Here is a 50,675-nt window from a genome sequence, read left to right as displayed (position 1 = left end):
CCTTAGCTCAGCTGGATAGAGCGTTTGACTACGAATCAAAAGGCCGGGAGTTCGAATCTCTCAGGGCGCGCCATTATAACTTAATACGCCGGCGTGGCGGAATGGCAGACGCGCTCGACTCAAAATCGAGTGGGAAACCGTGGAGGTTCGAGTCCTCTCGCCGGTATAGATAACGGGATGTAGCTCAGCTTGGTAGAGCACCTGGTTTGGGACCAGGGGGTCGCATGTTCAAATCGTGTCATCCCGATCTCAAAAAAGACAAACTATCTTTTCATAGATAGTCTGTCTTTTTATTTATATTTTGAAGTATGCTGAGCAATAACAACCTCTTCACTCATGGCAACCTTTAATAAGGGAATAACTATAGCTTTTATCTTGTTTGCGCTCAAGTGCAGCGTATTACTGATGCCTTAGGTTGATTTTGCATAAACCCCAAGTCTTTCGGTCACAATAGGTTTAAAAAGTGATAGAAGGGGTTCATGTGAACACGTTTAACTTCAAAAAACAATTCAAGAGACGCTGGCGTCGGTGGAAACGAACAGTATGGATGACTGCAGCGCTGGCTGCTGTAGCTTTATTGGCTTACAGTGGTTTGCCGATTTCTTCTGCGATCGAGCGTTTACTAACGACCAATTTCAGCGAGGCAGTATCCGTAATGGGACCTGCAACGAATGAACAAAGGTCTGAGCAAGAAATTGAGACTTTGATGGAACAACTCGGGTCTGATCCGGACCGTTTAACGAGTGTTGTGCTGGAGACGCAATATATATGTGGGGTAGAAACGGAACATAAGATGGCGATTCCTCAATGGAAGATGCTGCTACTTCAACATCCGGATTGGGATGCTCAGGTTGAGTCAGCAGCAGTGTTACGCGTTAAGCAACATGTGGACGATCTTTCTCCACTATGTAAAGAGCAGGCGTATATTAGTATAGATGCTGTGGGCAATCTCAACCTTTATGAGGGGAGACCAGCAGAAGAGAAAGTCATCCGTACTTTTTTTCAAATGGACGTAGGGACGTTGGAGACTTCATTGCCGGAAGGTGTATTGGAGCAGTTGCAGCAGGGGATCCGTATTCAGGACAAGGATGAATATGATAGTGTGATTTCGACGTTCAGCGATTATGCGGTGGATGAAGCCAATAAAGAAATCCGTAATGGAGGATAAATAAATAGGCTGATCTGCATTTAACGTATTTGTTTACATTGTATAGAGGAGAAGTACCTTCTCGAAGGACATTCACATCTTATACAACATACGAAGTGTAACGAAGGACATCGAAAGATGTCCTTTTTGTCGTTCCATGACCGAAACACCTGAATATAGGAAATAACGATTGTAGGTTGTTCACGAAATTCAGGCGAGTGTAAGGAAGGACAAAGTTTTTCCTGCCGCAGGGTCTATCTTTTGTTATAATGAAATGAACGATACATATGTTCGCTTTTGTAAGGGAGAGATGGATTTGCGTTTTTTGGGAATTGACCCGGGGATTGCGATTGTCGGTTTTGGTTTTGTGGATAAAATCGGCAGTAAGGTAACACCTGTACAATATGGCTGTATTCAGACTGAAGCTCATACCCCTGAAGAAGAACGGCTGCTTCATGTATATGAGGGCATGGTACAGCTGATTGATAAATATAAACCGGACGCGGTAGCGCTGGAGAAACTTTTTTTCAATCGTAACGTTACAACAGCGATGTCTGTCAGTCAGGCGAGAGGTGTCATGGTACTGGCTGCTGCCCAGAAGGGACTGCCTATTGCCGAATATACGCCGATGCAGATTAAGCAGGCGATTGTTGGATACGGAAAAGCGGAGAAGCGGCAAGTGCAGGAGATGGTCAAAATGTTTTTGCGTTTACAGGCGATTCCGAAGCCGGATGACGTAGCGGATGCTTTGGCTGTAGCCGTGTGCCATGCACACTCCTATACATTAAATTCCAAGTTGAATGAGGTATTGCGAAAATGATTGATTTTCTAAGAGGACAGTTTATACATCTGGAGAACGAATATATTGTGCTTGATGTGCACGGAGTCGGATATCGTGTGTTCTGCCCGAACCCTTTTGCATTTGCGAAGCAAGAGGGCGAAATTATAGTGTATACCCATCACCATGTACGAGAAGATGCGATATTGCTGTTTGGTTTTGCTACTCGGGAGGAACAGAAGTTATTTCGCAAGCTGATCGAGGTATCAGGTATTGGCCCCAAAGTTGCTCTGGGTATACTTGCTGGCGGTACGCCGGATCATGTCGTGACGGCCATTTATCAAGAGAATCTGACGTTCCTGACCAAACTTCCGGGAATTGGTAAGAAAACAGCGCAGCGTATGATACTGGACCTCAAGGACAAATTGGATGGTTTTGGTGCTGCTACGTATGCAACAGGTTTGTTTGCTCCTCCTTCAGAAGAAGCAGGAAGCGGCTCTGCCTGGGACGAAGCTCGTGAAGGTCTCAAGGCGCTGGGTTATACCGACAGTGAGCTCGATAAAGTATGGCTCAAACTGAAGAAAGATGTTACTTCGGCTGATTCTGTTGATGTGTTAATGAAACGGGCACTGCAAATGCTGTTTACAGGATAATTAATTTTGCCTCTATAATAGAGCAGTAAGCCGCATAAAAAAGGTAGGGATGAACATGGATGACCGGATTATTTCCGCGAACCTGATGATGGAAGATCAAGCTGTGGAGCTCAGCCTTCGTCCCCGGTATCTGAATGAATATATCGGGCAGAACCAGGCTAAGGAAAATTTGAAAATATACATTGAAGCCGCCAAAATGCGTAATGAGGCGCTCGATCATGTGTTGTTATATGGCCCGCCTGGACTTGGGAAAACAACACTTGCGAATATCATTGCCAACGAATTGGGTGTTAACTTGCGTACGACATCAGGACCAGCAATTGAACGCCCAGGCGATCTGGCTGCGTTGCTGACTAACCTGCAAGAAGGGGATGTCCTGTTTATTGACGAGATTCATCGCCTTCATCGTACGGTAGAAGAAGTTATGTATCCCGCGATGGAAGACTTTGCGTTGGATATTATGATCGGAAAAGGCCCAAGTGCCCGCTCTGTACGTCTTGATCTGCCATCATTTACACTGATTGGTGCTACAACTCGCGCAGGCTTGCTGTCTGCGCCTCTCAGAGACCGGTTTGGTGTTATTAGTCGGCTGGAATTCTACACGGTGGATGAGCTGGCCTACATCGTCTCACGAGCCTCCGAGATTCTAGGGGTGGAGATTGTTGGTAATGCCGCTGAGGAGATCGCATTGCGCTCCCGTGGGACGCCAAGGATTGCCAATCGTCTGCTAAAAAGAGTGCGTGACTTTGCTCAGGTACGGGGTGATGGTATCATCACACAGACTCTGGCGGAAGAAGCACTGCAACGTCTTCAGATTGATCCGCGCGGTCTGGACGAGATCGATCACAAGATGCTCAAATCAATGATTAACAGTTTCCGTGGAGGCCCGGTGGGTCTGGATACGATTGCCGCTACGATCGGTGAAGAGAGTCAAACCATTGAGGATGTTTACGAGCCCTATCTGCTGCAGATTGGTATGCTTCAACGTACACCGAGGGGCAGAATTGTAACGGACCAGGCCTATCATCATCTGGGTTTGCCTGTTCCACCGAGAGATGCCAAATAAATTGTGATTATATATCAAAGAGATTCATTTCAAAATACAACTTGGGACAAACATGGAGAGGAGACTGATCGTGGGGAAAGCAATGCAAACAAAGAAGTGGAGTCGGCGTTTGAAGGTTCTGGCCGCAGCTCTGTTGACGGTAGGGTGTCTGCAAGTGCCTGTGTATGCCGCTGAAAGTGATGGACAGATGATCCGGGTAGCCATGTTTGCGAACCTGGGGAGTACGTATAAATCGACTACACCATTGATTACGCTTGAGTCGAGTGGAAAATGGAATATTGGTTCCGAAAGCGGAGCAAGCATAACCCTTCCGGCAGGACAAATCCGTTTCAGTGCGGATGGATTCCGCGTCAAAGTATTGGAAACAGGGGATTTCAAAACGGCAGCAGCAGCTGCGAAATTGTTGCAGGCCACCAGCGATAAACCGTTGTTGTTTACAACGTCTCTGAATGGTAAAGCAACCTATCAGCTCTACACCGGTAACTATGCTACAGAAGCGTTGGCCGGACAAGCGGTAGCACGCGTGCAAAAAGTGGCCGCAGCCCAACTGGGGGGACAAAAACCAGCGGTGACGGGCAGCAAGCGTCTATCGGCTGGAGTCTACAGTTCACTTCAAGAGGCAGAAACAGCGCAAGCGTCCTTTTTATCGGCAGGAGTTAGTGCTTATACGGTGCTTCAACTGGATGGAGGAAGTCAAGGGTATACCGTATGGGTTGGTGAAGCCTCAACAGATGCTGAGCTGGCAACATTCAAAAAGAGTGTGGAAGCCAGTGTTCCAGGAGTATCCCTATCTCCGATAAACAGTAATAGTGCTGCACTTATCATCCGTCAGGATGCCGGGTTAAGTACGGATACACTTAAAACAGCACCGCACTACACCATTGCTGGAAGTGAAGCCAAGGCGTTAGTTCAAGGAGACGGCAGTGGAATCAAAGTGGTGGAACGTTCAGGGCGGACATATCGCGGTAACATGGAAATTAGCATTGTAAGTGGAGATTTGGCTTTGGTTAATGTCGTTCCACTGGAGCAATATTTATACTCCGTCGTTGGTGCAGAAGTTTATTCATCCTGGCCAGCAGAAGCACTGAAAGTACAGGCTGTCGCTGCACGTTCTTATGCACTTCAACAAGGGGACCGTTTCAAAATTGCCAATGTCGTGGATACCACGCTCAGTCAGGCATACAACGGAATGGGCTCAGAGAATGATAAGGTCTCCAGCGCAGTTGATGCCACCACTGGAGAAGTTATCAAGAGCGGTGGTAAGATTGTGGAAGCTGTATTCTCTTCCAATGCAGGGGGACAGACTGCTGATCCATCCGAGGTATGGAACGGAGGCGCGGGTGTGTTCAGTAACGTGGACAGCCCGGGAGACACATCGGCTCAAGCTGGATTACAAACATGGTATCATGTGCTGTTGAGTACAGGAGTCAGCGGCTATATCCGTGAAGATAATGTAAAAGAATTAACGACCAAAACGGATGCGGGTTTAGCCAAAGTGACGGTTACTGCCCAAAATACCAATGTGCGTCCCATTCCGTTAATTCAATCTAATGTTGAACCGGTAGCGAAAATAAATCCAGGCAATGAGGTTGTTGTTCTGGCCAAAGTGCCGCAATCCAATGATTATGCTTGGGTAAGAGGACCATTCACGTCAGCTCAATTGGTTAAATCCTTGCAGGGTAAAACGACTTCTACTGTTCCATCTTCGATTTCAACGCTGGAAGTGACCAAGCGTGGGCCATCAGGAAGAGCACTTGAAGTCACTGCGAATGGCCAGCCTATGTCGGTAAAATATGCAGATACATACCGCTCAGCTTTAGGTGGATTACCGAGTACTTTATTTGATATTGCAGGGACCGGAAGTTATACTGTATTAGGCGCTGACGGCAAAACAGCAAGCAAAACCGGTTCACAGGGTGCTGCTGTACTATCTGCCTCAGGCACAGGAACTTCATCCAGTAATGCTCTTGTGGTTATGAGTGGTGATGGTCAAGCCCGAGCTGTAACTCAGGGGCAAAGCTTCATGTTCATCGGTCAGGGCAACGGGCACGGATTGGGCTTGTCCCAATGGGGTGCCAAAGGCATGGCAGATGAAGGGTATGATTACCAAGCAATATTGAAACACTATTATCAAAATGCGACTATTGTTAAGGAATGAATAGAATATGAATGTGAACTTATATGATTTTGAATTGCCGGAGAAATTGATTGCACAGACGCCGCTGCTTGACCGCACGGCGTCCCGGTTGCTTACCTTAAACAAGGAAAGCGGTGAGGTTAACCATCACACGTTTCCTGATATTATCGACTTCCTTCAGCCTGGAGATACGCTGGTGTTGAATGATACACGAGTTCTTCCAGCCCGTTTGTTCGGAACCAAAGAAGATACGGGGGCAAAGGCGGAAGTACTCCTGCTCAAAAACGTGGAGGGCGACCGTTGGGAAGCTCTGGTTAAACCAGGTAAGAAGCTGAAAACTGGCTCGGCCATCGTTTTTAGCGACGAGCTTAGAGCTGTTATTGATGAAGAAGGCGAGATGGGAGCGCGATTGCTTACGTTCTCCTATGATGGAATCTTTCAGGAGATTCTGGATCGTCTGGGTGAAATGCCGCTGCCTCCTTATATTAGAGAGACACTGGATGACCGCGAAAGATATCAAACGGTATATGCGAAGCATGAAGGATCGGCTGCTGCGCCGACAGCAGGATTACATTTTACGGATGAACTGCTGAACCGGATACGGGATAAAGGCGTTAATATAGCTTTCATCACGCTTCACGTGGGACTCGGAACATTCCGGCCTATGTCGGTTGATAATGTTGAAGAGCATGTCATGCATGAGGAATACTATTCCTTGTCTCAAGAGACGGCGGATCTGATTAATGAAACGAAAAAACGTGGCAACCGTATATTTGCTGTAGGAACGACAAGTTGTCGAACACTTGAAACGGTGGGGAGCAAATTTGAAGACGGGCAGCTGCAAGAGAGCAGCGGCTGGACCAAAATCTTCATCTACCCGGGATATACGTTCAAGGTGATTGACGGGATGCTTACGAATTTCCATCTTCCCAAATCCACATTGGTCATGCTGGTCAGTGCGCTTGCGGGCAGAGAACAAATCATGCATGCATATGAGGAAGCAATTAAAGAACAATACCGTTTCTTTAGCTTTGGCGATGCCATGTTGATTTATTAAGTTGTGAAGGTATTACGATTAATTTTTAGAGGATGATTAAAACCAATGGCAGCAATTACGTATGAACATATCAAAACCTGTAAACAATCCGGAGCCCGTTTGGGACGTGTACATACACCTCACGGTATTATTGAGACACCAACCTTCATGCCTGTAGGAACACAGGCGACGGTGAAGACGATGAGTCCCGAAGAGCTGAAAGAGATGGATGCTCAAATCATTTTGAGTAACACCTATCATCTGTTTCTGAGACCTGGGCATGAAATTATTCGTCAGGCAGGCGGACTGCACAAATTTATGAACTGGGATCGTCCGATTTTGACTGACAGTGGCGGGTTCCAAGTGTTTTCTCTGAGTGAGATGCGCAAAATTACGGAGGAAGGCGTTAACTTCCGCTCCCATCTCAATGGGGACAAAAAGTTCCTTTCGCCTGAAGTGGCAATGGAAATTCAGAATGCACTGGGCTCCGATATTATGATGGCATTTGATGAATGCCCGCCGTATCCGGCAGAGTATGAATATGTAAAAAAATCACTTGAAAGAACGAGTCGCTGGGCAGAACGTTGTCTGGAAAGTCATGCTCGTCCAAATGATCAAGGGCTGTTTGCCATCGTACAGGGAGGCATGCATGAAGATCTTCGCCGCCAGAGCGCGGCAGATTTGACTTCCATGGATTTCCCGGGGTATGCTATTGGTGGACTGAGTGTTGGAGAACCGAAACATTTGATGTATGGTGTGTTGGACTACACTGTTCCTTTGTTGCCGTCCAATAAACCACGCTATCTAATGGGTGTTGGTTCACCCGATGCATTGATTGAGGGATCGATTCGCGGAGTGGACATGTTCGATTGTGTTCTGCCTACTCGAATTGCCCGTAACGGAACTACAATGACCAGCCAAGGACGTCTGGTAGTTCGTAATGCCAAGTTTGCAACTGATTTTGGGCCACTAGACCCTGAATGTGATTGCTACACTTGCCGTAACTATTCCAGAGCTTATCTGCGTCATTTAATCAAAGCGGATGAAACGTTTGGCTTGCGTTTGACGACCATCCACAATCTTCATTTCTTGCAGAATTTGATGCGCAATGTGCGTAAAGCCATAATGGAAGATCGTTTGCTTGATTTCCGGGATGAATTTTTCGATCAATATGGTCTTCATGACAATGACAGAGGTTTCTGATCAGGGGTTTTTACGGAGCCGAAGTAACAAGTTTTACTTGTAAGTATAGTCGATAAGGGGGAGTTTGAATGTTTCAGGGTATGAATTTAGCGGGAACTCAAGCAGGCGGTGGAATTGTATCTCTGATAGTACCTTTGGTACTTATGGTTGCGATTTTTTACTTCTTGATGATTCGTCCACAGAACAAAAAACAAAAGCAACGTAATTCCATGTTAGGTCAATTGAAAAAAGGCGATAAAATTGTTACCATCGGTGGTCTTCACGGAACGATCGCTGAAATCACGGATGATGTGGTTGTACTGCGTGTAAACGATGTAACTAAACTGACTTTCGATCGTAATGCGATCAGCAGTGCAGTTGCCCGCGATACGGCTGAATAAATCCTAGATGTTAAAAAGCCTGTAAGGCTATGAGTACGTTTGCAGCGTATTCTTCATTGTCAGAGAACTGGATCTCCTTGGAGACCCGGTTCTCTTTTTCTTTTTTTAGTAACCGTTACACCCCGATCTTCTATGATCTTCGTGTGTTGACTCCAAATATTCCTCCTAGTGCAGAAATCAGGAAGGCACTTGCAAGCTGCAGACTGTCTTTCCAATTAAACGAGGCGTCGAGTGCCAGAAATCCGATCATCAATACAATTAGTCCGTAAACGATTCCGGTAATCCCTCCGTGGTACCAGCCTCGCTCACCCGACCTCTTGCCAGATACAAATCCTCCCACCAACAAGGACAAGCCATGTACAACGTACGTATACAGGGAAAGATCTTGTTCCCGCATTCCGGTCATCCAGAGAAAGAAGGATAGAATCAATGCACCTAACATCATCCACACAAAAGCATGACAGAGGCCCGAAAGAATCGGGTTAGACATTCGAAATGAAACCATTCGGCGAATCAACTGCATGAAGCAACCCCCTTGTACAAGTTTGAAATTAATACAGTGTATGGTCAAGCCCTCCGACTTATGAACTGAATTTTCCATTAAATGAACGGTTTATATTTGCATGAGCATGTAAGCTTCAGGCCAAAATAGGGATTACGCTTCAGGTACCTGTATAAAATTCAGATCCGAAGGAGGAACCCTGTTGTGAATTTCTCAGATGTCGGAGCACATATCTTTCGAACCATACTAATGTACTTTATTGTCTATGGGTCTATTCGGATAATGGGTAAACGTGAAATCGGGAAGCTGTCCATGTTTGATCTGGTCGTATCCATCATGCTTGCAGAGATTGCGGCATTTGTCATCGAAGATACCAATAAGCCGTTATCCCACGGAATAGTACCGATGTTGACCGTACTGGTAGTACAGATTGCCATGGCTTTTCTCAGTCTCAAAAGCCGCAAGCTTCGATTGATGATCGATGGGAAGCCAACCGTGTTAATTTACAAAGGTAAATTACATCGAGATGAGATGCGCAAGCAGCGTTACAACCTGGATGACCTGCTGTTGCAGCTTCGGGAACAAAATATAGACAGTATTGGTGAAGTGGAATTTGCCATATTGGAGACCACAGGCAAGCTAACTGTTTTTCCAAAAGGTCAGAGCTCTTCAAACGGAAACAGTGGCTCTTCAGGCTCTGGTTCGACAGGCTCTAATTCCAAACAAAAAGGGCGAAATAACAAAATAGAAGGCCTTGAAAATATCAAATATGAAGGGCTGCCATTGCCATTAATTATGGATGGAAAAGTACAGGATCAGAACCTCGAACTGATCGGAAAAACGAGATTTTGGCTTAAAAATCAGATCCAGCACAAAGGTATTATGGAATTCAAAGACGTGTTTATCTGTTCCATTGATCATAACGGGAAAATTTACGTAAGTTCCAAAGATGATAAAGATAAATGAACTCTAAGAACGGCGTTTAAACCAGGAACCGATAATGGGAGCACGGGAAAGATCGTGAAAATCAATCATTTTGGTCCAGCCCATTACGATGAAATAAACGATCAGACCCACAAGGGGCGCGAGAAGCATTCTGAGCCAAAATGGAAGCAGGCTCGCGGTCTGTTCGTAAATGATCAGAGTAGCGCCGCCCATAATGAGCATACCAGTGCCTGTTTTGACCCAATCCATCATCTTGAAACGGAACTGTAACAGGCTGCGTACACTTCTTGCATGTAAAAGAGTAACAACCGTTGAATTTACACAGATGGCAATCACTGCTCCAAAAATACCGTATTCCGGCCGGGAGGCGAGTACCAAAATCAATGTAATTTTGATGACAGCACCAATAAACGTATTAAGCAGTGCTTTCCCCGGACGATCAAGTGCCTGAAGAGCGGCTTGAAGCGGAGCTTGAATGTAGATAAACAAAGCAAAAGGAGCCATGAGCTTAAGCATGCTTCCAATCGATGCATCATTATACAGGACAAGACACATCGGTTCGGCAAGCACATACATAAACACAGAAAATGGAGCACCTGTTACAAGTGCTAATCGCAAAGCCTGATGCATCCGTTTATGAATGAGCGCGCGGTCACCGTGAGCCGAGGCCTCAGACAATGAAGGGACAAGTGATGTGGCTAACGAGGACGTTAGTGCTCCCGGCAGTAGAAGAAGCGGTATTATCATGCCTTGTAATGCACCATACTGGGCCGTGGCGAGCCCTTTGGAGATACCTGCAATAGCTAGGCTCTGTGCGGTTACAATTGTCTCAGCGAGATAGGATAGGGAACCAACTAACCGCCCGGCAGTTACAGGTATGGAAATCGCGAGTAAACGACGAAGAAGTCCAGGTTCTGATCCGGTTGAGTTTTTTGAAAGAGCAGGTTTGGGTTTGAGTGTAGATTCGAGTATGGGTTGATGTTGATCGATATATTTCTTCTGTTTAGCATAGTTCCACAATAACACGAGCATACCGACGAATTCACCGACGAGCGCACCCAGCATGGCTCCTGCTGCAGCTTGGGCAATTCCTTTGGGCAAGAGGAGCCAGGAAAACCAGATCACACAGATAATGCGAATGACCGTTTCAACGATCGACGAAACAGCCGTAGGCATCATGTTCTGCTTACCCTGGAAGTAACCTCTGTAGACTGCAGATACGGCGATGATGGCAATCATAGGGCTCATGCTGACAAACGTGTGATAGACCCTCTCATCGGTCAGAACATATTGGGTCACCCATGGAGCAAAAATAATGCATAAAAACATAAACACAACACCAAGGGTCAGTGTGAAGCTCAGGCTGATTTGCAAAATCCGTTGGGGTGAATAACGGTTGGCACCTGTATCGGCTTCGGCTACGAGCTTGGCTACGGCCAATGGAATACCACCAGTGATCAATGTGACGAGTACGATGAAAAAGGGATAGCTCAGTTGGTAGATGCCAACACCTTCTGCACCGATGACCCGTGGCAGCACAATGCGCGGGATGAACCCGAGAATCCGATTAATAATGCCTGCGGCGAGCAGGATCATGGCTCCCTGGATAAATGTCTGTTTCTTCAAGACTACCCCTCTTTCCCGGTTGGAGTGCAGGTTTTCATAAACGGGACAATTCCCTCGTTCTTCATCCTATGCCAGTCCAATATCTTCTCATGACAACTTGGACACGATTAACAAAAAGATCCATCACCAGCAAGAAGGAATATGATCGGGTAAAGTCGAATGATGTAATATTGATGCCGCATAAAGGCTTGGATGTATGAAGGGAGGCTCCCCGTTGGAGGAAATGAATGATGTGGAGTTGGAACAGTCTATAGAGATGCTCTGCCGCAGCAAGGCAGAGGAATTAAGGCTTGTCGGTTACGAATATGTCACCAGCAAAGATGTCTGGAATTGCGTCAGTCATAAATATGAAAAGCAGGGCATTCCACCGCTTCACCAACTGGTGAACGACATATTGTCACTGAAAGCAACAAGCTTTATGAACTTTATGACCGTGTCTGCATACCGGGGGTCCTCTTTCTAAACGAAAGGGATCTTTTTTGTTGGAAATTGACTGCTTTTTACGGCATCGCTATAATAGGAATATTGAGAACGAAAGGGGATCTAGGAACGGCATGAAAAGAATCGTCAGTTTCATTTTGGTCGTGCTTGTGACCGCAGGAGTAATGTTGGGCACAAGTCCAGGGCTGCTCAAAAATATACGCTTGGGCCTTGATTTAAAAGGAGGCTACGAGATCTTATATGAAGCAGAGCCGCTGGAAAAAGGACAAGAAGTCACCAAAGCATCTTTGGTGCAAACAGCAAAAAGTTTGGAGAGCCGTGCCAATGCGCTCGGAACAAGCGAGCCGGAAGTAACAACTGAAGGAACGAACCGGATCCGCTTGAAGCTGGCCGGGGTTACCGACGAGGCTGAAGTCAGAGCCAAAATGAAAGAACCTGCTGTCATGACCTTCCGCAGTAAAGCTGAGAATGACAAAGAAGGCGAATACACCAAAATCGAGCTTCGGGGAAATGAGTTTGTCGAGAATGGTGCAAAAGTTGTGTTTAATCAGCTTAATGCTCCGATGATTGACATTCAAGTTAAAGACAAAGCGAAGTTTGCTGAGATCACCAAACGTTTGATTGGACAACCTTTGGCCATCTATCTGGATGATCAATTGTTATCAGCTCCAACGGTGCAGCAGCAGCTGAGTGACGGCTCTGCGCAGATTACGGGTAATTACTCACGTGAGGAAGCCAATCAGCTTCGTGATACCATTAATTTGGGCGCGCTGCCGTTGAAACTGACAGAGAAATACTCTCAAAGCGTTGGAGCAACACTGGGTAAACTTTCTTTGGACCAGACGATAAAGGCGGGATTAATTGGTTCCGTAATTATCTTGGTGTTCATGATTGGTTTGTACCGTATTCCGGGGATTATTGCGAGCTTTGCCTTAATCACACACACGTGGCTGGTACTTGCAATCTTCTACTTGGGAGAATTTGTACTTACCCTTCCAGGGATCGCGGCATTTATCCTGGGTATAGGGATGGCCGTGGATGCCAACATCATCACGTATGAGCGGATCAAGGAAGAGATGCGGAGTGGTAAGTCCATATTGTCATCGGTTAGAGCTGGTGGTAAGAGTTCATTCCGTACCATCATTGACTCCAACATCACGACGATCATTGCGGCTTCAGTGATGTTCATCATGGGTACAGGTGCGGTTAAAGGTTTCGCATTGGTACTGATTTTTGACATCGTAACCAGCATTATCACGAATATTTTCTTCTCCCGCTTCCTGTTGACCCTGCTTGTGCGGGCTAACGTGTTGAAGAAGCCTAAGTACTTCGGAGTGAAGGAGAGTGAAATTCGTGCGCTTTAATTGGAATTTTGATTATGTTAAAGGCAGTAAAATTGCCTATACCTTTTCCATTATTTTAACGATTGCAGGTATTATCAGTATTCTGGCCCTGGGATTGAATTATGCGGTAGATTTCCGTGCCGGTTCAAATGTAGATATCTCGGTATCAAAGGTGATCAAAACGGAACAAATCAATCCTATTGTGAAAGACCTTGGCGTTGACACAAAGGATGTTCATATTACAACAGGTGCTGACCGGGTTAACGTTCGTTTCTCGAACGTGCTGGATGAGAATCAGGAAAGCAAGTTTAAGCAAGAGTTCACCAAGCTGGATTCAACCGCTTCGTATGAAGTCAACACGGTTGACCCGGAGATGGCTAAAGAACTGGAACGCAATGCCATATATGCGGTTCTCATCGCAAGTATCGGGATTATGATCTATGTAGCTATCCGGTTCGAATGGCGCTTCGCTGTGGCAGCGGTGGTTTCACTGTTCCATGATGCATTTGTGGTAATAAGTGTATTCTCCATTTTCCGCCTCGAAGTGAATTTGACCTTCATTACGGCGGTACTGACCATTGTCGGGTTCTCGATCAATGATACCATCGTTATCTTTGACCGGATTCGCGAGAATATGCGTTTTGCTAAAAAGACTACAAAAGCCGATTTGCGTGAAGTAGTCAACCGCAGTTTGGCGCAAACGATGACACGTTCCTTGAATACCACATTCACCGTGTTTATCGCTTCGCTCTGCTTGTTTATTTTTGGTGGAGAATCCATTCGCATGTTCTCACTTGCTATGGTCATCGGAACATTGTTCGGTGCTTATTCTTCGATCTACATCGCCGCTCCATTGTGGCTGGCACTTAAAGGTAAGCAAACAGAGAAACCTAAAGCAGCTGTCAAAGCATCCAACTAAACATTGTATTGTCAAGCCGCGTCTGCCAGGCGCGGTTTTGCAACTTTAGGTAGAGTATTAAGGGGGGGCATCGCCATGACCAGAGAACGTTTCCCTTCTGTTCACGCTGCCACGTGGAGCGGGATCGCCGGGAATTTGACACTCGCAGTAATCAAGGCTGGGTTCGGTTATATGGCAAACAGCAAATCGTTGCTTGCAGACGGCCTGCACTCTGCTTCAGAAGCTGCTTCTTCATTGTCCGGCCTCTTTCCCTCGAAGTCTGTACAAACCAAAAGAAAGGCTCGTAGGGAGCGGTCAAAGGAACATTCACGTATCGCGAGACCTGGAATTTCGGTATTATTGTCTGTGCTCATCCTTATGGGAGGATTGCAGATTGCTATCTCCGCTTTGGGTAGTCTGTCTGGAGATGAACCAGAGTCGCTAGAGAAGTATACCCATGCACTTGTCGTGGCTTTTGCAGCACTGGCTGTGAAAGAAGCAATCTTTCAATATCAATACAGATATTTCCGTAAACGAAATCAATCGCAGGCTCTGGCGTATGCACAGCAGCATCGTCGGGCACTCTACTGTTCACTTATCGTCTTGGTCGGCATTGTAGGTTCCATGACAGGAGAAACAACGGGGTGGAGCATTCTTCGATATATGGACCCGGCAGCTGCATTAATCGCTTCCTGTTTTGTGCTTCATAAAGGGTACAGAATGATTGTGGATACCGTATATGGTTCACTTGTTCAGGAATTGGAGCAGGAAGAAGCGCATGACTTCAAAGAAACGGTGCAGCGTGTATATGGCATTATTACAATTGAACATCTGGTCGCACGTGAACAGGAACATGATGTTACGATTGAACTGGTCATTAGTGTGAACCCGAGAATTTCCGTGCTCGAGGCACAGGAGATTGCGAATCGGGCGAAGACACTTCTCCTGACTCGTTTCAATCATGTTAAAGAAGTACAGATCCAGGTTATACCTTATGATCCCGGATATCCTTATAAATCCAATCATGAACTGCCAGATCCTGAAGCGACATTAATTCAGTAATGAAGCTTGGTCCAGTAGATCAGGAAAGGAGCGTTATCATTGCTTTATTCGCAATACCGGTGGAATACACCGAATATCGATCTGGAGGCGGCTGCGGGACTCTCGCAGGCGCTTTCCGTTTCATCACTTGTTGGACGTTTGCTGGTCAGTCGGGGGGTTCATAATGAAATAGAGGCAGAACAGTTTCTGCATCCTGATCTGAATCAGATGCATGATCCTTATCTGCTTCTAGGCATGAAAGAAGCAGTGCCTCGAATCCAGCAGGCCATTGAGCGTGAAGAACATATTTTAATATATGGGGACTATGACGCGGATGGAGTATCGAGCACATCCTTAATGATTCATCTGATGCGTTATCTCGGTGCTTCCTACGATATTTATATCCCTCATCGTTCCAATGAAGGCTACGGGTTACACAATCATGCCTTGGATTGGGCTCATCAACAAGGCGTCACGCTGGTTATCACGGTAGATACCGGAATCAGTGCGGTAGAGCAGATTGCTTATGCTTCAACACTGGGCATGGAAGTTATTGTGACGGATCATCATGAACCGCCTGAAGTTTTGCCTGAGGCTTACACACTTATTAATCCCAAGCTTCCGGACTGTCCTTATCCTTTTAAAGGGTTAGCTGGTGCGGGTGTAGCGTTGAAGCTGGCTCAGGCATTGATCGGTGAAGTGCCTGGAGAATGGATGGAGATTGCCGCGATCGGTACGGTTGCCGACTTGATGCCTTTGGAAGGCGAGAATCGGGTTATCGTCAGTTATGGCATTGAATCCATGCGAGGAACGCGTCTGCCTGGTGTAAGTGCTCTGCTTGAAATTAGTGGTGTGGATCAAAGTCAGGTCACCTCCATTAATATTGCTTTTGCAATGGCTCCGCGTATTAATGCAAGCGGACGTCTGGATCATGCTGGCAGAGCCGTATCGCTTCTCACAACCGAGAATCTGGATGAGGCTCACACTCTGGCAGGTCAACTGGACTTGCTGAATCGTGAAAGGCAGCAGGTTGTTGAGGGCATACTTCTGGAAGCGACAGCCCAGTTGGAACAGAAAATTCAGCTTAACTCGGGAGCAGTGCCGGATGTCATCGTTTTGGCGGGAGAAGGCTGGAATGTTGGAGTTGTAGGTATCGTGGCTTCCAAGTTACTTGAACGGTATTATCGGCCAACGCTTATCCTTGGAATCGACCCGGAGAGCGGCGCTTGTAAAGGCTCAGCACGCTCCATAGAGGGCCTGGACATCTATGAGGCATTAACGGCTTGTAAACACACGATGGATCATTATGGTGGTCATCCAGCTGCAGCAGGTATGAGCCTCCATCGTGATCAGCTTAAAGAGCTGGAAGACGGACTGAATGAGTTTGCGGCATCCGTGCTGACGGAGGAGGACTTTGTTCCCCATCGTCTTGCGGATGATGAGTGCAGAATCAGTGATGTGCCATTGCAGGTCATTCAAGAAATCGACAGACTCCAGCCATTTGGCATGAATAATCCTTCTCCTCGTTTTGTTTTGCGCAATGTGACTGTAAAAGAAACACGGACGATGGGACGCGAAAAACGCCATCTGAAATTGGTTTTGGAGCAGGACGGGCAGCAGCTGGAGACGGTCGCTTTTGGTAAGGGAGCATTGGCTGATTTTCTGCCACCAGGCACCATCATTGATGTTATGGGTGAGTTGTCCGTCAATGAGTGGAACGGGATGAGAAAACCACAATTGATGCTTCAGGACATTCAAGTACCACATGCGCAAGTGTTTGATTTGCGAGGCAGTACGGAGCCTTTGAACGCAATGAAGCAGTTCTTGAGCTCGCTTGAAGTCCATTTACGATACAAGTCAGGCTCTATTGGTGCCATCGTACGGAAAGAAACGAATGTTTCCGAGGGAAATTCATTGTATGAACCGTGCCTTTGGGTATATGATAGAAAGGTCGGGTTGTTTCCGTGCAATGCTGCCGCGCAGCATTATGGGCAGGAACAGGTCCGGACGTTATTTGTGTTTGATACGCCGGAAACCCCGGAACAACTTGATGCAATGCTGGCCTTATTCAGCGGAGCCGAGAATATCATCCTTCTGCACGGATCAGGCAACCGCCGAGATCGCCTTCAGATGCCTTCCAGAGAACTCTTCAAGCGTATTTATATGCTGGTGTCCAAATGGAGAGCTGAACCGGTGGAGGAACAAGAGATCACTCCTGTGCTCAGTCGTCAGTGTGGTTGTACACCGCGCATGATTACAATGATGTTGGATGTATTTGAAGAGTTATCGTTCATTACCCGAGAAGATGGAAAGATTATGTTTGTGGATAACCCGCCCAAGCGTGAGCTAACCGCCTCGCGTCATTATCAGGCGCTGGAAAGTATGGCTGAGACAGAGCAGGTGATGCTGGATGCATCTACCCCTCAACTGACACAATGGATGATATCCCGGATGAAGGGCGTATCTTAGATAGAAGTTGTGCATTTATTTTAGGAGGAGATTATTTTGGATTTTAAAGATTATATTCGTGTCATTCCTGACTTTCCACAACCGGGAATCAGCTTCAAAGACATTACGACATTGTTGAAGGATGGAGAAATGTACCGCAAGGCGATCAATGAGCTGAAAGTAATGGTTTCAGATCTCAAAATTGACGTTATTGCCGGACCTGAAGCACGTGGATTCGTTGTGGGCGCTCCTCTAGCGTACGCTCTGGGTGTCGGTTTTGCTCCGATTCGCAAAAGCGGAAAATTACCTGGAGAGACGATCGAAGTCGGTTATGATCTTGAATATGGCAAGGATACGCTTGCTATGCATACAGATGCGATCGAAAAAGGACAAAATGTTCTGATTGCGGATGATCTGCTGGCGACAGGCGGAACGATTGCTACCTCCATTAACCTGATTGAACAATTGGGTGGCAAGATTGTAGGTGCAGCATTCCTGATTGAGCTGTCTGATTTGAATGGACGTGCAAAATTGCCGGGAATTGATGTATTTACATTGATGAACTACTAGAATTCCAGCATTCATTGCTGTTAAATCACGTGAACTGGATCTCCCGTTTCCCGGGAAATAATATACAGCATTAACTATTTGCAAAAAGCCTGTCCCTCAACCTGTAAAGGTGAGAGAGCAGGCTTTTTGCGTTGTACGATGTATAAAATGAAGAATGAATAAACATGGTTCGTTCAGATCAGTCGGCAAGAAATCAATCCGGCGTTTTCTCGGTTAAAGGCTGTTTCTCCGTTTGATCATTCGACCAACCCAGTACTTCAAATAATTTAAACAACAAGCTCATCAGAATTCCGACGATGGTTGCCAGAGCCATTCCCTTGAGATGAATACCATAAAACGTGATCTCAGTACCACTGAGTCCGATGACGAGTACAAGGGTAGTTAACAACAGGTTGGTCGGTTTGGCAAAATCTACTTTCTGTTCGACCAGAATACGCAAACCGGATGCTGCAATAACTCCGAACAGAAGCAAAGATACACCACCCATAACCGGAACGGGAATGTTAGCTATAAGTGCCGAGAACGTACCTGAGAACGAAAGCACAATGGCAATGACAGCTGCGCCGCCAATAACATACGTCGAGTAAACCCGGGTCAGAGCCATAACTCCAATATTCTCACCATACGTTGTATTCGGTGTGGACCCAACGAAACCGGAAAGAATGGTTGAAACGCCGTTTCCGAGCAGGGAGCGATGAAGACCCGGGTCCTTGGACAGATCTTTACCCACAATGCTGCTCGTTACAAGCAGATGTCCGATGTGCTCAACAATGACAACAAGGGCGACAGGCAAAATGGTGAAGATGACAGACCAGTCAAATGTCGGTGTTGTTACGGTAGGCAGCGAGATAAAGTCAGCGTTCGCTATATTCTCGGTTTTCACCTCACCCATAAAGTATCCAAGCACGTAACCGGATACAATCCCGATTAGAATGTGAATGATCTTGGGGAATCCACGGAAGGTTACTGCACCAATCACAGTGATTCCGAGAGTAACCATGGCTAAAATAATAGGTTTGGCCTGAGGTACCCAGTCGGGGTTCTCAGCAGGGTTCGAATTGATCAGACCAGCCATTCCGGCTGCCACAGGGACAAGCTCGAGACCGATTAGGGCAACAATGGCACCCATAACCGCTGGCGGGAATACGACGTTAATCCAGCCTGTGCCCGCATACTTGATGATAAGAGCTACAATGCAGAAAACAACTCCCGTTACGATGAACGCTCCAAGTGCCATGGAGTATCCGTTATCAGGGTGTGCGAGTAACACGGAAGAAACAGGTGCGATAAAAGCAAAGCTTGACCCAAGATAGGCTGGAATTTTTCCTTTACACATTAGTATGTACAACAATGTTCCAATACCGTTCATAAGCAAGATCATACTTGGATCGACACCGAACAGGTTCGGCACGAGCACGGTACTGCCAAACATGGCGAACAAATGCTGGAGACTCAGCAGTGAGCCTGAGCCAAGCGGCATTTTTTGATTAACTTGAATTTCACGTTGCAATGAATGTTCATCTCCTTTTTCCGAAACACAAATCTTCAATATAGTACAGAGTTTCTCTTCATTTAGCAATAACATTTTTCCGCTGAGCATTGAAAGCTCTATTTATTTTTACAATCTATCCTTCTATTTCGGTAAATAACGGTAATAATATATGGTAATTGAGGATCACCTCGGAGCCCTGTGGAGGACTGGGCAAGCTCTTTAGGGAATGATGCATCACGTATAAAAAAATTGGATATGTGCTCTTATTCGTCAGTAGTTGACGGGAAACGGGCGAAGCGTCATAATTATAGGAAATTACTTTTACGGGGAACCTGTGTTGATATTATGTCACGGGTTCCATTTTGTATAGAAAGGACACGGAACAGATCAGAATGGGCATAGAGCAATTACTCGAGAAGGCCGGGGCATATATCAAAGAACCCGATCTGGTGCGCATACGTGAAGCTTACGAATTTGCTGATCAGGCCCACCATGGACAGACGCGAAAATCGGGAGAACCGTATATTCTGCATCCGCTTGCGGTTGCCGATATTGTTGTAAACATGCAGATGGACACCATCTCCATAATTGCAGCGCTTCTTCATGATGTAGTAGAAGATACTACGGTTTCACTTGAAGAAATCCGCAATCATTTCGGCAATACGTGTGCCATGCTTGTTGACGGCTTGACGAAGCTGGAACGTATTCAGTTTCGCTCCAAGGAAGAACAGCAGAACGAGAACTACCGCAAAATGTTCATCGCCATGGCGCAGGACATCCGTGTCATCGTGATCAAATTGGCTGACCGTCTGCATAATATGCGGACACTCAAGTTTCAGTCGGAAGAGAGCCAACGCCGGATTTCATATGAAACGTTGGAGATTTTCTGTCCGATTGCTAATCGTCTGGGTATCTCTGCGATCAAATGGGAAATGGAGGATATCGCCCTCCGTTATTTGAATCCGCAGCAATATTACCGAATCGCAAACCTGATGCACAAAAAGCGTGCGGAACGTGAGCAATATATAGATACCGTTATGGACGGTATTACGAGCAAGCTGGATGAGATGGGAATTCAGGCAGATCTGTCGGGTCGTCCTAAGCACATCTACAGCGTGTTCAAAAAAATGACTACGAAAAACAAACAGTTTAACGAGATTTATGATCTGCTTGCGATTCGTATTATTGTGGATAACATCAAGGATTGTTATGCTACGCTCGGAATTATACACACGTTATGGAAACCGATGCCTGGACGTTTCAAGGACTATATCGCGATGCCAAAGGCGAATATGTATCAATCGCTGCATACCACGGTCGTAGGTCCCAACGGTGAACCGACTGAAGTTCAGATCCGGACATGGGATATGCACCGCACTGCTGAATTTGGGATTGCTGCCCACTGGGCCTACAAGGAAGGCGCTGCGAACGGAAATAATTTTGAAGATAAAATTACGTTCTTCCGCGAGATTCTTGAACTTCAAAATGAAGCGCAGGATGCGTCTGAATTTGTAGAATCACTCAAAATGGATTTCTTCTCGGATCTGGTGTTTGTATTCACACCAAAAGGTGAAGTTATTGAATTGCCTACCGGATCTGTTCCATTGGATTTTGCATACAGAATCCATACAGAGGTGGGTAATCGAACGATTGGTGCGAAAGTAAATGGTCGTATCGTTCCGCTCGATTATCATCTCAAGACAGGCGATATCATTGAAATTTTGACGTCCAAACATTCTTACGGGCCGAGCCAGGACTGGCTTAAAATTGCAAAATCCTCTCACGCACGAGCGAAGATCAAGCAATGGTTCAAAAAGGAACGACGCGAAGAAAACGTTGAAAAGGGACGCGACAGTTGCGAACGTGAACTTAAGCGCATGGGGCTTGATCCATCTGCCTGGATGACGGACGATAAGTTGCAGGAAGCAGCCAAAAAGTATGCCTTCAATGATATTGAGGATATGCTCGCAGCGGTTGGATTTGGTGGCATTACGGCTGCTCAGATTGTGACCAAAGCAACGGAGAAACTCCGCAAGGAGCAGGAAGAATCCAGCTTGCTGGAACTGAATTCCGAGATGCGTGAGCTGAAGCCTGCACCTGAACGCAAAAACCGTCCGACCAATGGCATTCGTGTCAAAGGCATAGACAATTTGCTTGTTCGTTTTGCGCGCTGCTGTAACCCTGTACCAGGGGATGCTATTATCGGGTATGTTACACGTGGGCGCGGGGTTTCCGTGCATCGCAGCGACTGTCCAAATATTCCGTCCAGTACGGATGGAGAAGAAGCAGCTCGCGTCATTGAAGTCGAGTGGGAAGAGAATATTGAAGCCAACTACAGTGTGGATATTGAGATTACGGGCCATGATCGCAATGGTTTACTCAATGAAGTGCTTCAGGCTGTGTCCGAAAGTAAAACCAATATATCTGCCGTCACCGGACGTACAGATAAAAATAAATTAGCATTGGTGCACGTCACAATTCTGATACGTAATACGGAGCATCTGCATTCGGTTGTGGAACGAATCAAACGGGTGAAAGATGTCTATTCTGTGCATCGGATTATGCAGTAAGGAGCCTGTAAGATGAGGGTGCTTGTACAACGCTGTAAAGAGGCTCAGGTGACCGTTGGAGACGAGCTGACGGGAAGAATTGAATCTGGATTGATGTTACTCGTGGGCATTACACATGAGGACACGGAGAAGGATGCCATATATTTGGCAGACAAAATTGCTGGACTTCGAATCTTTGAGGATGAGCAGGAAAAGATGAATCTCAGTCTGATGGATGTGGGCGGGGCTGTATTATCTGTCTCACAATTTACATTGTACGGAGTTTGTCGCAAAGGGAAACGCCCAAGCTTTGCAGCGGCAGCTAGACCTGAAGCGGCAGAATTGTTGTATGAAACATTCAATCAGCTGTTACGGGATAAAGGAATTCAGGTGGAAACCGGGCGTTTCGGTGCGATGATGGATGTGACCTTTACCAATTGGGGACCCGTGACTTTAATGCTCGAAAGCCCTATTCGTCAAGAGGCGCATGCATAATTGATGGGGGAACAGGCCATAATGAGGGATAATTCGGTTCATAACATAAGATGATCAAAGGAGTACCCCACCCTTATGCGCCAATCCGTCAAGGAAACACGTTCCCGAATAGAACCTTTGCTTCTACCTGGAAACCTGTATGAGTCCCTGAAGCTTGCCCGCGCTGCTGCCGAATGTGCAACAACAATTTGGGCCCTTCAGGATTCGGATAAAGGGGAGCAGAGCCGTCTTCCGCGTGACTGAGTGCTGACAGTATTCGATTAAATATTTAGGTAACAAAAGCGAAAAAGTCTTGATTCGATCATCGAATCAAGACTTTTTTTGTTAGGAAGCTTAATCATTTCGGAGTTGGAGTGTTTAATCAAAGTCAAAATAATACAGGTTCGTCTTGTTATAAATGACTCTGGTTAGGGTAATAACAGAACGAGGCACGATGCGTGCCAGGTTCAGTGTTTATTACGGGCAATGAACAAGAAATGTAGAATATAAGTTTCTGCGATTACCCGATTTCAAGAAATTTCGAATACGGAAAGGAGAACATACGTTATGAGTAAAGTTGCTTTTTTATTGGCGAATGATTTTGAAGATTCGGAAATGCAGGTACCATATGATGAGGTGAAAAAAGCCGGACACGATGTGGAAATTATCGGCTTGAAAGCAGGAGAGACACTGAAAGGTAAAGGTGGTAAAGCCTTCTACACTTCAGACAAAGCGATTTCCGAAGTCTCTGCTTCCGACTATGATGCGGTTGTGATTCCAGGGGGATCTTCTCCAGAGAATCTACGTACAGATGCGCACATTCTGAAATTCGTAACGGAGATCAACAGTGCGAAGAAACCAATCGCTGCGATCTGCCATGGTCCTCAAATTCTGGCCTCTGCCAATCTGTTGAAAGGACGGACAATTACGTCCTATCCACCGCTCAAGGATGACATGGTGAACGCTGGAGCAGAATTTAAGGACCAGGAAGCTGTTGTGGACGGCAATTATATTACATCCCGTTCACCTGCTGATGAACCGGCATTTGTCCGCGAGCTGCTAAAAGTTATTTAATGAGATTGAGTTAGGTAACTATCCGTTATAAATGGTTACGTTATAGGTGGAACCGAAAACTTCTAAGTTTACGTTTCATCAGCGTTTATTCCGATAAAGGAGGGTTTGACATGACAAAACACATTCAGGCGTATTTTCGGACCGAGGACGAGGCGGAGGGAGCAAGAACTTCACTTCAGACGTTCCGTACAGAGCATTTGGAAGTAGGGCAACTGGACAGTGCAGTTGGCAGAGATAAACGGATTATGGTACCTCTGGTGCCTTATAACACAGCAGGTGGCGTAGGAACCAATGGAGCCATGGGTGTCGGTGCAGCACCCGGAGTTCCCGCTAGTGAAAATGTAATTCCGGTCGTCAGTAATGTGGATCGCGATTCTGAGAGAGGTTCCCGTGATAATGTCAATGAGGATGGCGACCTGTTGGATGCTGCGGATGTGTCCTCGGCTGACTATGACGATCTGCATTATGTTTTGTCTGCCAAAGTAAGGGATGAGGATTATGAGGAAATCGTTCATAAACTTCGTTCTAACCAAGCTTATGTGGAAGAATTGAATTAATACGTAAAAGATAGTCCTTGCAAGGCCTGACTTCGTGTCAGGAGCCTTTGCAGGGGCTTTTATTATGTAGAAAAAAATAAAATTTAAAGCGCTATCATTTTTGTAATATTACTGTAATATTAGTTACATAAGCCTTTAACATAGCCCGTTTATAATAACACACATGACCCCCTTTTTTTATATATCCTTTGAGCCTGCACACCGTGTGCAGGTTTTTTTTTTGAGATGAAAATGTATATGTTTTGGGCAAAGCTTACCCCGTATTTAAATTTTTGCTAGAATAGAGAAATGGATTTAAATATTTTAAAGCGAATTGTTTTCATAGTTAGGCTACATTGGTCGGTAAATCAAGCTTCTAGCGATTGGGCTCAGGCGAATCCAATCCTATGATAGAGAGTGTGAGGAATTCATCGCCAGAGTGATCCGTCATATTCCAGATGAACATATACTCGCTGAAACGGCCCCCGCCCTTATATAAGAGCGGGGCAGCCGTTTCTGCTTATGGAACTTGACAGTTATATAGAATGCCTCGTTTGAGAAATGAATCCTATAATGATAAAGCAACAGTGTTCTCATGCGAAATGGCTAGTGAAAGATTTAAGGGGGAATTAGTTTTGAGTAAGGTTGGAAGAAATGATGTATGCCCATGCGGAAGCGGGAAAAAATATAAGAAATGCTGTCTGGACAAGGAGCCCTCTGCGGTAGAATCCGTACTGCGGCTGATATCAACCGAGCAGCCTGTCCAGGAAGCCTCGATTCAGCCTGAGAGCAAACTGACCTTGACCAAGCTGAAAAAGATGGTAGCGCACGAACTGAAATGGGCGCATCCGGCTCATGAACAGCTGGCCCTGCAGCTTATTGAGGACATGAGGAACCAATACGAGCGGGAGCTGATTTTGGAAGCTCTGGTGCTATGGAATGGTTATTCCCGTCAGACCCGCCCTACTGTAAAGAAGACAGGCTCGTTCTGTGCCGCAATTGAGTATCTGCTGTCCGAGGAATACGGCTTCAATGTTCCGAAGGACGAGCTGGCCGTTAAATATGAGGTAACGACTGCCACGATCTCCCGAAAGGTTAAGGAGATGTTCAATTACATCGAAGAATACGGCATGGGCGGCGAAACGGACGAGCTGATGATTCTGAACAGCCCAGGCACATCGAAGGACAAAGCGCAGGCTCTGCTGAATAAGGCGATGGAAGCCAGTTCTTCCAAACGCAGAATACAGCTGGCGAAAACGGCCCTGGAGATGTATTCTGACAGCTGTGATGCGTATCTTATTCTGGCTGAGGAATCGGACAATGAGCCTGATGCACGAGCGTACCTCAAGGCCGGAATCGCTGCTGGCGAACGCGAACTGGGCGAACTGTTTTTTGAGAAGAATAAAGGGGACTTTTGGGGGCTTCATGTGACTCGTCCATATATCCGGATATGCAAAAGTTATGCCGAATCCTGCTGGTTTGGCGGAGATGTCGAAGAAGCGGCACAAATCCTGGAGCATATTTTGGAGCTTAATACGGAAGACAATACCGGAGCGCGTTACCTGCTCGCTGCTGTGTATTTGTACAACAACCAATTGAAGCAGGCAGAGAAACTGATGGAGAAGTATGGGAAAGGTGACGCCGCAGCCGCCTTTGCCTATGACCAGATCATTCTGGAGTATAAGAAGAACGGAATCACCTCCCAGCTCAAAATGCTGTACCGTGTGGCCCGGGGTGTGAACAAGCATGTGCCTGACTATCTGCTGGGTTTGAAGCGGCTGCCGCATAACCTCCCTGATTTTGTCGGAATGGGCAATTCCGACGAAGCGATTGAATATGTCATTATGCACTCCCGTCTATGGGCGAATGTGCCGGATCTGTTGAAGTGGATGCTGAAACAATAGAGATATAAGAAGGCAATAGAAGTTGGAATTCATTTGATGAATCCAGCTTCTATTAACCTTGATATCTGTGGACTCCGCATCCCGTACGACGTGTGAGAATTTTTTTTAGTGCTATCTTTTTGTGTTAGCCCTTGACTTTAGCACTGCGGTTCATTACAATCAGAAAATAAATTAAGATTATAAAATAACACTTTTCAAATAATATAACTTGATGATTTGATGACGGGACCAAGTACTCCGTGCCCACATGAACAGAGAGGAATCCCCAGGCTGTAAGGATTCTCTTGATGAGCGGACGAATGACTTCCCCGAGAACAGACGGCGAACACTTTAGATTTATATCTGATGGTCATTAGCCGGCCTGCGCAGGGCGTGCGTTATACGTAGAGCGGAATGATCTGTGTTTGATCGGATTGCCTGGAGCAACCCTACATCATTACACGATTACCTGAACGGCGAAAGTGTCAGGGATTCCGGAATGTGGGTGGTACCACGGGTGAATGTGTAAACACAATCCCTCGTCCCTTTGTTTGCTGTTTATACAGCGACAGGGCGAGGGGTTTTTTTATTATACAGAGAAAAATAGATGCTGGAGGGATGAAAGATGGCTTTTCAAAAACCGACTGGAACGCAGGACTTGCTGCCTGGTGTTGTAGAAAAGTGGCAGTTCGTAGAGGAAAAAGCGCGTGATCTGTGTCGCCGTTTTAATTATCGCGAGATTCGCACACCGATCTTCGAACAGACTTCTTTATTTGTACGAGGCGTTGGGGAAACAACCGATATTGTTGAAAAAGAAATGTACACCTTCAATGATAAAGGGAACCGCAGCATGACCCTTCGACCAGAGGGTACAGCGGGGGTTGTCCGCGCTTATGTGGAAAATAAAATCTATGGCGAACCGGATGTGAGCAAGCTTTATTACATCGGTCCGATGTTCCGGTACGAACGTCCGCAAGCAGGTCGCCAGCGTCAGTTCCACCAGTTCGGCGTAGAAGCCATCGGAGCCCTTGATCCTGCGATCGATGCTGAAGTCATTGCGCTTGGGTATCAACTGTGTGTAGAACTGGGATTGAAAGATGTCAAAGTCGAAATCAACTCGGTCGGTAACCCAACCAGCCGTGCGGAATATCGCGAAAAATTGCTTGGATTCCTCAGACCAATGAAAGACAGTCTGTGCAAGGACTGCCAATCCCGGATGGAACGTAACCCGCTGCGTGTGCTCGACTGCAAAGTTGATCAGGACAAGTTCGCAGGGGCACCGTCCATCTTGGATAGTCTTGATGAAGAGTCCTTGAACCACTTTGCCAAGCTGAAAGAGTATCTGGATGACTTTGGCGTAGATTACGCGGTGAACAATCGCCTGGTACGCGGACTGGATTACTACACCTTGACTGCTTTTGAATTGAAAGCCCAAGGTATTGGCGCGATTGATACAGTCGGCGGTGGCGGCAGATACAACGGTCTCGTTGGAGATATCGGTGGACCTGATCAGCCTGGTATTGGTTTCGGTATCGGTCTGGAGCGTATTCACCTCATTCTGGAACACCAGAACATTGATGTTAGTTCCCTTGCCCCGCTCGATGTATATTTTGTTGCTCTTGGTGAAGCAGCCGATCGTGAAGTCAATCGTCAGCTGTTCAAGCTCCGTCAATCCGGACTGTCCGGTGAACGCGATTATCTCGGTCGCAAGATGAAAGCACAGATGAAGTCTGCCGACCGATTCAAAGCCCGTTACACTGCCATTCTTGGTGATGATGAACTGGAGCGCGGCGAGATTGCCCTGAAGTCCATGGATACAGGTGAACAACAAACGGTGAAGCTGGATGATCTTGTTGCCACGGTAAGTGGAAAGTAAGCAGTAATACCATTTGAATAAAATTGTCTTCACGCAACCGCACTGTTGAAAAGCGGGCTCTGCCCGCCCATACAGAACGGAAATTCACATATGAGGAGTTTGGTTATGAAAAGAAGTCATCATTGCGGCGCGTTAACACCCGCACACATCGGTGAAACTGTAACATTGAACGGCTGGGTACAGACCCGCCGTGACCTGGGGGGCGTACTGTTTATCGATCTGCGTGACCGCAGCGGAATTGTACAGGTTGTTTTTAACCCGGCATACTCTGGCGAAGCATTGCAAATCGCTGACAGAGTGCGGAGCGAGTATGTTATCGCGGTAACGGGTAAAGTCGTTAAACGTGACGAAGAGACTGTAAACAAAAACTTGCCTACAGGCGAAATTGAAGTCCAAATTACGGAGATTGAAGTGCTGAACGCGGCCAAAACACCTCCATTCTTCATCGAAGATGGTGTGGAAGTCGACGAGTCCCTTCGATTGAAATATCGTTACCTGGACCTGCGTCGTCCGGAAATGTTCGAAACATTGAAATTGCGTTCCAAAGCATCCAAAGTGTTCCGTGATTATCTGGATGGAGAAGAATTCGTTGAAGTAGAAACACCAATCCTGACGAAGAGCTCCCCGGAAGGTGCGCGTGATTATCTCGTACCAAGCCGTGTGCATGAAGGTGAATTCTTCGCCCTGCCGCAATCCCCGCAAATTTACAAACAATTGCTGATGGTCGGCGGACTTGAGCGTTACTATCAAATCGCCCGTTGTTTCCGTGATGAAGATTTGCGTGCAGACCGTCAACCGGAATTCACCCAAGTCGACATCGAGACTTCCTTCCTGCAACAGGATGACCTGCTGCCAATGATGGAAGAACTGATGGCCAAATTGCTGCGTGAGACGAAAGGTATTGAGCTGGAGCTGCCGTTCCAACGGATTACGTATGCAGATGCCATGGGTAAATACGGTTCGGACAAGCCGGATCTGCGTTTTGGCATGGAACTGGTAGAAATGAACGATATCGTAGCAAACAGTGGTGTGAAAGTATTTGCTTCTGTCATCGAAAAAGGTGGGGAAGTGAAGGTTCTGAACGCCAAAGGCTGTGGCACATGGAGCCGTAAGGAAATCGATGACCTCGGACCATTCGCAGCACGTTACGGTGCAAAAGGATTGGCATGGATTCAAGTCAAAGATGGCGAGTTCAAAGGACCAATCGTGAAGTTCTTTACGCCAGAAGAGATCGAAGCCGTTAAAGAACGTACTGGCGCTGAAGAGGGCGACTTGCTGCTCTTCTCTGCTGATACCAAAAAAGTGGTTGCAGATGTACTGGGAGCGCTTCGTCTGAAAATTGGTCGTCAACTCGGTCTGATCGATGACAGCAAATTCAAATTTGCATGGGTTGTAGACTTCCCGCTGCTCGGGTACGATGAAGATGCGAAACGCTATGTAGCAGAACACCATCCGTTCACACGTCCAAAAGACGAAGATGTGCATCTGTTTGACACCGATCCGGGTGCGATCCGCGCTCAAGCGTATGACCTTGTTCTGAATGGTTATGAAGTGGGCGGCGGTTCGATGCGTATCTATAAACGTGATGTTCAGGAAAAAATGTTTGCTGCCCTGGGACTCTCTCCGGAAGTAGCCAACGAGAAATTCGGTTATCTGCTCGAAGCATTCGAATACGGAACGCCACCACACGGCGGAATCGCTTTTGGTCTCGACCGTCTGGTGATGCTGCTGGCAGGACGTACGAATCTGCGTGAAACGATTGCCTTCCCGAAAACGGCAAGTGCAACGGACCTGCTCATGAATGCACCTTCTGAAGTGGATAACTCCCAATTGGAACAACTTCACATCCGCGTAGCCCGTAAACCGGTGGCGGAAAAGAAATAAAGGAGGCATCGATTCTCAATGCTCCATCAATTTTCAAGAACAGAATTGGCTATCGGACCTGAAGGTCTGAACGCTTTGAAAAATAGTACAGTAGCTGTGCTTGGCATCGGCGGCGTGGGCGGTATTGCAGTGGAAGCCCTCGCTCGCAGCGGTGTTGGCCGTATCATTCTGATTGATAAAGACGTGGTGGACATCACGAACATCAATCGTCAGATTCATGCTTTGACAACGACCGTGGGTCAGAAAAAAGCAGATTTGATGGTGGAACGGGTGAAGCTCATCAATCCAGAGTGTGACGCAATTGCACTGAATATGTTTTACACGGAAGAGACGTATGAGGAATTGTTCAAGTATGAGCTGGATTATGTGCTGGACGCTTCCGACACGATTATCTACAAAATCCACCTCATCAAGGAATGCCTCAAACGGAAGATTCCGGTCATTTCCAGTATGGGTGCGGCAAACAAAATGGACCCGACGAAATTCCAGGTTGCGGATATTTCGAAAACGACCATGGACCCCATTGCTCGTGTTGTCCGTACGACACTTCGCAAAGACGGTATTAAAAAAGGTGTGAAAGTGGTCTTTTCAACCGAAAAGCCGCTCAAACCACGCGAAGATGTAACACAGAAAATTGTACCTGAAAATGCGCCGGAAATTCGCAAGGCCAAACAGCCACCAGCGAGTAACGCCTTTGTTCCTCCGGTAGCCGGACTGATTATGGTCAGTGTTGCCGTCAAGGAACTGATTGAAATTGCAGAGAACAAGCAGCAGTAATCTGCTGTAAGGGAAAAGCGTAGATGCCGACAAGGTATCTGCGCTTTTTTGAATGCGCAAAACCCTAACCAATGTCAGGTTTACGTGATGTACTTCGATCCCAAAACCGTGTATGATATGTGGTGCTGCGCGAAATGATGATAACTACATAGAGAAACGGCAGTGAGAGAGAGGGGAACGGAACGAATGAAACAAGGATGGATGGCCAGACGACTTGGCCTAGAGCCGGGAGACCAGTGGAAGAAGGAAATTATGGCGGGGGCCATTTCCTATTTTGCCGTGGTGTATATCGTGATGGTCAATGCAACAATTCTCGCGGATGCCGGAATGCCGCTGCAGGCGGCTATGGTGGGCACACTTTTGACCTCCATTGCAGGGTGTTTGTTCATGGCATTTGGCGGTAAATCACCGATTATCGTTGTACCTGGCATGGGTATCAATGCATTTTTCACTTACACACTCGTACATTCGATGAAATTGAGCTGGCAGGAAGCCTTGGCGGTTGTATCGGTCACAGGTGTGCTATTTTCGGTCGTGACGTTTACATCGTTATATAAAATGATCAGCGAGGCCATTCCCAAAAACCTGCAGCATGGCATCACAGTGGGAATCGGTCTATTCCTGACGTTTATCGGTTTGCAAAAAAGCGGTATCGTCATCGCACATCAGACGACGTTTGTAGCCATTGGGCATTTTAACGACCCTGGAGTAATTACTGCTTGTGTTACACTTGTGCTTGCATTGATTCTATTTATACGAAATGTACAGGGCGGGCTTCTGATCAGTATTCTGGCGGGAACAGGACTGGCTTATGTGCTTGGGGCAGTAAAACCGGGTGAGCCCGTGTCTGCCGCTGAAGCATTGCAACAATATGGCGGTTTGTTCGCTGAGCTCTCCTTCGCAAATCTGGTGGACTTGTCGTTCTGGATTGCTGTATTTCTGTTGCTGCTGATTGTTGTATTTGAAAATATCGGCCTGATTACGGCCCAGACCCATTTGATTGGTCGCCCCGAAAGATTTAAAGGCAGCTTGCGAGCCCTGTCAATTTCGAATATTTTTGCCGGGATCTTTGGAAGCAGCCCTACTGTAGCTGCGGCTGAGACAACAGCCGGTATAGCTGCAGGCGGGCGTTCAGGCTTGACTCCACTGGTTACCGCAGTGCTATTCGGTGCAACATTCTTCTTTATTCCACTGCTGGGTTATATCCCGGACAGTGCCATCGCTCCCATTTTGATCATTATAGGCGGATTGATGGTACAGGATGTGAAGGACATGGATTTCCGTGATTTTACGGAAGCTTTCCCGGCTTTTCTGATCATGGTCATGATTCCATTTACATATAGCATCGTCGACGGTATGGCATTTGGATTCATTGCGTATCCCGTAGCGAAGCTGGCGGTGGGTCAGGGTAAGCAGGTGCCTAAAGTCATGTATGGCATTGCCATTCTGTTTTTGGCCAATTTTGTTCTGCACGGGATATTGTAAAAGATAGGAAACGTTATGTTAACTCATACGTATGATCTCTGGTGAACATCGGGAGAACGGGGGAACGGGAATGGAAGAGCAACAACAAGCGGATCAAGCTGAACCGAAAGTAGGGAAAAAAGGATTCAGGGATTTTGTGAAGCTAATTGCTGCAACAAATCCACCGAAGCTTATTCTGATTATAGCGTTAATCCTGACACTCATTCAGACGACAGCTGGCCTGATTGTCCCGCTGATGACCAAAGGTCTGATTGATGGGCTGACGATGTCCGCACTGAACAAGTCTGTTATTTTTCTGCTGCTGGGAGCATTCGTTATTCAGGCCATCGCTTCAGGCATCAGCATCTACATGTTGAACTATGCAGGCCAGCGCGTGGTTGCGACATTGCGAACGAAGCTGTGGAACAAAGTATTATCCTTGCCGATGCCATATTTCGACCGAAATCGTACGGGTGATACGATGAGTCGAATCACGAATGATACGAGTCAGATTATGACGCTCATTGCGGATTATCTCGTTTCTTTTGTATCCAATATCGTTGCGGTTGTGGGCGGGGTAGCGTTGCTTTTCTATCTGGATTGGGTCATGTCGCTTATTATCCTGAGTCTGGTCCCGCTCACGCTGCTGATTCTGTTACCTGTCGGACGTAAAATGTACAAAATCTCCAAAAAGCAGCAGGACGAAATGGCGGGCCTTACTTCCGTGCTCAGCCAAGTCATTGGCGAGATTCGTTTGGTGAAAGCTTATGGTACGGAGAAACAGGAGGCGGAAGCAGGCGATTCCCGCATTGGCAAGATGTTTGCTTTTGGACTACAGGAAGCTCGGATCTTGGCGTTGATCGGTCCGCTCTTTACATTTGTCATGACGGCTGTACTGGTTGTTATTCTGGGTGTTGGCGGCATGCGGGTGGCTTCGGGATTGCTGTCTCCGGGAGAACTGGTTGCCTTCATTCTGTTGTTGTTCCAGGTCATTATGCCGATGGGGCAATTTACGACACTGTATTCTCGTTTGCAAAAGGTTGTCGGTGCGACAGAGCGCATTCAGGCTATTCTGGCTCATGAAGAAGAACCGCGTCATAGCACAGCAATTGCTCCCAAGGGCAATGAGACGATTACGTTTAACAATCTGCACTTCTCTTACGTGACAGGGGAAGAGGTACTGCATGGGATTAATCTGACTGTTCCTGCCCGTAAAGTGACGGCCATTGTGGGACCAAGCGGCAGCGGGAAATCAACGCTGTTCTCCTTGTTGGAACAGTTCTACCTTCCAGGATCGGGCAGCATTTCGTACGGTGGACAAGCCATCACGGAATATTCGTTAGCCTCCTGGCGCAGCAAAATTGGATATGTTTCACAAGAAAGCCCACTGATGGCAGGCACAATTAAGGAAAACATGACATACGGGCTGGGCCGTGAGGCAAGTATGGAGGAAATTAGACAGGCGGCAGAAATGGCGTATTCCTCCGCTTTTATTGATAAACTGCCTCAGGGCTACGATACGGAAGTGGGAGAACGCGGGATCAAGCTCTCCGGTGGTCAACGCCAACGGATCGCTATTGCTCGTGCACTGCTGCGCAGCCCGGATATTCTGATGCTGGATGAAGCGACGTCCAGTTTGGACAGCACCTCGGAACATGAAGTACAGCAAGCGCTGTCCAATCTGATGGAAGGACGAACAACGGTTGTCATTGCACACCGCTTGTCCACCGTCGTCGACTCTGATCAGATTGTTGTTCTGGAACAGGGCCATGTGACGGGAACCGGAACACATGCGGAGCTGATCAGTACACATCCGGTATACCGGGAGCTGGCCCAGAAACAGTTTGTAGCACAGGATGGGAAGACGGATTCGGAGTCGGAATAATGAAAAGAGTGACCGTTGTTCATCTGTTCATTGCGAACAGGAACAGCGGTTTCTTTTATTTTGCTATCCGGGTTACTGTAGCTTTTTGTACATCAATATGATATAGTGGGTATCCTTTTGTGTCGTCAGTGTTGACTATGCAGAAAAACATATTCTTAGGAGGTAACTGAAACATGTCAGACAGCTTTCAAAGTGCCTATCAAGAAGAAGAGTACAGGTTAGAGCGAACGATGAAGGAAGTGGACAGTCAGCTGGAACGGCTGCAGAATATTCCGGTGTATACCGGCCACGACTTCACTGAACAAGTGCTGGAGTCCGGACGCGAAGAGCGCCGCACCGCCTTGTCCAAGAGCGCGCAGCAACCCTATTTCGGACGCTTGGATTTCGAAGAACAGGGCAGTGGTGCACGGAAACCGCTGTATATTGGCAAAATCGGCGTAGACCGCGAAGAGGTGGGAGAGCATCCGCTCGTCATCGATTGGCGTGCTCCTGTCGCAAGCCTGTTTTACTCATTTACCGGAGGGGAAGCCTCCGCAACGTACGAAGCCCCGGAGGGACTCATTGAGGGCCTGGTTTATCTGAAACGAAACGTTGTCATTCGGCAGCGTATATTGGAACGTGTCGCGGATACGTACAATCGGGACAGTGACCAGCCAGCCGTATCGGATGAATTCCTTGTGTATCGACTGGGAGAGAACAAGGATAACAAGCTTCGTGATATCGTATCTACCATTCAGGCGGAGCAGGATCAGATCATTCGTGCGGCGAGAAACACCGCATTGATCATTCAGGGTGTGGCCGGTTCGGGAAAAACAACTGTCGCACTGCATCGGCTTGCCTTCTTGCTGTATCAGTATAAGGAGCAGGTATCTGCGGAGAAGATGGTTATTTTTGCACCCAACCATATGTTCCTGGATTACATCTCAGATGTACTCCCGGAGCTCGGTGTGGGGGATATTCAGCAGCGTACATTCCCGGATTGGGCAATGAACCTGCTGGGACTGGACCTGCCTTTGGCGGATGCGTCGGAGACATTGAACACCTGGTTTGAAACCCCGGATGCACGTCCTGAACTCAATGATGATGTTCCTGGGCGGTATAAAGGCTCGATCCGCTTCATGGAATTAATTCGGGAGTGGCTGTCCGGGATGGAAGAGGAGTCCGTACCCGATATGGACTTCAGTCCATGGGATGGCGCGGTGCTCCGTAAAGCCGAGATTGAGAACTGGTTCGGGGAAGAATACAAACATTATCCGCTGGCGAAACGCAAAGAGCGGGTCATGGCGCGTATTCACCGCTGGATTGAGATGGAGCTCAAGAAGCCTTCGCCGGAAGCCGTTCGCAAAGAGCGTAAAAAGAAAGCGGCAACCCGTGAGAAAGCCTACGCCAAAAAATGGCCTCAATATGAACCGCTTACGCTGTACAAACAGCTGTTCAAGGTCGTTAAAGGTGGCTCGGTACCTGCCTCGCTGAGCGCTCTTATCCCCAAATTGGTGATGAAGCAAACGGCAGCAGATCTGAAGCAGGATATCATCCGTGAAGAGGATTTACCTGCATTGGTTTACATCCATACCTTGGTTCATGATATTGAAGGCTCAGAGCGGTTCGATCACGTCGTCATTGATGAAGCGCAAGACTTTTCTCCTTTTCATGTGGCATTATTGGATCAGTTCGTCAAAGGACATTCTTTCACCATACTGGGCGATCTGTCCCAAGGTATTCATGAGTACCGTGGTGTTCATGCGTGGGACGAGATGAGTTCGCTGTTCCCCGAGGAACAGAATGCATATTTTGCATTGACCCGGAGTTATCGCTCGACAATGGAAATTATAGATTATGCCAATACGATTCTGGAGCGGGGCGTCAAGAGCGGGATTACGGCGATTCCTGTATTCCGGAGTGGTGATCCTGTACGGACATTGTCCTATGGGGAAAAAGGACGTACAGCAAGCCTCAAACAGGCTTTGAAGCTGTTAACGGTCAAAGACTATCGCACCGTCTCCATTCTGACCCGTACCCTGCATGAGGCAAAGGAGCTTCATCATGAACTCCAGGCAGCAGGCTGGGAGCTGAACTTGATTGACGGCGGCAAAAAACAGTACACAGGCGGACACTCCGTTTTACCTGTCTATTTGTCAAAAGGGTTGGAGTTTGATGCCGTTATCGTAGCGGACGCGGATGAGAAACACTATTTGCCTAATGCGGGTGATGCGAAGCTGTTATACGTTGGCTGTACACGGGCATTGCACGAATTGTGGTTACTCCACGCTGGCCCATTGCCTGACTATGCTGCTGCAACTCACAATTCGGAAGGCGAGTCCGTTGCCATTCAGGGTTGGCCTGACAGCGAGTCAGAGTGAATTCTTGTTTGTTGAACATCGTATTCATATGGAAAGAGCATGGCGCTGTTCAAGCACCATGCTCTTTTGTACGTTCTCAGCAAGGATACGACATTTGGAATCCGAAGTAGGGACACTGCTGTTTATTCGTCATAATCGGGGAATGACGTTATCTCCAGCAGGTGAGATGCTGCTGACATATGCAGATAAAATTATCGGCCTGCTTGATGAGGCTGGAAAAGCGCTCAGCTCTACAAGTGTGCCAGCTGGCCCGCTGCGTATCGGCTCCACGCAGACTGCTGCAGCGGTTCGATTGCCTGAGCTTTTTGCAAAATATTATAAACTGCATCTGGCGGTCTCCTTATCATTGACTACGGGGAACTCCCAAGTGCTTATGGATCAGGTTATTGGGTATGAATTGGAAGGGGCTTTTATCGGTTGTTCCTGTGATCACCCCGATATTGCTTCTACTCCCGTATTTGATGAAGAACTATATGTGGTCTCCTCCGGTATGGGACCGGAAGACGAAGAGCTCACCAGTAAACCGATTCTGGTCTACAGCATGGGTTGTTCATATCGTCAGGTTTTGGAGGAATGGTTGTCGGTTAGCGGCGTAACCCGTCCGATCATTATGGAATTTGGAACCCTTGAAGCGATTATTAGCGGGGTCACCTCCGGCATGGGAATATCACTGTTACCTGAGATCGTCATTCGGCGCCAGATTGAAAGTGGATCACTGCGAAAGTACACTCTCCCCGCAGGCATGAATCGGATGATGACACATTTTATTACGCGCAAGGATGCCTTTGTCAGCAGTGCGCTTGGCGCTTTTATGGGTATGCTTCCGCGGGAGTATGATATGATAGAGAATAGAGATTAATCAGAATTTGGTGAGGATCAATTAAAGGCAATCCGTTAAGGAAGTGATGAGCAATGGATTTATTTTCGTTTCAGCAGGATTCAGAACCTCAAGCAAGACTGCTCGCTGACCGCATGCGGCCAGAGCGGCTTGATGAATATATTGGGCAAGAGCACATTATTGGACCGGGGAAATTACTTCGGCGCGCCATTGAAGCCGATCAGATCTCGTCTATTTTGCTTTACGGTCCTCCGGGATGTGGCAAGACGACCCTCGCACATATTATTTCCCAGCATACGCAGGGACAGTTCGTTCGTCTGAATGCGGTGGATGCCTCGGTTAAAGATGTACGTGAAGTTATTGAGCAGGCACAGACGAACAAGCAGTTGTACGGAACAAAAACCATTTTGTTCCTGGATGAGGTACACCGCTTTAATAGTTCACGTCAGGATGCATTGCTGCCTGCAGTAGAGAAGGGCACGATCATTTTTATCGGCGCTACAACCGAGAATCCCTTTCATTATGTGAATGGGGCCTTGATGAGCCGTTCCACGCTGTTTCAGCTGGAGTCTTTGAACAAAGAGCATTCCCTGATTGCGATGCGCCGAGCACTAGCGGATGCAGATAAAGGTTTGGGATTCATGGATCTGCAGGCTGACGACGAGGCATTGGAGCATATTGCAACGATGGCGAATGGCGATATTCGGCGTGCGCTGAACGCATTGGAACTGGCTGCACTGACTACACCACCAGAGAAGGACGGCTCCATTCACATCACGCTCGATGTAGCTGAAGAGTCTATTCGTCGTCCGATTGTGAAGGCGGATGAATCGACACAATATGATGTATTATCGGCATTTCACAAAAGCATTCGGGGTTCCAGTGATGCGGCACTGTTCTGGTTTTTGTATGCAGTAGAAAAGTTGGGCATGGACCCGATGACGTTTATACGTCGTCTGATTGCAGCGAGCAGTGAAGATATTGGACTTGCGAATCCGCAAGCGATGACCCAGGCGATTGGAGCGTTGGATGCTTATCGCAATAATGGTTGGCCTGAAGCCAAGCTGAACATTGCCCAAGCGATTCTGTTTGCTGTTGAAAGTCCGAAGTCCAATGCGGTGTACACTGCGATCTCAAAAGCAATGAATGCCATCGATGAGGTGAAATCTGCTGAGGTCCCTCTTCATCTGCGGGATACCCATTATTCGGGTGCAGTGAAGCTGGGACATGAGGGCTACCAATACCCGCACAATTATCCGGGCCATTATGTGAAGCAGGAATATTTGCCGAAACAGCTCTCACGCCGCATTTTCTATGAAGCAACGGAACAAGGCAATGAATCCAAGATTCGTCTAAACCAGCAGCGGCGCAGAGAGCTGTAAGATCGATGAACCGGGAGAGGCTTGAACGATGAAAGAAATTTTCTATATTGGAATCGGTGGCATTATAGGTACGTTTTGCCGATATGGGATTCAATTATGGATGCCAGTAACAAATGAAGGCTTCCCTTGGGCAGTGCTGCTGATTAATGCCATCGGGAGTCTGTTTTTGGGTTGGTTCTTCACCATAGCTGTTCCAGGCAAAATAACGCCTCAACTTCGTCTAGCGATTGGGACGGGGTTTACGGGCGCATTCACCACATTCTCCACGTTTACGTTGGATATTGTCCGTTTATCTGAGGAAGGAATGTTGGTGAAGGCTGTTGTATACCTCGTTGTGAGTTTACTCACAGGGTTATTGCTGTGTGCATTGGGGATTAAGGTTGGACAGCGAATGCTGGGTAAACCAACGCAGGACGGTGTTGCACCATGATCATCTGGATTGGTCTTGCAGGAATGCTGGGAGCAGTGCTCCGCTACAGTCTGGGTAGATGGATATCCGGTTCGCTCGGAACGGCCTTCCCATGGGGGACATGGGTCATTAATATCAGTGGTTCATTGTTACTTGGATTGCTCTATGGCTGGCATCAGTCAGCCTCGATTTCGGACGGAATCTGGGTGATATGGGGGACTGGATTTTGCGGAGCGTATACCACATTCTCTACATTTGGATATGAGACCCTTGGTCTGCTGGGGCAGGAACGTTACTCAAGAGCAGTTGTATACGTCATCAGTTCGGTACTGCTGGGGGTTGCGGCTTCTTTTGCAGGCGTGTGGCTGGCTGCATAAGTGAAAAAAATATTTTTTTTGCAGGAAAAAGAAGGAAAAAAGCCATCCGTCATGGTATACATGAAAGATGGCTTTTGTTATAGGAATACAGGGTATTGTACAAAATGCATATGGGATGGGTTCATTTCTATTATTGAATCTATTGCAGTGCTGGTACAGGCACTTTTTGAACCTGATCAATCGTTCCACCGCCGAGACACACATCTCCATCATAAAACACAACAGCTTGACCAGGCGTAATCGCTTTTTGCTGTTGGTCAAATTGTACATCCACGCTGCCATCTTCCTGCCATGTCAGGGTTACACCCTGATCCGGCTGACGATAGCGGAATTTGGCGGTACAACGGAAGGGCACGTTAGGCATATGCGCTGAACCTGCGATCCAGTTTACACCCGTTGCAGTCAGACCGGTTGAATACAGGCTTGCATGTGCATCGCCTTGAACGACAAGCAGCTGATTTTTCTCCAGATCCTTGTCTGCCACGAACCAGGGTTCACCATTACCGGAACCGCCAATGCCGAGACCTTGACGCTGTCCAAGCGTATAGTACATCAGACCGTCATGACGGCCCTTCACTTCTCCGGTTGCAATATCAACCATGTCTCCGCCTTTGGCAGGAAGATAGTTGCTCAGGAACTCTTTGAAGTTGCGCTCGCCGATGAAGCAGACACCTGTGCTATCTTTTTTCTTCGCGGTGTACAGGCCAGCCGCTTCTGCAATCTTGCGCACTTCCGGTTTCGGAAGATGACCAATCGGGAACATCGCTTTGGACAGCTGGTTCTGATTCAGTGCATTAAGGAAGTATGTTTGGTCTTTGTTACTGTCGACACCGCGCAGCAGTTTGAACGTTCCATCTTCTTCAATGAGGCGAGCATAGTGGCCTGTAGCCACATAATCAGCGCCGAGATCCAGTGCTTTGTTCAGGAATTCGCCGAATTTAATCTCGCGATTACACATGACATCCGGATTCGGAGTCCGACCCGACTTATATTCATCAAGGAAATAGGAAAATACTTTATCAAAGTACTCTTTCTCGAAGTTGACAGTGTAGTAAGGAATGCCGATCTGTTCGCAAACCCGGCGTACGTCCTCTGAATCCTCTTCAGCGGTACAGTGGCCGAACTCGTCCGTGTCATCCCAGTTTTTCATGAAAATGCCGATGACATCGTAACCCTGCTCCTTCAGCAGCAGTGCGGTGACGGAAGAATCGACACCTCCGGACATGCCAACGACGACCCGTGTATTTTCAATTGTTTTGGACATCGTTATCACCATTTCTCTATATAAATGTGTTTCGTTTCTATTCTAGCATAACCGGACTCAAGTTACGATACACCCGGCCAACTTTGGATAGTGTCCACCACAGGCGTACATTTTCTGAATTTCGTCAATCTTTCTTTTCCATAAAGCATGCAGATATGTTAACATTAGCTGAGGGTTATGATCGGAATACGGAGGATTAGAGGGATAGAGCTGTATTTTTGATATCCCGCTGTGGCGGATCCTAGAAAGACGGTCTTGGACCACATCCTGTTATTTAATGTTTCACAACTTGTTTTTTCGAAAATGGAAAGAGGTGACTCCTTTGAAGATATCGACAAAGGGCCGTTATGGGCTCACAATCATGATGGAGCTGGCAGCCAGAACAGGCGAAGGCCCTACATCTTTGAAAAGTATTGCCGAGCGCAACCAGCTCTCGGAGCATTATCTGGAGCAGTTGATTGCTCCTCTGCGTAATGCAGGACTGGTCAAAAGTATCCGCGGAGCCTATGGCGGTTACATTCTGGCAGGCGATCCTGCTACCTTAACAGCAGGGGATGTTATTCGTGTACTGGAAGGTCCAATCTCTCCAGTGGATTTCACGGAGGAAGATGATCCGGCGAAGCGCGACTTGTGGTTGCGCATCCGTGATAGCATCGCAGATGTTTTGGATTCAACAACGCTGAAGGATCTGATTACATTCCAGGATCAGGAACAAAAAGACTCCTACATGTTTTACATCTAACATCGTTGATGACGAGCATCACAGACGACACACTAAAGCCCCCATATTGGGGGCTTTAGCCATGCAACAAGCTACATTGTGATTCTTCCTATTCTACGATAGTCTGGAATGAACAAAATTTATGTAATAACGTACTGAAGGAGGCAACGTTTTCGTGGCTGCCTTTCCGAAACGATGTAGTCAGAAGTCCTAACGACGCTTGAGTGCTTCTATATCTGCTTCCATACGCAATTGACGACGGTTCAAAATATCAATGCTGTGCTGATGGGTGTTTAATTCGGCGGTTACTTTACGTTCAAACGTGATTTGAGAAGTTTCAAGACGTTTGGTAACTTCCAGTGTCTTCAGAACGGCCTGCTGAAGCAGAGGAATGGTTTTGGTTTGTTCCTCGATGGCGTCAAGTCTGGTATCCATGGTATCAAGTCTGCCATCCATGGTATCAAGTCTGGTATCCATGGTATCAAGCCTGCTATCCAATGTACCAATCCTGTCTTCGATCTTTTCAAGACGTCCATCAATGTTGTCGAAACGTTTGTCCATTTGTTGAAGCTGATTCAGAATTTGACTGAGAACCTGATCACTCATTTCGGTCTCTCCTTTTTGAATGGATATTAAACATTATACACGAAGATATGACACAATAGCATTGGTTTAAATTTTCAATTACACAACATGAAAAGATGGAAGTCCAACATATAACGGGGTGAAATCAATGAAAAGAATATATTTGGATCACGCCGCATCGACACCTATGCATCCACAAGTCGCGGAAGCGATGATGAAAGTAATGACAGGGCAATATGGCAATGCATCAAGTATCCATGCCTTTGGCCGCGAAGCCAAACGGACCGTCAGTGGAGCAAGGGATGTCATTGCGGCGTCTATGGGTTGTTTCCCGGATGAACTCGTATTTACCGGAGGCGGCACGGAAAGTGACAATTTGGCCATATTTGGCGTAGTTTCAGCGAGGAAAGAACGGGGACGTCACATCATTACAACAGCCATTGAACATCATGCGGTACTGCATACGTGTCAGGAACTGGAACGACAAGGCTATGACGTGACCTATTTGCCGGTAGATGAATACGGAAGAATACGTCTGGAAGAGCTAAAAGAGGCCATTCGCCCAGATACCATACTGATCACCATGATGTATGCCAACAATGAAGTAGGCACCATTCAGCCCATCCGCGAAATTGGTGAACTGGCTCGTCAGCATGATATTTTGTTCCATACCGATGCAGTTCAGGCCCTTGGGACCCAGGAAATCTCCTGCAAGGAATTGCCTGTGGATCTGATCAGCTTCTCTGCTCATAAAATCAATGGGCCTCAAGGCGTTGGTGCACTATATGTACGGCGCGGAATTGTGCTTGAGGCGAGATCGCATGGTGGACTGCAGGAACGGCAACGGCGGGCAGGTACCGAGAACATGGCCGGTATCGCGGGGTTTGCGGAGGCATTGAAAATAGCAGGAGAACAAGCGGCAGCTCGTCGCGAACATGATCTGGCATTACGGTCATTGCTGCTGGAACAACTGGAGAAACAAGTAGGGGCGGAGCATTTCCACATCAACGGACATTCGGAATATACGCTGCCCAATATCCTGAACATCAGCTTTCCGGAGGTGTCCACGGAGACGATGCTCTTGAATCTGGATATGGAAGGCATCGCTGTGGCGAGCGGTTCGGCATGTACTTCCGGTTCCCTCGAAGTGTCCCATGTGCTGAAAGCAATGAACTTGCCGGAGACATTTTTGCATTCCGCGATTCGTTTTAGCTGGGGATTGGGTAATACTACGGAAGAAATCATGATAACCGCCGAAAAAATTGGAACCATTCTTGGGCGACTGCGTAATAGAGCCTAAGGGCTCATTGCACATGGAACAAAAGGAGGGAAGAAGTTCCATTTCATCGGTTGGATAGAAGCGGTTTTGATGATCGGCGTCTGATTGCCACTCATCAACTTTGGGCATACCTAGCAATAGCGCCGCGGCTATTTAATGATAAGAAGATGAGGGGGACCCTGCGATGAAGCTTCAGGAAATGATCGGACTTGCCGTGTTTGACGTTGAGGACGGGAAGCAGGTCGGCAAAATCCAGGATTTCATTGTGAATGACGATTGGAAAATTGAAGGCATTGAACTTGAAAACAAAGGCCTGTTTACCAGTCATGTCAAAATCGTGCAGTGGCAAGATATCGTTGCCTACGGCGAAGATGCCGTCATGATCCGTAATCAACAGGCTGTCCGCAAAACGGGAGCCGACGACATAAAACACACGTACCTCCTCGGCCAGTCTAAATTGAAGGAGATGTCCGTGCTCACCGAAGAAGGTTTGCTGCTTGGACGAGTCTCTGATGTTTATTTTGACCAGGAGTTGGGAAATACAATAATAGGGATTGAAATTACGGACGGTTTTGTGTCCGATTTGATTGAGGGCCGCAAATGGCTGCCATGTACAAGTGATATGTCCATTGGGGAAAGTGCCATTATGGTGCCGCCGCTGAGTGAACAGCGCTTGGAAAATGCCATTCATTCTGTTAATGGATAGGTGAATGAATATGAAATGTCCAAACTGTAGTTCCAAAGATATTGGGAAAATCGGTTCCCACCAATTTTATTGCTGGGGATGCTTTATCGAATTAACGGTGAACGGTGAGAAAATGTCTGTATACCAGGTGGAAGAAGACGGCACGCTCAGTTCCCTCGATGATCTGTTCTTCGGGGAAGAGCTGCCGCAAGACTTCCCTCATCTTCATGCTTCTTCTTAATAAGCAGTCTAACTTCTTCTATATGCGGTTTCATGACAAAGAATGTCATTGAATGCTGTCATGAAATGATGACAAATGTATATAGCTGCGGTTACATAGTGGTTCAAGGGACTTGTATAATATATGCTACCCCGAATCACAAGATGCGTCTCCTTCATCATGAAGGGGGCGCTTTTTTTGTGTCCAAATTACAACTTCAACCGGATTGTCCATCCAGGGGCGAGAATTGTTAGTCTCCACTTCTGGACGGCGATAATAAATATTCCCTTCCTTACATATACTGACTTTCAGAGCCAGTCCAAAAGGGAGAGATGCAAGTGGAGCAATTAACCAAAAACAAGATGTTCCGTTATGCCATCTGGCTGCTACTCGGATTGATTATCCTGTATTTTATCTGGCTGCTGCGGCCATTGCTGCTTCATATATATGGATTTTTGAAAACAGTGCTGGCACCTTTTATCGTGGCCCTCATCATATCTTATGTACTCAATCCGATTGTAAGCATGCTGGGAGGACGTAAAGTTCCTCGAACCATTGCCGTGCTGTTAATCTATGCTTTTTTCCTCACCTGTATCGGGGTCATCCTGATGAATGTCATTCCGGTATTGATTGAACAATTGGAGGAACTGAACGAGCATATGCCGGAGCTGTCCATGCGTGCCCAGAGTTTGATGAATAATATGGACCACAAATTAATGCCGCCAAGTGTACGCACAGGCATGAACAGCTGGTTTTTCCAGATGGAGGATCGGCTGACTCAGGGGATCACGAAGCTGATGGATAATATCGGGACAACCATTAATGTGTTATTTAATGTGTTTATTGTGCCATTTCTCATTTTCTATATGTTAAAAGATTTTGAGGTATTCGAGCGCACCATAGTGGCGTACCTGCCTCGCTCACGGCGCAAAGCGATTGTTTCGGTTATGAAAGAGATCGACACGGCCTTGGGGAACTATATTCGCGGACAATTTATCGTCTGTGTGATTGTGGGCATCTTTGCCTACATCGGTTACATCGTCATTGATATGCCCTATGCATTGCTGCTTGCAAGCATTGTCGCTGTATTCAACATCGTGCCCTATCTGGGTCCATTTCTTGGAGCTGCTCCAGCCGTGATTATGGCGTCAACGGTATCGTTCAAAATGGTGCTCTTTGTTGTCATCGTGAACACACTGTGCCAGGTGTTGGAGAGCAACGTCATCTCTCCTCAGGTGGTAGGGAGGACTCTGCATTTGCATCCGTTGTCGATTATCTTCGCGCTCCTTGTGGGAGGCGAACTGGCGGGCATTGTGGGACTCATTCTGGCAGTACCGGTCTTTGCTGTCCTCAAGGTGATCGTGCAGCACTTTTTTGCGTATTACATCAAACGAAGAACCGACTGACCCAAGCACCGGTCTGTTCCTCAAGGGTGCGTTGACACCATATAGGCATATCGATATAATGGAGGGGTATGTTTAGAACATGAAATCGATGATGAAATGAAGTACGCCGAGGATTCCTTTCCTCAGAGAATAGACTTCTTCGGATCAGATGCAATCTGAGCCCGATGGCTGGAAGAGTCTTGAAAGTTGAAGCGGCGGAAAGCTGATTTCGGAGTGCAGGACAACCCTGCCGGGAGCGACCGTTATTTCGCATCAACGAGGAGATTGTTTGTTTCATCTGCGGATGAACAGCAATAACCAGGGTGGTACCGCGATGACAATCGTCCCTGACTATCAGGGGCGTTTTTTGTGTTTGTTTTTACTTGTTAACAACCCGGAGCGAATATGCACCGGACTATTATAATTAATTGGGGGCACTCCGTATGAAAGCCAGTGAAATCCGGTCCAAATGGATAGAGTTTTTTGCAAGTAAAGGACATAAAATCGAGCCAAGCGCATCGCTTGTACCTCATAATGACCCATCCCTTCTGTGGATCAATGCAGGTATGGCGCCGTTGAAACCGTATTTTGACGGTCGGGAGAAACCGGAGAATCCACGTCTCGCCAACTCCCAAAAATGTATTCGTACGAACGATATTGAAAATGTCGGTAAAACTCGCCGTCACCATACGTTCTTCGAAATGCTCGGTAACTTTTCCATTGGAGACTATTTCAAGGAAGAAACGATTACGTGGGCATGGGAATTTCTCACAAGCAAAGAATGGATCGGTTTCGATCCGGAGCGTCTCTCGGTAACGGTATACCCTGAAGACGAAGAGGCTTTCAAACTGTGGAACGAAAAAGTGGGACTACCTGCTGAACGTATCATCAAGCTGGATGAGAACTTCTGGGATATCGGCGAAGGACCGTGTGGACCTTGTACCGAAATTTTCTATGACCGCGGCGAAGCTTATGGCAATGACATGAACGACCCTGAGATGTACCCGGGCGGGGAAAATGAACGTTATTTGGAAGTGTGGAACCTGGTATTCTCCCAGTTCAATCACAACAAAGATGGTAGCTACACACCGCTTCCGAACAAAAATATTGATACAGGTGCAGGTCTGGAACGCTTTGCATCCATTCTGCAAAATGTGGATTCCAACTTTGACACCGATCTGTTCCAACCGATGATTCAAAGAACAGCGGCTCTTGCCGGTGTAAAATATAATGACAGCGTAGAGATTGACGTTGCACTGAAAGTTATTGCCGATCACATTCGTACGGTTGCCTTTGCTGTAGGTGATGGTGTTCTGCCAAGCAATGAAGGACGCGGTTATGTCATTCGTCGTTTGCTCCGTCGTGCCGTACGTTACGGTAAAGTACTGGGACTCGACCGTCCATTCCTGTATGAACTGACAACGACTGTCGGTGAAGTGATGGGGATGTACTACCCGGAAGTGGTGGACAAGCAGGAGTTTATCGCTAAAGTGATCAAAACCGAGGAAGAGCGTTTCCACGAAACACTCACGGATGGACTTGCTATTCTCGCGGATATGAGCGGCACAGCTAAGTCCGAAGGACGTACCGTGATTAGCGGGCCTGAAGCGTTTAAACTGTATGATACGTATGGTTTCCCGTTTGACCTGACCGAAGACTATGCAGCAGAGCATGGCATGACTGTTGACCGTGAAGGATTCGATGTCTCGATGCAGGAGCAGCGTGATCGTGCACGTGCAGGACGCCAGGAAAGCGAGAGCATGAAGGTTCAAGGCGGACCGCTTGCTGATCTGGAGGTTAAAAGCGAGTTTGTTGGTTATAATGACCTGTTGACGGAAGCAAAAGTGGTAGCCATCGTTGCTGGTGACGCCCTGGTAGACTCCGTAAGCGAAGGACAAACATGCCAGGTCATCCTGGACAAGACTCCGTTCTATGCGGAAAGCGGCGGACAAGTAAGTGATCAGGGCTTGCTGCGTGGAGCCAGTGTAACGGCGAAAGTGCAAGGTCTGTTCAAGGCTCCTATGGGACAACATGTGCATCTGGTGACGGTAGAGTCCGGGGAATTGCGTGTGGGTGAAGTGATTAAAGCTGAAGTGGATGCGTCTAAACGTGGCGATATTATCAAAAACCATACTGCAACCCATTTGCTGCACAAAGCGCTCAAAGATGTGCTCGGAACGCATGTCAATCAGGCAGGATCTCTCGTAGAGCCACAACGTCTGCGCTTTGACTTCTCGCACTTCGGCAGCATTACGCCGGAAGAATTAACAGAGATCGAGCGTCAGGTAAACGAACAGATCTGGAATCGTCTGAATGTGAATATTGAACTGAAAGCTATTGATGAAGCCAAAGAAATGGGCGCAATGGCATTATTCGGTGAAAAATACGGCGATATCGTACGTGTGGTTCAAGTCGGAGACTATAGTTTGGAACTTTGTGGCGGCTGTCACGTAAACAATACATCAGAGATCGGTATCTTCAAGCTGGTGAGTGAGAGTGGAATCGGCTCCGGCGTACGTCGGATCGAAGCCGTTACTGGCCGTGGTGCGTATCTGTATGTAGAAAGTCAGCTTGAATTGCTCAAACAATCGGCATCCCTGCTCAAAGCGAATGTGGCGGACGTGCCTAAACGCATTGATGGTCTGAATCAGCAATTGAAAGAAGCTGCCAGAGAGACTGAATCATTGCAAAGCAAGCTGAGTGCCATGGAAGCAGGCGCATTGACAGATCAAGTGGTACAAGCAGGAAATACACAATTGCTTGCAGCTCGTGTGGATGCTCCGAATATGGATGCACTGCGCACAGTGGCTGATGAATTGAAAGTAAAACTGCCTGATGCAGTACTTGTACTGGGTGCTCCAGCTGACGGCAAAGTGAATTTCGTTGTAGCTGTCCCTGCTGAACAGGTAAAACAAGGGCTGCATGCAGGTAAAATTGTCAAGGAAGTTGCGGCAGTATGCGGCGGCGGAGGTGGCGGACGTCCTGATATGGCGCAAGCCGGAGGCAAGGATGCAACCAAGCTGGATGAAGCGTTGAAACTGGCGGTTTCATTGGTTAGCGGGCATAATGCATAAATTGAACGAGCGGCTTTCAAACGCCAAAATGTAGTTCGAAATGGTTCTGTTCGTTTATTCGGAGGTTGGGTCGGGAAGCTTCTTCCCGTCCAACTTTTGTACCCGAGAGCGAGTGGAATCGAATGATGCAATATGCTGAAGCCAGTAAAGGACAAGCAAAAAACACAATTGGCTTATCCTTTGTTTACTTGTAGCAGTCAGAATATGTTATTATATAAGCAGAAATCAATTCGGCAGGACATGGTCCCCATGTTCATGCAGGAGCGAGGTGTCATCAATGGACTCCATGGATAAGACGGTTAAATTTAATGTGAAAGCCGACGAGCATGAGGCATCATCCAAAGAGATTCTTCTTACGGTATATGATGCACTGGTGGATAAGGAGTATAATCCTATTAACCAGATTGTCGGGTATCTGATTTCTGGAGACCCCGCATACATCCCTCGTCACAACAATGCACGCAGTCTGGTCCGTAAAAAGGAACGCGATGAGCTGATTGAAGAGCTTGTTCGTTCTTATCTGGCCAATCACCGGTAATGTACATCGCTTCCGCTGTGATGCAGCTATGCAGACAGCGGGAAATGAACCGACAGAAGACAGCCTGAAGCTTGAGAAGGCGAGTATTGTTCGACCTGAGCAGGCTTGAGGATGGGAGAGCATGGATGAAAATATTAGGTTTGGACTATGGGGATCGAAGAATCGGAGTTGCCGCTAGTGACGCCTTCGGTTGGACTGCCCAGGGATTGGAAGTACTTGAACGCCGCCGGGATGAAGGTGAGTTCGCTCGAATTGCAGAGCTTGTGCGTGAGCATGAGATCGGCGAGATTGTTGTCGGACTTCCCAAAAACATGAACGGCACCGTAGGGCCGCGTGCTGAAATATGCATTGCTTTTGCCGAACGCCTGCGGGGCGAACTGAATTTACCTGTTCACCTTTGGGATGAACGGCTGACAACCATGGCAGCAGAACGAACGTTGCTTGAGGCGGATGTCAGTCGCAAAAAACGCAAGCAGGTTGTGGACAAAATGGCCGCAAGCTTGATTTTGCAAAATTATTTGGATGCCAATAGTAAAAGGTGAGGGGGATCAACAATGGCTGAAGATCAACTGGGTATGGAAGAAGAATCGGAGATTATTTACATTGCGGATGACGAGGGTAATGAAGAGGAATTTGAAGTCATCATGAAATTCGAAGTGGACGGTTCGGAGGCCAAGTACATGATGGTTGCTCCGGTTGAACCCGAAGATGGAGAGACGGATGTATATGCATTCCGTTACGAAGAAGAGGGCGACGATATTAAACTTTTCGTCATCCAAGATGATGCCGAATGGGATATCGTCGAGGAGACGTTTAATACATTTCTTGCAGAAGATGAAGAGGAAGCGAACTAAATGACAGAATACAGCCGCGAAGACTTGAAATGGACAGATTCGCTGCGTCTGGCTTTTGGTGCTCATGTTGAGCTGGAAGAAGAGAACGGTAAATCGCACCCGTATGACCTGTTGGCTGAGTTTGAAGTGAAGGGCCAGCAGTATGCGGTGCTCCGCAGTTCATTACGTCCTTATGACGAAGTTGAACTTCTGCGGGTTTTACCGGGAAGTGAAGGCCAGATCATGCCGGAATTAGTTACGATTGACGATGATGATGAGTGGGAGAACATTTCTGAACTGTATGATGAATGTACACTCCCCATTGACGAAGATTGATGAATCAGCTTCAAATTGAAGAAACCGGAAGGGCGGAGAAGTCCGCTCTTTTTGGTTGTGTAAAGGAGTTGTGTCTTTTTTGAAAGGAAAAGCGATTTTAGTCTTTTTGCTTATCATCGTGGTTGTTGTCGGAGGAGCAGGCGTATATGTCTGGAACATGATGCGTCCGGTACAAGCATCCGCAGAACCGATCGTTTTCGAGATCAAGAGCGGGTCAGGAACTTCCAAAATTGCTGATCAGTTGGAGCAGGAAGGTCTGATTCGAAGTGGTTTAGCCTTTA

At 47.2% G+C, this 50,675-nt stretch carries 46 protein-coding genes, 2 tRNA genes and 1 pseudogene (1 of these 49 only partly in view); 44 read left to right on the top strand and 5 right to left on the bottom strand.

Going from position 1 to position 50,675, the window contains the following annotated elements:
• Nucleotides 1-87 precede the first annotated feature (87 nt).
• From P5G61_RS26445 to yajC, 10 genes are all read left to right on the top strand, one after another.
• Nucleotides 88-166: transfer RNA gene (locus P5G61_RS26445), tRNA-Leu, on the top strand.
• 7 nt (nt 167-173) lie between these two features.
• Nucleotides 174-247 (top strand) — tRNA-Pro (locus tag P5G61_RS26440).
• Between the two features lie 234 nt (nt 248-481).
• The gene (locus P5G61_RS26435) at nt 482-1,168 is read left to right on the top strand and encodes a BofC C-terminal domain-containing protein (protein WP_301249190.1); all 687 of its coding nucleotides are present in this window, start codon (nt 482-484) and stop codon (nt 1,166-1,168) included.
• 295 nt (nt 1,169-1,463) lie between these two features.
• Complete coding sequence (gene ruvC, locus P5G61_RS26430) at nt 1,464-1,967, top strand: crossover junction endodeoxyribonuclease RuvC (RefSeq protein WP_024633031.1); 504 nt, start codon at nt 1,464-1,466, stop codon at nt 1,965-1,967.
• Nucleotides 1,964-2,578, top strand: coding sequence for a Holliday junction branch migration protein RuvA (gene ruvA, locus P5G61_RS26425; RefSeq protein WP_079350721.1), 615 nt, complete (start codon nt 1,964-1,966; stop codon nt 2,576-2,578). Before ruvC ends, ruvA begins: the two co-directional genes overlap by 4 nt.
• A 55-nt stretch (nt 2,579-2,633) precedes the next feature.
• Nucleotides 2,634-3,644, top strand: coding sequence for a Holliday junction branch migration DNA helicase RuvB (ruvB, locus tag P5G61_RS26420; RefSeq protein WP_024633033.1), 1,011 nt, complete (start codon nt 2,634-2,636; stop codon nt 3,642-3,644).
• 82 nt (nt 3,645-3,726) lie between these two features.
• Complete coding sequence (locus P5G61_RS26415) at nt 3,727-5,802, top strand: SpoIID/LytB domain-containing protein (protein ID WP_301249189.1); 2,076 nt, start codon at nt 3,727-3,729, stop codon at nt 5,800-5,802.
• A gap of 7 nt (nt 5,803-5,809) precedes the next feature.
• On the top strand, nt 5,810-6,838 hold the full coding sequence (gene queA, locus P5G61_RS26410; protein WP_301249188.1) for a tRNA preQ1(34) S-adenosylmethionine ribosyltransferase-isomerase QueA: 1,029 nt from the start codon (nt 5,810-5,812) through the stop codon (nt 6,836-6,838).
• Nucleotides 6,839-6,883: 45 nt separating this feature from the next.
• Complete coding sequence (gene tgt, locus P5G61_RS26405; protein WP_094939106.1) at nt 6,884-8,020, top strand: tRNA guanosine(34) transglycosylase Tgt; 1,137 nt, start codon at nt 6,884-6,886, stop codon at nt 8,018-8,020.
• 80 nt (nt 8,021-8,100) lie between these two features.
• Entirely contained in the window at nt 8,101-8,400 is a 300-nt protein-coding gene (gene yajC / locus P5G61_RS26400; RefSeq protein ID WP_301249187.1) for a preprotein translocase subunit YajC, read from the top strand.
• Nucleotides 8,401-8,530: 130 nt separating this feature from the next.
• Here yajC and P5G61_RS26395 read toward each other — a convergent pair whose 3' ends face one another.
• Nucleotides 8,531-8,923, bottom strand: a complete 393-nt coding sequence (locus P5G61_RS26395) for a TIGR04086 family membrane protein (RefSeq protein ID WP_301249186.1) — start codon at nt 8,921-8,923, stop codon at nt 8,531-8,533.
• Nucleotides 8,924-9,151: 228 nt separating this feature from the next.
• Here P5G61_RS26395 and P5G61_RS26390 point away from each other — a divergent pair, with 228 nt between their 5' ends.
• Nucleotides 9,152-9,868, top strand: coding sequence for a YetF domain-containing protein (locus tag P5G61_RS26390; RefSeq protein ID WP_301249200.1), 717 nt, complete (start codon nt 9,152-9,154; stop codon nt 9,866-9,868).
• Nucleotides 9,869-9,871: 3 nt separating this feature from the next.
• Here the strand turns inward: P5G61_RS26390 and spoVB are convergent, their stop codons facing one another.
• On the bottom strand, nt 9,872-11,473 hold the full coding sequence (gene spoVB, locus P5G61_RS26385) for a stage V sporulation protein B (RefSeq protein ID WP_301249185.1): 1,602 nt from the start codon (nt 11,471-11,473) through the stop codon (nt 9,872-9,874).
• A 223-nt stretch (nt 11,474-11,696) separates the two neighbouring features.
• On the opposite strand from spoVB, the gene P5G61_RS26380 reads away from it, so the two are divergent.
• The 6 genes from P5G61_RS26380 (at nt 11,697) to P5G61_RS26355 (ending at nt 18,214) form a co-directional block, all read left to right on the top strand.
• Complete coding sequence (locus P5G61_RS26380) at nt 11,697-11,936, top strand: post-transcriptional regulator (RefSeq protein ID WP_036617497.1); 240 nt, start codon at nt 11,697-11,699, stop codon at nt 11,934-11,936.
• A 91-nt stretch (nt 11,937-12,027) separates the two neighbouring features.
• Nucleotides 12,028-13,278 carry a protein translocase subunit SecD gene (gene secD, locus P5G61_RS26375; protein WP_094939105.1) on the top strand — a complete coding sequence of 417 codons (1,251 nt, stop codon included), beginning with the start codon at nt 12,028-12,030 and terminating at the stop codon, nt 13,276-13,278.
• Entirely contained in the window at nt 13,268-14,176 is a 909-nt protein-coding gene (gene secF / locus P5G61_RS26370; RefSeq protein WP_301249184.1) for a protein translocase subunit SecF, read from the top strand. The genes secD and secF overlap by 11 nt, the downstream gene beginning before the upstream one ends.
• 75 nt (nt 14,177-14,251) lie before the next feature.
• Nucleotides 14,252-15,217 carry a cation diffusion facilitator family transporter gene (locus P5G61_RS26365; RefSeq protein ID WP_301249183.1) on the top strand — a complete coding sequence of 322 codons (966 nt, stop codon included), beginning with the start codon at nt 14,252-14,254 and terminating at the stop codon, nt 15,215-15,217.
• 39 nt (nt 15,218-15,256) lie between these two features.
• Nucleotides 15,257-17,665 (top strand): single-stranded-DNA-specific exonuclease RecJ, encoded by a 2,409-nt coding sequence (gene recJ / locus P5G61_RS26360; protein WP_301249182.1) that lies wholly within the window; start codon nt 15,257-15,259, stop codon nt 17,663-17,665.
• A 36-nt stretch (nt 17,666-17,701) separates the two neighbouring features.
• Nucleotides 17,702-18,214 (top strand): adenine phosphoribosyltransferase, encoded by a 513-nt coding sequence (locus P5G61_RS26355; protein WP_024633046.1) that lies wholly within the window; start codon nt 17,702-17,704, stop codon nt 18,212-18,214.
• Nucleotides 18,215-18,407: 193 nt separating this feature from the next.
• Here the strand turns inward: P5G61_RS26355 and uraA are convergent, their stop codons facing one another.
• Nucleotides 18,408-19,724: a uracil permease gene (gene uraA, locus P5G61_RS26350; RefSeq protein WP_301249181.1), complete on the bottom strand. Its 1,317-nt coding sequence runs from the start codon at nt 19,722-19,724 to the stop codon at nt 18,408-18,410.
• A 374-nt stretch (nt 19,725-20,098) separates the two neighbouring features.
• Between uraA and P5G61_RS26345 the strand changes: the two genes are divergently transcribed.
• The 16 genes and pseudogenes from P5G61_RS26345 (at nt 20,099) to crcB (P5G61_RS26270) (ending at nt 39,474) form a co-directional block, all read left to right on the top strand.
• Nucleotides 20,099-22,276 carry a RelA/SpoT family protein gene (locus P5G61_RS26345; RefSeq protein ID WP_024633048.1) on the top strand — a complete coding sequence of 726 codons (2,178 nt, stop codon included), beginning with the start codon at nt 20,099-20,101 and terminating at the stop codon, nt 22,274-22,276.
• Nucleotides 22,277-22,288: 12 nt separating this feature from the next.
• A complete protein-coding gene (dtd, locus tag P5G61_RS26340) occupies nt 22,289-22,750 on the top strand; it encodes a D-aminoacyl-tRNA deacylase (protein ID WP_301249180.1) in 462 nt (153 codons plus the stop codon).
• A gap of 75 nt (nt 22,751-22,825) precedes the next feature.
• A complete protein-coding gene (locus P5G61_RS26335) occupies nt 22,826-22,993 on the top strand; it encodes a hypothetical protein (protein ID WP_160319650.1) in 168 nt (55 codons plus the stop codon).
• Between the two features lie 303 nt (nt 22,994-23,296).
• Nucleotides 23,297-23,803 (top strand): type 1 glutamine amidotransferase domain-containing protein, encoded by a 507-nt coding sequence (locus P5G61_RS26330; RefSeq protein WP_301249178.1) that lies wholly within the window; start codon nt 23,297-23,299, stop codon nt 23,801-23,803.
• Between the two features lie 110 nt (nt 23,804-23,913).
• Nucleotides 23,914-24,360, top strand: coding sequence for a hypothetical protein (locus tag P5G61_RS26325; protein ID WP_301249177.1), 447 nt, complete (start codon nt 23,914-23,916; stop codon nt 24,358-24,360).
• 614 nt (nt 24,361-24,974) lie between these two features.
• Nucleotides 24,975-26,243, top strand: a complete 1,269-nt coding sequence (locus tag P5G61_RS26320; RefSeq protein WP_301249176.1) for an SEC-C metal-binding domain-containing protein — start codon at nt 24,975-24,977, stop codon at nt 26,241-26,243.
• A gap of 604 nt (nt 26,244-26,847) precedes the next feature.
• Entirely contained in the window at nt 26,848-28,098 is a 1,251-nt protein-coding gene (gene hisS / locus P5G61_RS26315) for a histidine--tRNA ligase (protein WP_301249174.1), read from the top strand.
• 105 nt (nt 28,099-28,203) lie between these two features.
• Nucleotides 28,204-29,982, top strand: a complete 1,779-nt coding sequence (gene aspS, locus P5G61_RS26310) for an aspartate--tRNA ligase (RefSeq protein ID WP_063567716.1) — start codon at nt 28,204-28,206, stop codon at nt 29,980-29,982.
• 18 nt (nt 29,983-30,000) lie between these two features.
• On the top strand, nt 30,001-30,759 hold the full coding sequence (locus P5G61_RS26305; RefSeq protein ID WP_024633055.1) for a tRNA threonylcarbamoyladenosine dehydratase: 759 nt from the start codon (nt 30,001-30,003) through the stop codon (nt 30,757-30,759).
• A 186-nt stretch (nt 30,760-30,945) separates the two neighbouring features.
• Nucleotides 30,946-32,244, top strand: a complete 1,299-nt coding sequence (locus P5G61_RS26300) for an NCS2 family permease (protein WP_301249171.1) — start codon at nt 30,946-30,948, stop codon at nt 32,242-32,244.
• Between the two features lie 70 nt (nt 32,245-32,314).
• Complete coding sequence (locus P5G61_RS26295) at nt 32,315-34,108, top strand: ABC transporter ATP-binding protein (protein ID WP_301249169.1); 1,794 nt, start codon at nt 32,315-32,317, stop codon at nt 34,106-34,108.
• 173 nt (nt 34,109-34,281) lie between these two features.
• Nucleotides 34,282-36,468: a HelD family protein gene (locus P5G61_RS26290; protein WP_301249168.1), complete on the top strand. Its 2,187-nt coding sequence runs from the start codon at nt 34,282-34,284 to the stop codon at nt 36,466-36,468.
• A 76-nt stretch (nt 36,469-36,544) separates the two neighbouring features.
• Nucleotides 36,545-37,327 (top strand): annotated as a pseudogene (locus P5G61_RS26285) (LysR substrate-binding domain-containing protein); the annotation flags it as partial.
• A gap of 53 nt (nt 37,328-37,380) precedes the next feature.
• On the top strand, nt 37,381-38,688 hold the full coding sequence (locus tag P5G61_RS26280) for a replication-associated recombination protein A (protein ID WP_163757524.1): 1,308 nt from the start codon (nt 37,381-37,383) through the stop codon (nt 38,686-38,688).
• Between the two features lie 28 nt (nt 38,689-38,716).
• Complete coding sequence (gene crcB / locus P5G61_RS26275) at nt 38,717-39,118, top strand: fluoride efflux transporter CrcB (RefSeq protein ID WP_301249163.1); 402 nt, start codon at nt 38,717-38,719, stop codon at nt 39,116-39,118.
• A complete protein-coding gene (gene crcB, locus P5G61_RS26270; RefSeq protein WP_094937631.1) occupies nt 39,115-39,474 on the top strand; it encodes a fluoride efflux transporter CrcB in 360 nt (119 codons plus the stop codon). The genes crcB (P5G61_RS26275) and crcB (P5G61_RS26270) overlap by 4 nt, the downstream gene beginning before the upstream one ends.
• Nucleotides 39,475-39,613: 139 nt before the next feature.
• Here crcB (P5G61_RS26270) and mnmA read toward each other — a convergent pair whose 3' ends face one another.
• Nucleotides 39,614-40,738 (bottom strand): tRNA 2-thiouridine(34) synthase MnmA, encoded by a 1,125-nt coding sequence (gene mnmA / locus P5G61_RS26265; RefSeq protein WP_024633065.1) that lies wholly within the window; start codon nt 40,736-40,738, stop codon nt 39,614-39,616.
• Between the two features lie 322 nt (nt 40,739-41,060).
• Here mnmA and cymR point away from each other — a divergent pair, with 322 nt between their 5' ends.
• Nucleotides 41,061-41,480 carry a cysteine metabolism transcriptional regulator CymR gene (gene cymR / locus P5G61_RS26260; protein WP_301249160.1) on the top strand — a complete coding sequence of 140 codons (420 nt, stop codon included), beginning with the start codon at nt 41,061-41,063 and terminating at the stop codon, nt 41,478-41,480.
• A gap of 189 nt (nt 41,481-41,669) precedes the next feature.
• Here cymR and P5G61_RS26255 read toward each other — a convergent pair whose 3' ends face one another.
• Nucleotides 41,670-42,065: a hypothetical protein gene (locus tag P5G61_RS26255; RefSeq protein ID WP_301249159.1), complete on the bottom strand. Its 396-nt coding sequence runs from the start codon at nt 42,063-42,065 to the stop codon at nt 41,670-41,672.
• A 127-nt stretch (nt 42,066-42,192) separates the two neighbouring features.
• Here P5G61_RS26255 and P5G61_RS26250 point away from each other — a divergent pair, with 127 nt between their 5' ends.
• The 10 genes from P5G61_RS26250 to mltG all read left to right on the top strand — a co-directional run.
• The gene (locus P5G61_RS26250) at nt 42,193-43,344 is read left to right on the top strand and encodes a cysteine desulfurase family protein (protein WP_301249158.1); all 1,152 of its coding nucleotides are present in this window, start codon (nt 42,193-42,195) and stop codon (nt 43,342-43,344) included.
• Nucleotides 43,345-43,507: 163 nt separating this feature from the next.
• Complete coding sequence (locus P5G61_RS26245) at nt 43,508-44,029, top strand: PRC-barrel domain-containing protein (RefSeq protein WP_024633069.1); 522 nt, start codon at nt 43,508-43,510, stop codon at nt 44,027-44,029.
• Nucleotides 44,030-44,039: 10 nt separating this feature from the next.
• Nucleotides 44,040-44,249, top strand: a complete 210-nt coding sequence (locus P5G61_RS26240; RefSeq protein ID WP_024633070.1) for a hypothetical protein — start codon at nt 44,040-44,042, stop codon at nt 44,247-44,249.
• A 317-nt stretch (nt 44,250-44,566) separates the two neighbouring features.
• A complete protein-coding gene (locus P5G61_RS26235) occupies nt 44,567-45,634 on the top strand; it encodes an AI-2E family transporter (protein ID WP_301249156.1) in 1,068 nt (355 codons plus the stop codon).
• A gap of 422 nt (nt 45,635-46,056) precedes the next feature.
• Nucleotides 46,057-48,687, top strand: a complete 2,631-nt coding sequence (gene alaS, locus P5G61_RS26230) for an alanine--tRNA ligase (RefSeq protein WP_301249155.1) — start codon at nt 46,057-46,059, stop codon at nt 48,685-48,687.
• Between the two features lie 277 nt (nt 48,688-48,964).
• Entirely contained in the window at nt 48,965-49,225 is a 261-nt protein-coding gene (locus tag P5G61_RS26225; protein WP_301249154.1) for an IreB family regulatory phosphoprotein, read from the top strand.
• A 125-nt stretch (nt 49,226-49,350) separates the two neighbouring features.
• Nucleotides 49,351-49,767, top strand: coding sequence for a Holliday junction resolvase RuvX (ruvX, locus tag P5G61_RS26220; RefSeq protein WP_301249153.1), 417 nt, complete (start codon nt 49,351-49,353; stop codon nt 49,765-49,767).
• Nucleotides 49,768-49,779: 12 nt separating this feature from the next.
• Complete coding sequence (locus tag P5G61_RS26215) at nt 49,780-50,079, top strand: DUF1292 domain-containing protein (RefSeq protein WP_024633075.1); 300 nt, start codon at nt 49,780-49,782, stop codon at nt 50,077-50,079.
• Entirely contained in the window at nt 50,080-50,394 is a 315-nt protein-coding gene (locus tag P5G61_RS26210) for a DUF1292 domain-containing protein (RefSeq protein WP_024633076.1), read from the top strand.
• 79 nt (nt 50,395-50,473) lie between these two features.
• On the top strand, nt 50,474-50,675 hold the 5' portion of the coding sequence (gene mltG / locus P5G61_RS26205; RefSeq protein WP_301249152.1) for an endolytic transglycosylase MltG. It continues 839 nt past the right edge of the window; only the first 202 of its 1,041 coding nucleotides appear in the window; it begins with the start codon at nt 50,474-50,476; its stop codon lies beyond the right edge, outside the window.

The sequence above is a fragment of the Paenibacillus vandeheii genome (assembly GCF_030433635.1).
GTDB lineage: Bacteria > Bacillota > Bacilli > Paenibacillales > Paenibacillaceae > Paenibacillus > Paenibacillus vandeheii.
The sequence above is the reverse complement of the archived record's forward strand: the minus strand, read 5'-3'. Positions and strand labels throughout refer to the sequence as shown.

What these genes read in the sequence shown, in the direction of transcription:
- ruvA (WP_079350721.1), top strand. Translation starts at nt 1,964, where the DNA reads ATGATTGATTTTCTAAGAGGACAGTTTATACATCTGGAGAACGAATAT.
- ruvB (WP_024633033.1), top strand. Translation starts at nt 2,634, where the DNA reads ATGGATGACCGGATTATTTCCGCGAACCTGATGATGGAAGATCAAGCT.
- P5G61_RS26415 (WP_301249189.1), top strand. Translation starts at nt 3,727, where the DNA reads ATGCAAACAAAGAAGTGGAGTCGGCGTTTGAAGGTTCTGGCCGCAGCT.
- queA (WP_301249188.1), top strand. Translation starts at nt 5,810, where the DNA reads ATGAATGTGAACTTATATGATTTTGAATTGCCGGAGAAATTGATTGCA.
- tgt (WP_094939106.1), top strand. Translation starts at nt 6,884, where the DNA reads ATGGCAGCAATTACGTATGAACATATCAAAACCTGTAAACAATCCGGA.
- yajC (WP_301249187.1), top strand. Translation starts at nt 8,101, where the DNA reads ATGAATTTAGCGGGAACTCAAGCAGGCGGTGGAATTGTATCTCTGATA.
- P5G61_RS26395 (WP_301249186.1), bottom strand. Translation starts at nt 8,923, where the DNA reads ATGCAGTTGATTCGCCGAATGGTTTCATTTCGAATGTCTAACCCGATT.
- P5G61_RS26390 (WP_301249200.1), top strand. Translation starts at nt 9,152, where the DNA reads ATGTACTTTATTGTCTATGGGTCTATTCGGATAATGGGTAAACGTGAA.
- P5G61_RS26380 (WP_036617497.1), top strand. Translation starts at nt 11,697, where the DNA reads ATGAATGATGTGGAGTTGGAACAGTCTATAGAGATGCTCTGCCGCAGC.
- secD (WP_094939105.1), top strand. Translation starts at nt 12,028, where the DNA reads ATGAAAAGAATCGTCAGTTTCATTTTGGTCGTGCTTGTGACCGCAGGA.
- P5G61_RS26365 (WP_301249183.1), top strand. Translation starts at nt 14,252, where the DNA reads ATGACCAGAGAACGTTTCCCTTCTGTTCACGCTGCCACGTGGAGCGGG.
- P5G61_RS26345 (WP_024633048.1), top strand. Translation starts at nt 20,099, where the DNA reads ATGGGCATAGAGCAATTACTCGAGAAGGCCGGGGCATATATCAAAGAA.
- dtd (WP_301249180.1), top strand. Translation starts at nt 22,289, where the DNA reads ATGAGGGTGCTTGTACAACGCTGTAAAGAGGCTCAGGTGACCGTTGGA.
- P5G61_RS26335 (WP_160319650.1), top strand. Translation starts at nt 22,826, where the DNA reads ATGCGCCAATCCGTCAAGGAAACACGTTCCCGAATAGAACCTTTGCTT.
- P5G61_RS26330 (WP_301249178.1), top strand. Translation starts at nt 23,297, where the DNA reads ATGAGTAAAGTTGCTTTTTTATTGGCGAATGATTTTGAAGATTCGGAA.
- P5G61_RS26325 (WP_301249177.1), top strand. Translation starts at nt 23,914, where the DNA reads ATGACAAAACACATTCAGGCGTATTTTCGGACCGAGGACGAGGCGGAG.
- hisS (WP_301249174.1), top strand. Translation starts at nt 26,848, where the DNA reads ATGGCTTTTCAAAAACCGACTGGAACGCAGGACTTGCTGCCTGGTGTT.
- aspS (WP_063567716.1), top strand. Translation starts at nt 28,204, where the DNA reads ATGAAAAGAAGTCATCATTGCGGCGCGTTAACACCCGCACACATCGGT.
- P5G61_RS26305 (WP_024633055.1), top strand. Translation starts at nt 30,001, where the DNA reads ATGCTCCATCAATTTTCAAGAACAGAATTGGCTATCGGACCTGAAGGT.
- P5G61_RS26300 (WP_301249171.1), top strand. Translation starts at nt 30,946, where the DNA reads ATGAAACAAGGATGGATGGCCAGACGACTTGGCCTAGAGCCGGGAGAC.
- P5G61_RS26295 (WP_301249169.1), top strand. Translation starts at nt 32,315, where the DNA reads ATGGAAGAGCAACAACAAGCGGATCAAGCTGAACCGAAAGTAGGGAAA.
- P5G61_RS26290 (WP_301249168.1), top strand. Translation starts at nt 34,282, where the DNA reads ATGTCAGACAGCTTTCAAAGTGCCTATCAAGAAGAAGAGTACAGGTTA.
- P5G61_RS26280 (WP_163757524.1), top strand. Translation starts at nt 37,381, where the DNA reads ATGGATTTATTTTCGTTTCAGCAGGATTCAGAACCTCAAGCAAGACTG.
- crcB (WP_301249163.1), top strand. Translation starts at nt 38,717, where the DNA reads ATGAAAGAAATTTTCTATATTGGAATCGGTGGCATTATAGGTACGTTT.
- crcB (WP_094937631.1), top strand. Translation starts at nt 39,115, where the DNA reads ATGATCATCTGGATTGGTCTTGCAGGAATGCTGGGAGCAGTGCTCCGC.
- mnmA (WP_024633065.1), bottom strand. Translation starts at nt 40,738, where the DNA reads ATGTCCAAAACAATTGAAAATACACGGGTCGTCGTTGGCATGTCCGGA.
- P5G61_RS26255 (WP_301249159.1), bottom strand. Translation starts at nt 42,065, where the DNA reads ATGAGTGATCAGGTTCTCAGTCAAATTCTGAATCAGCTTCAACAAATG.
- P5G61_RS26250 (WP_301249158.1), top strand. Translation starts at nt 42,193, where the DNA reads ATGAAAAGAATATATTTGGATCACGCCGCATCGACACCTATGCATCCA.
- P5G61_RS26245 (WP_024633069.1), top strand. Translation starts at nt 43,508, where the DNA reads ATGAAGCTTCAGGAAATGATCGGACTTGCCGTGTTTGACGTTGAGGAC.
- P5G61_RS26240 (WP_024633070.1), top strand. Translation starts at nt 44,040, where the DNA reads ATGAAATGTCCAAACTGTAGTTCCAAAGATATTGGGAAAATCGGTTCC.
- alaS (WP_301249155.1), top strand. Translation starts at nt 46,057, where the DNA reads ATGAAAGCCAGTGAAATCCGGTCCAAATGGATAGAGTTTTTTGCAAGT.
- P5G61_RS26225 (WP_301249154.1), top strand. Translation starts at nt 48,965, where the DNA reads ATGGACTCCATGGATAAGACGGTTAAATTTAATGTGAAAGCCGACGAG.
- ruvX (WP_301249153.1), top strand. Translation starts at nt 49,351, where the DNA reads ATGAAAATATTAGGTTTGGACTATGGGGATCGAAGAATCGGAGTTGCC.
- P5G61_RS26215 (WP_024633075.1), top strand. Translation starts at nt 49,780, where the DNA reads ATGGCTGAAGATCAACTGGGTATGGAAGAAGAATCGGAGATTATTTAC.
- P5G61_RS26210 (WP_024633076.1), top strand. Translation starts at nt 50,080, where the DNA reads ATGACAGAATACAGCCGCGAAGACTTGAAATGGACAGATTCGCTGCGT.